The sequence below is a fragment of the Lacinutrix venerupis genome (genome assembly GCF_003663945.1).
Classification (GTDB): Bacteria; Bacteroidota; Bacteroidia; order Flavobacteriales; family Flavobacteriaceae; genus Lacinutrix; species Lacinutrix venerupis.
The window spans coordinates 1-57,671 of record NZ_RCCH01000006.1; the positions used below are offsets into that span (position 1 = coordinate 1).

The following is a 57,671-nucleotide window of genomic DNA, read 5'->3' on the forward strand; positions in this document are numbered from 1 at the left end:
ACAATAGCTTGACCTGTAGCATCTACAACAACTTGTTGTATTGCGCCTCCATTAATAGTATAGTCTATAACATCATCGGCAGTGGCATCTATAGTAAATATAGCATCTGCTCCAGAACAAATATCTGTGTTTGTTGTTAAACTTGTAATGGTTGGATTTGCTCCAATAGTAACTGTCTCGGTATCTGTTAATGTTGTTGTACATGTTGTAGAAGGATTGGTAACAGCTTCTAAAGTTATGGTTTGGTCTGCTGTAGCTCCTGCAACGGTAACAATACCTTGTTCTGCTGCATCTAGTGTTACTTGCACTGTACCGCCACCGTTAATATTGTAGTCTACAACATTGCCTGCATCTCCGGTAATGGTGAAAATGGCGTCTTGACCAGAGCAAACACTGGTGTTACTTGTTAAAGAGGTAATTTGTGGACTATCTTCTAAAAAAAGATTAAATTCTTGTATGGTAAAACAATTAGTAATTGTATTTGTAATAGTAGCATAAATAGTTTGACCATTATTTAGATTTGGATAAGGACTAGATAGAGCATTTGTTCCAATATTTGCGTCACTTTCATTTTCATAATATGCGACATCAATATCTGTTTGCGAACCAATAATTAACGGCGTATTTTGTTCTAAATTAAATGCTGATGAGTTTCCTGTATTACAAATAGTGATATCTAAAGCATTTCCTGTTGGATCTGTTTCACTTGTTGGTGCATCACTAAATTGAGCAGTTCCCGTCCATTGCAAACTAAATGGACTATTACCAACAGGTCTATCTATAACAATAAAATATGAATCTCCTGCGGTTGCATTTATAGCACTAACAAAACTATTGCCGGCAGCTCCAGGTCCTTCAAAATTATCTGTCTCTACTGTACTTAAACCTGTTAAGTTATTGCCTTGACCAGAGGCTTGTGGATTTGTTGTAGAGCATCTTATTGTTGGTCCTAAATTTCCACAGGTTGTATTTGGTCCAAAAATAAAAAAGTCATAATCTTCTGTAATAGCTGTACTATTTGGAGTAAGTGTAAAAGCTAAAGAACCAGAAGTTGTAACGGTTACTTCAAGCCATAAACTATTGTTTTCTCCACTACTACATGATGTTGGAAATTCGTTACTGTTATTTCCAGCGCCATTAACATCTAAAACAATATCGGAATCGCCACAAACTACAACGGCATTAACACAATCGTTAGGTTGTTGTGCATAAGAAAAAGTAGATTGTATTAATAAAAAAAGTATAAATGTTATTTTTAAAGTATTCTTAAGCATTTGGTATTTATTTGTATGTTGAGAGTTTGCATTTTAGAAATTATAAAATAATTTCGGCTGTAAATTTAATACTATTATAATAACTTAAAGTAGATATGCTTTAAGTATAAGTATAAAGATTTGTAATTTGATACGTTTATCTTTTTAAAGTAAAATGATTTTTATAAACACGACCATCTTGAAGAGTTACAGAAAACCAATAGTCACTTTGTGGTAGAGGAGTACCATTAAAAGTACCGTCCCATCCTTTTTCTAATGGATTAATTTGAGTGATAAGTTTTCCGAATCTATCGAAAATTAAAATTTCGGACTTTGCTTGAAACATTTTAGAAACACCATAAACTTGCCATGTATCGTTAAAAGTATCTCCATTTGGAGTGAAATAAGGAGGGAAGCCTATAACCGAAACTTTGCTTTCTACAGTTCCGCAGTAATTTTTAAAATCTTTAATTAATACATTGTAGATACCTGGTGATACATTATAAAAAGTATTGTTAGATTGAAAAAGTGTTGTATTACCTTCGTCGTCTGTTAAAGCATATAAATACTCACCTTCACTATCTTCTAAAATAACAGTAATAGTATTATTGTTTATATCTCCATCTACAACAACAATATCATTAATAGTGGCGATGTTAGATGGTTCTACAGTAACTGTTCTTGTGTTACTACATAAAGTTGTATTGTTTGTAACGGTTACTGTAAAGTTTCCTGCTGTATTTACAGCAATAGTTTCTGTAGTTTCTCCACTGTCCCAGCTAAAACTGTAATTTGAAGGAGAATCATTTAAACCTGCGTCTAAAGTTATAGTATTTGGAAATTCATTTAAGCAATATAATACAGTTTCATCATCATCTAAATCTGGTATTGTATCTATAGTTAATAAAACTTCGTTTATACCGTAACAGGCATTGTTATTTTCTACTCTAACATATATGGTTTGCGAATATGGTACTGTGTTTTCGTATATTGAAGGTAATTGATTGTTTTCTAAAAGTGCATCGTTTGCATTTTCGTAATAAGCTATCTCTAAACCTGATGGTAATCCAGATAAAATATCGGTAGAAAAATCATCTAGATTAAAAGTGTTTTTTCCATCTGGAGAATCTGGTTCGTCACAAACTATTGGAGCGGTATAATTGGAAATTTGTGTATCGCTTGTTTCTAGAATAAGTTCACAAAAATTATAACAACTTGTTATAGTATTTGTTACTCTTGCAAATACTGTTTGAGGATTACTTATATTATTGTATGCGTTTCCGTTTAATTCGTTTGTGTTGCTTATAGCATCATTTAATGTTAGATAAAATTGTGTAGTTCTATTTGTTGTATCTCCAGTTAATGCACTATTAGCTTCTGTTAAATTAAATGTTGTAAAACCATTAACTATTCCATCTTCATCGCATTGATAAATGTAAGAATCGTTAGCTTCTGGAATAGGATTTACTACTAGATTAAAACTTCCTGTATTATAACAATTTGTGTTGTTGTTATTTTCAATTCGTATAAAAATTGTTTCGTTTAAAGGTGTTTGATTTGTGTAGTTATTAGATAAATTATTAATACCAGCATCTGCATGGGCTTGCGACTCATGGTAAGTAACAGTGTATACTGTTTCGTCTTGATTACCTAAAATATCTGTATTAAAATTTGATAGGATTATTTGCGTTTGTCCATCTGTAGGATCTGTATCTATATCACAAACTTGTAAATCGTTTGATAAAGCTATTGTTGGCGTATTAAATACTTCAATTTCAAAAGTGGTAATATCTAAACAGTTTCTGTTGTTAATATTATCTATTCTAGCAAATATTGTTTGTGGATTGCTAGTGTTTGTATAGGTACCATTAATGGCATTAACATTATCTGTGGCGTCTTCCATAGATTCAAAGTAGTTAACTTCAAACACAGTAGCATCTTGTGTGTCTATTATTGTACTTGTTTGCGATGTAAAATCGAAAGTTGTTATGCCATCATTATCATTATCACAAGCATTTATGTTTCCTACAGGATTAGCAACTGGAATATTATAATACGTAACATTGGCTTCGCCTTCCAATAAGCCGCAACTGTTTGCATTCACTTCAATTTCTACTCTGTAAGTTCCTTCTTCTGAAACAACTAAGTCAAAATCACTTTCGGTTAAAGGTAAGCCGTCTTTAGTCCATGTATAAGTCGCACCAGGAATATCATCTGCCATTAAAGTATATGTTTCTCCTGTACAAAGCCCTAAGTTTATTGTGCTTATACCATTTTGGATAATATCTATATCTTCACTAAAAAACGAAGTAATAAAAGGAGGTAAGCCTTGTCTTGAATTGTTTGTTAAAGCAATTGCATTGTTTACATAATTACAGGCAGTGCCAATTTGGTTGGGACTATTTACTACAGATAAAAAAGGGCTTCCTAATTGATAGTTATCACTCATTGCCCTATATATTTTGCCATCTGGACCTAATTGCAAGCCTCCTCTATAGGTTTGTCTATCGTCTATTACAACTTGAGAGTCACTTATGTTTTGTGCTTCTAAGTTAAATTGTAACAATGCACCGTATTGATTATTAGAACTGTTAGCATTGGTACTATTATTAAATACCGAAACATATAATAATTTGTTGTTTGGAGAAAACTCTACACCATAAGATCTTAAAAGCGTACCGTCCTGTGCGGTAAAATTTGTATTTATAATTTGAGCATTACTAACCGTTCCAGTATTTTTATCAAAATCATATAAAAATAAGCCTTGGGCAACATTAGCACTTACTAATTTTGTGCCGTCTGGAGAAAACTTTAAATAGCCTCTAGCTTCACTTATAGAGTTTCCTATTTGAGTTGCAACAGGAGTAGTATTTACACCAGTATTTGTAACTTGGTATGCGTAAAACGTATTGTTATTATTACTTCCGTTGTTGCTTGCGTATGTAATAACCCAAACATCTTGCGTTAGGCAATCTTTTAAAACAGCACTTAATTTCTCGGAAGTATTACTAAGTAATTGAGTTTCTGAGTTTGCAACAACACCACCTAAACCACCATCTAAATTCATGTTAACTTCATAGAAATGAAAACCTAAATCTATATTGTCTAAAGAAGGTGTGTCTACAGTAAAAATATAGTATGTATCTGGGTCTTGAGGTTTTGGAATTATTATAGCAGATTGCGTACTCGATGGATCTCCTTTTAAACCCGTTCCATTGGGCATTATAGCATGATTGGAATTATAAACCGTTCTTCCATCTGTATAAAATAATAAATTTCCGTTGCTATCAGAAATACTTGTACAACCTTCGTCTGTTGCTAATTGGCCATTACTTATAGCGGTAACCGTATTTGTGTCTAAATTAAAATTAATTCCAGCGTTATCACCAAAATACCAATTAGAGGCTTCTTTTTGTGCATTAGAAATTGCACAATATAATAATGTGGTAAGTATTAAAACAATCTTTTTCATTTAGTTACAAGCAATAGCAACCAAATATATTACAATTGCTTTAACATATCTATAAGTTGAATGTTAAAATAAAGTAGATTTTAATAGATTTATTATAAATCTCGTTTCAATAAAAGTCTATAAGAGAAGAAAATAAAAATAGCTGTCCAACCTAAAACTATAGCAATTTCATACCAATGTACAGCGTAATCGTAACTTAAATCTTCTCCTGCCATGCTAGCTATTTCTTTAGCGGCACCAAGTCTTGCAAGTGGTTGTTCTATTAAATTAGACATCGATTTTAAAGGTAGAAATTGAGTAATAGCATCGGCATATTCTTTTGTGCTTTCCATTAAAAATAAACCTAATCTAACAATGCCTTCGAACATGTACCATATAAAAAGAAAACCTAACGCAAATGCAGAACGTTTAATTAGCATACCAACAAATAAACAGAAAGAGAAAAAACCTAAAAGTTTTACAAAAAAAGCGAATAAGTATTCTAAATCCGAAAATATTATACTAGTCTCATTGTAACTAGAATAGATTAAACCAAGAATTAACGATAAAATAAAAATGAATAGTGTAGAAATAAATGCAAAAACAGCAACGGTTACAAATTTTGAAATTATAAATTCTTTTTTACTTAATCCATCAATTAAATTTTGCTTAATAGTCTTGTTACTGTATTCGTTTGCAACCATAGAAACTATAACAATAGCAAGAAAGAATTTTAATTCTGCAGCGACATATGTATTAAAATGCCAAATAAATGGAAAATTAAAAATGCCTTGTTCTGCAAGATGAAAGTCGAAAACTCCAAAGTTGAATTTTATAGCAGCAATTCCTGCTATTAGTGAAAGTAAAATGAAATAAGCAAGAATTAATACTTTACTGGCTTTATTATTCCAAAGTTTAATAAATTCTATATTTAAAAGTCTTAACATGGTCTTTTATTTTTTATACTGAAAAATTTTCAGTGATGGTTTGTAATGCAGAGATGCGTTTATTGATAAATAGATTTTTATTTATTATCTGTAAGCTGAAGAAATTGCTCTTCTAAACTTTCCTTTCTCATAACTAAGTGAGAAATATAAATACCTTTTTCTACCAATTCTTTGTTAAATGCTGATGCAGATAATGGTGCATTTAAAAAAGCAGTAATTAAACCTTCTTTTTTAATTGTTTTTTCAATAGATGTATGCTGCTCTAAATATTGTAATAACTTTTCTTCATCATCACATTTTAATTCAAAAAAACCATTACTAGAAATCATTTCGTCTACGCGTCCAGAATATAATTTTTCACCTTTTCTAAGCACGACTACATGAGAGCATACTTTTTCAACTTCATCTAGTAAATGAGAAGCTAAAAGTATAGTTGTTCCTTGGCTTGCTATATGTCTAATTATAGCTCTAATTTGATGAATTCCTTGAGGATCTAAACCGTTTGTTGGTTCATCTAAAATTAAAATTTCAGGATCGTTTAACAATGCCGATGCTATAGCTAAACGTTGTTTCATCCCTAAAGAATATGTTTTAAATTTACTATGTTTTCTTTCTAAAAGACCTACAACTTCTAGTTTTTCGTCTATTTTAGAATAATCTATACCCTTAATTTTACAAACCAATTTTAGGTTTTTGTAAGCAGACATATATGGATAAAAATTTGGGCGCTCTATAATGGCTCCAACTTTTTTTAATGCCTCATGTGTAGATACAGAGCCGTCAAACCATTTAAAATCTCCGCTTGTTTTATTTACAACATTTAAAGTAATGCCTAAGGTTGTAGATTTTCCGCTTCCATTTGGTCCTAAAATTCCATAAACATTTCCTTTTTTTATAGTAAAAGAAAGGTCGTTTACAGCAGTTAAATTGCCAAATTTTTTGGTGAGATTATTAATTTGTAAAATGGTTTCCAAGATGGTTGATTTTTAGATACTAAATGTTATATAATTAAAAGACAGTATATATTGGTTTAAAAATAAGACGAAGCTACCGAACTTTTGTTACAACTTTAGTATTAATTGTTTTAAATTTGAGTATAATTAAAGTTATGAAAGATTTAAAGATTTCTAAGAAAAAGCCGTCGTATCCAATTAATAGTATGTTAAACAACTATTTGGATGAGTATAATAGAAATACTCGTGTTGCTATTAATTACGACGATTTACTTAGGTTTCAAGGCTCTATTACAGTATACGATAAGGATGATAAAGATACGCTTTGGATTCGTGTTTACTATAGCGAATTTGATAGAGCAGAAATAGATTTAAGTCTTAAAAAAGTGTACACAACATTGCATAGTGATGGTAACGAAAAAACAATTCCTTTTTTAAATGTAGACGCTGTAGATTATTGCACTTTTGGAAACTCAAAGCCATTTCGAGTAAAGATTAGAAATATTTTAAATGATAATTACACCTATTTTTATGTAAAAAAAGCTGATGCTTCTCGTGTTTATGGATTAGAATTGGAGCACATGCTATCTCCATATAACTTAAACTTTATGGTACATAAAGATACTTTAATAGAAGAGCATATTGCTGGAATTCCAGGAGATGAGTTTATAGAAAATATGCTTGACGATTGTACTGCTTCTGAAAAATCTCAAATAGCTAAAGAATTTGTGAAATTTAACGAGCGCTGTATGATTAGGTTACTTGGCGATATGCGATCTTATAATTATGTTATTGTTCCAACACATGATTTTGATCATGTTGTTTTTAAAATTAGAGCAATAGATTTCGACCAACAATCTTACGAAGGAAAGTTTAATGTTTATAGACCTCAATTTTTCAAAGAAAACCTAAAAATGGTTGAGCTAGTTTCAGAAAAATTTCAAAAAGAATCCATAGATCAATATAAAATTGAAGAGCGCTCCATTGTTGCTAAACGAATGATTAGTTATAATGATAGAATTGAAGCGCTAATTAATTGTATGATTAACGATGAAATTTCTAATGCAGCACACATTAATTTATTAAAGTCTAAAATCTATGATTATACATTAGATATAAAGTTTAAAAAAAGTAAAAATATGGGAGGCATTTTAAAAAATGCTCTAGCTTATGTTAAGCGTAATTATGAAGGTGTAAACACTAAGAATTTTTAGTATTAATTTAATTCCAGTTTTCGTTAAAATCTAAATTGTCGTAATCGTCAATATTAAAATCATCGTCATCATCATATTCATCATCACTTTCTGCTTCAAAAATTTTCTCAGGCGCATGATCTGGAACTTGACCTTGAACAAACATTAAATTTGGGTAATCAACACCTTCATTTTCTTCAGCAATTTCTGCTAATTCAACAAAAAAGGTCCACATGTTTAAAAAATCGTAAACATAAATAAGTTTAGTTTGCGCTTCGTGAACAGTGTCAGATAAAGAAGTTTCATTCATTAATCTTACTTGGTTTGCACCTTCACTCATATCAAAAAGAGATATTTCTTCTCCTTGATCCCATTCATCATTACTTAAATAAAATGAAGCCATTTCTGTACCATCAAACCCAAAAGATTGCGTAATTATATTATGCAAATCTTCCATTGTATCTGTTTCTTTAATTTCTAAATCGCGAAACACATCCTCTTTTGTATCGTTGTCTAAAATGACTCTAAATCTGTAAATCATAATTTAAATTTTGGTTTGCAAAGGTACGATTGTTGTTTAAATATTTTTAGAAATAAAAATACTTTTATGTCTGTTTTCTAAATATACATAAAATTGGATTCCGAATAAAATAGTTGCAATTACCAAATGTAAAGGTTGAGATAAAAATGGGAAATCGAAATAATACATTGCAATTCCAGATATTACCTCAAAAACAATACAAATAATAACTAAATTCATTTTATTGTAACCTAGGTTTAAGCGTTTATTTCTAATATATAACCATGCATTAGTGAAGAATACTAAAAATGAAAATGTACGGTGTATATAAAACTGAAGCGTTGGATTTTGAAGCCATAATTCTTTTATGTAGCCAATAGCTTTAACCTGCTCATCAACATGTTGTCTTACTTGTGTACCTAACACGGTTTGTATTAAGGTTAAAAGAATGGCAAAAAGTAAAATATTTCTAAATTTAGAATCCGAAATTTGTTTTTTAAATGTTGTTTTTGAAGCATAAATTAAATACAAAATAAAAGCAACAATTACTAAAGCCATTACCATATGAATGGTAATTTTATATGGAGCTAAATTAGAGTCTACAACCGTTTTTCCAAGCCAAGCTTGAAATGCCATACCAAAAACAGTAAGTATAGATAGTATTGTAATCCATTTATTTTTACGCCAATACCCAAAAGAAATAATGGTGAAAATTAATATTGGGATACCAGACAATGCGCCACACAATCGGTTTATATATTCTACCCAAGTGTGTATGGGATTGTACTTGGCGTAATCGTGCTTTGTGTATGTTTCCCAATTATTAAGGTTTATGCTTTCTGAAGATAAAAAATCTTTTTCTGCAACTAAAAGCGCCTCATTTCTTATAATAACAATGCCCTTTTTGTAGTTGTGATTTGGTTTAAATTCTAATTCTGATGCGTGTGTTGGTGGTATGTAATAACCAAAACATTTTGGCCAATCTGGACAGCCCATTCCAGAACCTGTCATGCGTACAACTGCTCCAGCAATAATAACCAAGTACACTAAAATTAAGGCTGTTTTGGCTATGGTTCTAAAGTGCTTTTTCATTTAACTTAATTCTTTTTTAAAACATAAACTATTTTCCATATGCTTATATTGACCGTAATTGGGAATAATGCTATACCCGCATTTATTATAGAAATTTACAGCTTCAGTTTGTCTTTTTCCAGTTTCTAAAACAGTGTTTTTATATGCTAACTCTTGAGCCCAATTTTCAAGTTCTTGTAATATTGTTCTAGCTATATTTTGACCGCGAAATTCGGGTTTGGTAAACATGCGTTTAATTTCTACCGAAACATTATTAAAAGGTTTAAAAGCACCACAGCCCACTGGTTTATTGTCTTTGTACGCTATAACGACGTGTTTTAAAACATCTATATTATTAAATTGGTTGTAAAAATCGTGTTCATCACCATCTGTAGTTTTTAAATAACTATCTAGTAATTTTACTAAAGCAATAAAATCTGGATTTTTTGAATCTGTTCTTAAAATATTCAGTTTCATTATTCCGAAATTTTTAAACCTAAATCCTGTCCTTTTTTAATCATTAATTTATAAGCCGGTTCATATTCATTAGGAATTTCACCTTCTAAAATAGCTTCTTTTATAGCTTCTTTAATTATTCCTATTTCTCTTGAAGGCTTTAAATTAAACGTTTTTATAATTTCTTCTCCAGAAATTGGTGGTTGAAAGTTACGGACATGATCTTTTTCTTCAACTTCAACTATTTTTTTTCTAACAATTTTAAAGTTGTTATGGTATTTGTTAAACTTTTTAGGGTTTTTGGTTGTTATGTCTGCTTCGCAAAGTGTCATTAAATCGTCTACATAATCACCTGCATCAAACACTAAACGTCGTACAGCAGAATCTGTTACAATATCTTGAGCTAAAACTATTGGTCTAGAGCTCATGAATACTAATTTTTGCACAAATTTCATTTTATCATTTAAAGGCATTTTTAAACGCTTAAATAAATGATAAACCATTTTAGAACCCTCAAATTCATGACCATGAAAAGTCCAGCCTACTTTTTTATTGAATTTTTTTGTTGGTGCTTTTCCTATATCGTGTAATAACGCTGCCCAACGCAGCCAAACATCGTCTGTATGTTTTGCAATATTATCTACAACTTCTAAAGTATGATAAAAATTGTCTTTATGTTTTTGTCCGTCTACTTCATCAATACCTTTTAAAGCAGTTAATTCTGGTAGGATATATTGTAATAAACCTGTTTTTTCTAAAAGTAAAAACCCAGTAGATGGTGTTTTACTTTCTAAAATTTTATTTAATTCTACAACAATACGTTCGTTAGTAATAATTTTTATGCGTTTGTTATTTCGTGTAATGGCGTCTAGCGATTCTTTTTCAATTATAAAGCCTAATTGTGTCGCAAAACGTATAGCTCTCATCATGCGTAAAGGATCGTCGCTATATGTAATATCTGGATTTAACGGAGTACGAATTATTTTATTTTCTAAATCTTGAATACCGTTAAAAGGATCTAATAGGTTTCCAAAATTATCTTCAGATAAATCTAAAGCTAATGCATTTATGCTAAAATCACGACGATTTTGGTCGTCTTGCAGTGTACCATTTTCTACTATAGGATTTCTGCTGTCTTCATTGTAAGATTCTTTTCTAGCTCCAACAAATTCAACTTCTATATCGTTAAGTTTTAACATAGCAGTACCGTAAGTTTTAAAAACTTGTACTTTGGGTTTGTTAGGTAGGTTTTTAGCAACTTGTTTTGCGAGATCGATACCGCTTCCAATGGCTACAATATCTATATCTTTGGCATCACCACGTTGTAGTAAAAAATCACGTACAAAACCACCAATAACGTAACTGTCTAAATTTAATTCGGCAGCAGATTTGGAGATTGTTTTAAAGATTTTATGTTTTAATGCTTGCTTGTAATTCATTCTTATTTGCTAACTAGCTATTCTCGTATAATTTTTACACCGCTAGTATTACTTAGTTTTATAATAGTAGAAGGATTTCCACCATTTTTTTGTTGCTGCAAATTTACCACATAATCTACACCTTTTAAAATAGCTTCGTCTATTTCTTTAAAGCTTTTTGGCGTTGGTTTTCCTGCTATATTTGCAGATGTAGAAACAATTGGTCTACCTAGATAACGAATTAGTTTTTTGCAAAAATCGTGATCTACAATTCTAATGGCTAAGGTATTGTCTTCGGCAATTAAATTTTCGGCAACTCCTGCTGGAGCATCGTAAATAATAGTTGTTGGTTTATCTGCAATGTCTAATATGGTATAGGCCATTTTTGGTACATTGTCTACATGTTTTTCTAACATGCTGTAATTGTTAACCAAACAGATAAGAGCTTTATTATCTTGGCGTTGTTTTAATTTGTAAACTTTTTTTACAGCTTCGGCATTTGTAGCGTCACAACCAATTCCCCAAACAGTATCTGTAGGATAAACTATAAGACCTCCGCTTTTTAAAACGGCTATAGCTTTATCGATTTCTTCTCTCATTTTTATTTAAAATATTTGGTCTTATTTTGAGTTTACAAAGATAATAAATATGAAAGTTGAAAACTTTATATATAGACTATAAAAACAATAGGTAAAGAAAAATAAAAGCTTATTTTTTTAAATAAGTTAATTGTAAAACTGTGTCATTGTTTTAATAAAAGCTTCACGACCACTTTGTTTAATTATATAAGCTCTAATATATTCGGGATTGAAAATGAGTACTTCGTTTTTAATTTTTAATAAATTTTCTGCAATAGCTTTAGCATCTTTTATGTTTACTAAAACTCCAGTTTTTTGCGTTATAGAATCTTCAACACCGCCACTTTTTGTAGCAATAACAGGTTTTCCGCAAAGCATAGCTTCTCTAACTGCTACGCCATAAGTTTCTGCAATACTTGTAGATACAAAAACTTTACAAGTTTGTAGTTTGGTATTAATTTCTTCTCTTGTAAGTTGTGGGTAAAAAGTACATTTGTTTAATACATTATATTTTTTAGCTAGAGTTTTAAAATTAGAGCTGTTTGCTTTTGAGCTATCGGTAAAGGCATCATTTCCAATAACTATAGCTTCAAAATCATCATTACAAATTTCTTTAAATATTTTTAAGCTTTTAAAAAATGTTTCGGTGTCTTTAATTAAATGCGGATAGGTTATAGTTAGAATTGTAAATTTTTTCGTTGTATTTTTTTTACTTATTTTAAATTTATTTTCATCCATTAAATTCCATACTACTTCTGGGTTACATTTAATACTATTCATTAAAATACTGCGTTGTTGGTGGTAACTTACCGCTCCAACTTTATAAGCATTTTCTAAAGCTTCCTTAATTTCTTTTTGAATTTTTTTATGATAATAATTTAAAATAAAAGTTTGGTGTTCTATTATTACAAAAGGAATAGTATTGTTTTTTGATAATTGATGTGCATAAATTCCACCATTTGCACTGCATTGAGCATGAATAATTTCTGGCGCCCAATTTGTAGATATGTTTTTAAATGCAGCTTGATAAGCTTTTTTAGTTTTTTTTAATTTCCATTTTTTTGGCCACTTTTTATAATGGTAAATAGAAAAAGAATAAGCTTCGGGATCTTGAATTAAATAACTTTTATTTAGATTGGTTTTTTTTGTAAAAAAACTTTTTAAATATTTAAATAAGCCAAGATTGTGCTCTACACCAAAAAGAATTTTAATATCAAAACCGTTATTGTTTAATAAAAATGCTTGCTCTCTAAAAAAAGTTCCAACTAAATTATTGTTCGTATTTGGATACCAAGATGGTATAATTAGAACTTTTTTTTTCATTTTTTTCACTTTTTGTCTTGTAAAATTATACATTTAGCAAGCAAATTCTTCAATTTTAAATAAAAATATTTTATGGCTTATACAATTTGGAGTTTCTTAATTTTGTTTTAATGATAAATGTTACACAAACTTTCCTGCCGCCAATTCAAGAATTCGAAAAAATTTTAAAACGTGCTTGGGATAAAAAATGGGTTACAAATAGAGGTGAGTTACTTTTAGAATTAGAATCTAAACTTGCAGACTATTTAAAAATTTCAAACTTTTTTATAACAACAAATGGTACGTTACCCATTCAAATTGCACTAAAAACATTGGATGTTACTAAAGAAGTTATTACAACTCCTTTTAGTTATGTTGCCACAACTTCTGCTATAGTTTGGGAAAACTGTAAGCCAGTTTTTGTAGATATTGAAAAAGATTCGTTAACCATCGATCCAACAAAAATTGAAGCTGCTATAACAAAAAATACACAAGCTATTTTAGCCACTCATGTTTTTGGTAATCCTTGCGATGTTGAAGCTATTGAAGAGATTGCAAAAAAATACAATCTTAAAGTTATTTATGATGCTGCACATTGTTTTGCAGTAAATTATAAAGGGAAATCTATATTCTCTTATGGAGATATAAGTACTACAAGTTTTCACGCTACTAAATTATTTCATACAGGAGAAGGAGGAGCTATCTTTGTGCCTAATAATAACTTGTACAAAAAATGTTTTTATCAGCATAATTTCGGACATAATGGACCTCTAAATTTTCATGGTTTAGGTATTAATGCAAAAGCTTCAGAAATGCAAGCTGCTGTTGGTTTAAGCGTATTACCTTATATGGATAAGGTTGTTGAAAAAAGAAAAATGCTAACAGAGCAATACGAGAATTTATTAGAAAATAATAAAAACATTACTTTTTTAAATTTTAGAGAGTTAACAGAAAAAAATTACTCCTATATGCCAGTAATTTTTAAAAGTGAAAAGTTATTAGATAAAACTTTACAAGTATTAGCTGAATTAAAAATATACCCAAGACGCTATTTTTATCCATCTCTTAATACATTGCCATATTTAAAAGAACAAGTAAATATGCCAATATCTGAAGCTATTTCTAGTAAAATTTTGTGTTTGCCATTATATTACGAATTAGAAAAGCAACAAGTAGCTGAAATTTGTAATATTATTAATACTATTTAAATGATTGTAATTGGTGCAAAAGGACATGCAAAAGATGTATTAGTGGTTTTAAATGAAACTTTAAAAACACAATCTAATCTTATTTTTTTTGATGATTATACAAAACCTGAAGAAGCATTTTTTTTAGAAAAATATCCTATTATACATCATTTTAATAAAATTGACTTTAGTAAACAGCCAGAGTTTGCATCTGCTATTGGTGATCCAAAAATAAGAAGAACCATTGTAGAAAAATTTATAAAACTTGGTGCTATTTATAAATCTATTATTTCTAAACACGCAATAATTGGCAATTTAAATGTGAATATTAGAGAAGGATGTAACATTATGCCAAATGTTTTTATAAGCAATAATGTTACCATTGGTAGTGGTTGTTTAATAAATACTGGTGCGCAAATTCACCACGATGTTATTGTTGGCGAATATTGCGATGTATCTCCAGGAGCCAAAATATTAGGAGGAGCAAATATTGGTAAAAATTGTAATATAGGATCTGGAGCAATTATTTTGCCTAACATAATTTTAGGAGACAATGTAACCGTTGGAGCAGGAGCAGTGGTTATACAAAATTGTTTAACAGAGAATACAATAATTGGTGTTCCTGGAAAAATAAAAAACATTTAATAATGAAACCATTATTGACTATTTGTTGTACAACTTTTAATCAAGAAAAGTATATAGAACAAACTTTAGAAGGTTTTTATCTTCAAAAAACTAATTTCCCAATTGAAATTCAAATTCATGATGATGCATCGACAGATTCTACTCCAGAGATTTTAAAGAGGCATGCAGAAAAAGATTCTAGAATTAAATTAATTCTTCAAACGGAAAATAAATATTCACAACATATAATGCCTTGGTGGCATTACAGTTTCCCACAAGCGCGTGGTAAATATATTGCTTTATGTGAAGGCGATGATTATTGGATAGACCCATTAAAACTTCAAAAACAGGTTGATTTTTTAGAAGCAAATTCTAATTATGTAATTTCTTGGACTAACTATAAAATTTTTAACGGTACAGATTTTTCGTTTAATAGTTTTGGACATACAAAAGAGATTACAACTATAGATTATAATAATATTTTTTCACCATATTGTACTTTAACGTTAACGGCAGTTTTTAAAAAAGAAGCTTTAGATTTAGAACTTTTAAAATCGCTTAAGCATTCTAAAGATAATTCTTTATACATTGTTTTGCTTAAAAAAGGAAAAGGTGTTTTTATGGATGTTTTGTCATCTGTTTATCGTGTTCATGAAGGAGGTGTGTATTCTTTACAGTCTAATTTTTTTAAAAATTATTCTTCATATTTAAATGTTTTAGAGGTTACAAATGCTGTTCCAGAATCTAAAACAGCTAATATAAATAAGGTAGTAAAATCTCTTGGTAATGCTACAATGTATGAAGTTTTAAAGCTTAAAAGTAAAGGAGAAAAAGTTACAGAAAATCAATTAGATTTTATGAAAACTTATTTAAAAAAAGCAGATTTTAAAACTAAAATTAAATACTATAAAAAACTGTTTAAATACAAGTTTTTAAAATAAGCATTTAAAAAATAAAGCAATTTTATCTATAGTTGGAATTTTAGAATAATAACCAGAATAATTTTTAATGTATTTGTAGTAAGACCAATTGTTTTCGGTACAATTTCTAATACTTTTTATTATTATTCTATTTATATGAGCAATAAATAATTCTTGGCTATATACTTGTTTCTTTACGTTTAATGCTATTAATTTTTTTGAAGCTTCAACAGTATTTTTTATTTCATTTTTAGTGAGTCCTCTAGTTAAACTTATAGCATTTAAATAGGCATTAATATTAGCATCTTTAAAAATAATTCCTAAATTTAATAATTGTTTTTTCTTAATTATATTTTCAGATTTTTTTAAATTTTCAGCCTTAGTCTGGCTAATATTGTTTGGATGCCATCTATATTGTAGTAAAGATTCTTGAATATTGTAAAACTTTGTTTTGTAAACTAATTGACTCCAAAGTGCATAATCTTCAGCAGGAACGTATTGGTTTTCAAAACGTAAGTCAGCAAGATGAGATTTTTTTAACATAACCGTAGGATTGCCAATACAACAATTGTTTAGCATCTGTATTTTAATTTGTTTATGGGTTTCCTCGTGCTTAACAGTTTTGTTTTTTTTATCACCAAAAAATGTAAACCAAGTTCCGCAAACGCCGTATTCTAAATTGTTTTTTAAAAAAAGTAACTGTTTTTCAAAGCGTGTTGGCAAAGCAATATCATCTGCATCAAGTAGTGCAATGTATTCTGTTTTAGCATGTAAAATTCCTTCGTTTCTTAAGTTAGCAGGACCAACATTTTCGGTTTTAGTAATAATTTCTATTCTAGAATCTTGTTGTTTATAACTGTTTAAAATGTTAGCAGTATCGTCTTTAGAATTGTCATCTAAAATTAATAACTTAAAGTTAGTAAATGTTTGTTTTAAAACACTATCTATAGCTTCTGCTAAAAATGCTTCACCATTATATACTGGCATTATTACAGTAAGTTCTGTCATTTTAAATTTTAAAACTAGTTTATTTAAATGCTAAAAATTGTTATTATCTGTAAATGTAATATATTGTTTAATAAATCTCACATTGTTTAGTATTTTTGAGTTTGTTATTAGATTTTAACACTTTATGAAAAAAATTCAAGTCGGTTTTTTAATGTCTTATGACTATGAAAAACTTAAATATTCTATTCCACCTGTTTATAAAGAAGCAGATACAATTTATTTAGCTTTAGATAACAAACAAAGAACTTGGAAAGGTAATAGATTTGAAATAGATAAAGATTTTTTTACTTGGATTGAAACTTTTGATACAGCCAAAAAGATTAAAATATATAGAAATAATTTTTACATTCCAGAATTAAGCACATTACAGAACGATACAAGAGAACGTTATTTGTTAGCTAAAGAAATGGGCATTGGGAATTGGTTAATACAAGTAGATGCAGATGAAATTTTTATAGATTTTAAAGGGTTTGTTAATACTTTAAAAAAAAACAACTCGTATTTAAATAATCCAGTTAAAACACCAATTCAAATAGCAGGTTTTCTAATTAATATATATAAGTATTTAGATAATGGAATACTATATGTTAATGAGCCAACAAAAGTTATGTTAGCTACAAATTATCCAAATTATAAACGCGCCAGAAACACCAAACAACGTGTTATTTATACAAATAATATTTTGTTGCATGAATGTTTGTCTCGAACAGAGAAAGAATTAAAATTTAAATTAGAAAATTGGGGACACAGTCATGAAATAAATAGCGAGTTTTTACCTAAGTGGAAAAAAGCAAACGAAACCAATTATAAAGAGCTTAAAAACTTGTTTTATCTTGATCCTACTATTTGGAAAGGTTTAGGTTATATGCCATCAAAAAACTTAAATAAAATAAGAGAACTTATAAAAAGTGACAATAAATTAAAAGTAAAACAATCATTTTTAAACAAAAAGAATTTTGGACAATGGTTTAAGTTTTTAAAAATTTTTAAAAAGCAAAACACTACCTTTGAATCTTATTTTTTAAAATGAAAAAGTTTTCAAATACATTAATAATCTCAACTTATAACTGGCCAGAAGCTTTAGATTTAGTGCTTAAAAGTGCTATAAGCCAAAACCAATTACCAGAAGAAATTATTATTGCAGATGATGGTTCAACAAATACAACAAAGGCTTTAATAGAACAATACAAATCTAACTCCTTAATACCAATACACCATGTTTGGCATGAAGATAACGGATTTAGAAAATCTATTATATTAAATAAAGCCATTGCAATAGCAAAAGGAGATTATATTATTCAAATAGATGGAGATTGTATTATGCACTATAATTTTATTAAAGATCATATGTTATCTGCTGCATTAAATACTTATTTATTTGGAGCTCGAGTAAATATTCAAGAAAGTTATTTAAACAGTTTATTTAAAAAAAAGAAAATAAAATTTAATGCTTTTTCAAAAGGAATAAAAAAACGAACTAGAGCAATTTATTCACCTTTTTTAGCTAGTTTATACAAAACTCAAAATAATTTTTCTAAAAAGTTTCGTGGTTGTAATACATCGTTTTTTAAATCAGATTTTATTTCAGTAAATGGTTATAACGAAGCAATAACTGGTTGGGGAAGAGAAGATAGTGAACTTATGTTACGAATGCATAATAAAGGTGTTAAAGCTAAGAGATTAAGGTATACAGGTGTGGTTTTTCATATTTGGCATAAAGAAAAATCGAAAGGAAGATTAAAAACAAACGACTCAATAGAACAAGAAACAGTTAATAATATTATAACTTGGGCAAAAAATGGTGTGGACAAATATTTAAAAGATGCGTAAAGTTGTAAACCCTAAATATCAAATGCACACAAAAGCGCTAGACAGCCTTATAGAAAACTATAAGACGCAAGGCGAAGCTTTTGGTAATCAAGATAGAAATAGTTTACGTTTATTTAAACTAGAAGATAAAACTCTAAATGTAAAATCTTTTAAAAAGCCTAATCTAGTAAACAAAGTAGTTTATAAATTTTTTAGAAAAAGTAAGGCGCAACGTTCTTTTGAGTATGCTAATAAATTAAAAGCACTTTCTGTAGGAACTCCAGATCCAGTTGCATTTTACGAGAAAAAAGACGGTTTGTTTTTTGGTGAAAGCTATTATATAAGTGAGCAATTAAACGACGATATTACTTATCGAGAACTTACAACAGATTTTACTATACCTAATTACGAAGCAATTTTACGAGCTTTCACAAAATTTACATTTAACTTACATGAAAAAGGAATTAATTTTCTAGATCATTCTCCAGGAAATACGTTAATAAAATTTAATAATGGTAATTATAAATTTTATTTAGTGGATTTAAACCGAATGATTTTTGAAAATATGAGCCTAAAGAAACGTATTAAAAACTTTGCAAAGCTTACCATACATAAAAGCATGGTTGAAATAATGAGCGATGAATATGCAAAATTAATAAACGAAGATTATAACAAAGTTTTTAATTTAATGTGGCAAGAAACACAAGCGTTTCAAGAATCTTTTCACAGACGCAGAAGACTAAAAAACAGTTTAAAATTTTGGAAAAAATAACTTAAACTCTATTTTTTCTTAATAGCCATAATTTTACATAGCGCATAAAAACTACATAACCTTGTACATAACCAATGGTTAAACCAACAACACCATCCCTAAAACCGCTTTGTAAAATATAGTGTTTAAAAAATCCCCAAAAAGGTTTTATTATAAAATGATAAGGCGTTAAGCGGCCAGTTTTTTTATCGTAATCTTTAGCCTGTAAAGTTGCATACCTATCCATTTTTTGCATGTATTGGTTAAAACTACGATAAGAATAATGTAAAAATTTATGTTGTAATTTGCCGGTAGTTCCGTTTACTATAAGAGATTCGTGTACATGTAAGTTATTGTACTTACAAGCATCTTTTTTAAATAATCTAATAACGCTATCGTTTCTCCAACCACTATAATTAACACGTTGTCCCATAAAATGATTTATGCGCTTTATACTAAAAGCATCGTAGTTAATTGTGTCTTGATTTAAAATTGAAATAATTTCAGTTTTTAATTCGGGAGTCACACGTTCATCGGCATCCAATAATAAAACCCATTGGTACTTTGCTAGGTCTATTGCATAATTTTTTTGAGCGCCATAGAAATCGAACTTACGTTGTAGTATTTTAGCACCCAAAGCTGTAGCTTTCTCAACCGTAGCATCATCACTAAAACTATCTATTACTAAAATTTCATCAGCAAAATCTACAGAAGCTAAAACGGCTTCAATATTATGAGCTTCATTTTTAGTAGGTATTATAGCTGTTAGTTTATGCATTTATTAACTTATAGTTTGCTGTAAAAATCCATTTAGTTTATCGAAAAAAAACATAGGCGAAAATTCTTGATAAAGTTTATAGGCTTCACCTTTCATCTCTTTTTCCTTTTTATTATTATAAAGTTCAGGTTTGTAGTCTTTTAAATGTACGGCAATATTGTCGTTATTTTCAAAAAGACTCCAATCGTCTTTACTAATCCAAGGAGAAAAAATCGCAAAGGTTTTAATATCTAACGCTTTAGCCATATTAATGGCACCACCTTCATTTCCAATTAATGCATTACAATGCTTGGTAATAGCAAGAAATTCACGAAGACTTTTACCAAAAACATCAAAGAAAATATATTGTTTAGTCTCTTCTTTACACAAATTATAAATAGTTTGCGCTTGTTCCTTTTGGCTAGGTATATAATTAAATAATAATTGACCTTTAGTTTGTTCTACAATTCTATCTATAACTTTAGCCATATATGCAAAAGGATAGGTTTTATTATCTCCACTACCTAATACACCTATCATGTACAATGGTTTTTTTAAATTAATGCCATTGCTTTCTAAAAGCGTTTTGCTATTTTTTATTTCAACTTCTGTTAAATAAACTTTTGGTTTAACATCTGTAGCTTCAATACCTAAAGGTTTTAGTAATTGTAAACGATTAACAATAGCTAAGCCAGATTTAGATTTTGTGTTCTTATACCTTTTAATATTATTTGTGTAAACAAAAGTTGTGTAAGGTTTATAATAAGAAATTGTTGTGTTGGCTCCAGAGAAAAGAGTTATAATATTACTTGATAATTTAGAATAAACATCAATAATAACACTATAATTATTTTTACGTAAGTTTTTTGCAAATTTAAATAAGGCTCTTTTACTATGCTCTTCTTTTTTAGTAAAAAAAATAAAATTACTAATGTTAGGATTGTTTTCTACAACAGCTAAAGTATGAGTATTAATAAGGTAATCCAGTTGTGCATTAGGATATTTAGCACGCAAAACTTCAAACATAATGCTGCTTGTAAGCACATCACCAATCATTTTTTGCTGGATTACCAATATTTTCATTTTTACTATATATTCAAAAAATAGTTAACAATAGAAAACTAAATTAAACCGCTACATTATGCTCACGTAAAGCATCGTTAAGCGACGTTTTTTTATTAGTACTTTCTTTACGCTTTCCAATAATTAAAGCACAAGGCACATTGTAATCGCCAGCAGGAAAAGATTTTGTGTAACTACCAGGAATAACAACAGAACGCGCAGGAACACGACCTTTCATCTCAACAGGTTCATCACCAGTAACATCAATAATTTTAGTAGAAGCCGTAAGTACAACATTAGCACCTAAAACCGCTTCAGTCTCAACATGTACACCTTCAACAACAATACAGCGCGAACCTATAAAAGCATTATCTTCTATAATAACAGGAGCAGCCTGTAAAGGCTCTAAAACACCACCAATACCAACACCACCAGAAAGATGAACATTTTTACCAATTTGAGCACAACTACCAACCGTAGCCCAAGTATCTACCATAGTACCTTCATCAACATAGGCACCAATATTAACATAACTTGGCATTAAAATTGTACCAGCCGAAATATAAGCACCATGTCTAGCAACTGCATGAGGTACAACACGAATGCCTTTTTCTTTATAACCCGTTTTTAATGGAATTTTGTCATGAAATTCAAAAATACCAACCTCAATAGTTTCCATTTTCTGGATTGGGAAATACAAAACCACAGCCTTTTTTACCCATTCATTAACTTGCCAACCATTCTCAACAGGTTCGGCCACTCTTAAAGTACCTTCATCAAGTAACTTAACGACTTCTCTAATAGCGTTTTTAGTTGTATCTTCAGTTAATAAATCTCGGTTATCCCAAGCATTTTCAATTGTTTGTTGTAAATCTTTCATTAATAATAATTTTTTTAGTGTTTTGGGCGTGCCCTAAAGGTCAGGCTCTCGGCAGTCGCTCTCTGTGAGGAGCTCCAACAAATGCCTCCATCCTTCACGCAAATATAACCTCTATTTATAATTTGGCATAATATTTATGTATGTAGTATAGAATATCTTAAATTTGCATAAAAAATAATAATGGCTCAAATTCTAGCAATAGATTATGGTAAAGTAAGAACCGGATTAGCAGTAACAGACGATATGCAAATTATCGCCTCTGGACTAACCACAGTTGCTACCACAACATTATTAGATTTTTTAAAAGACTATACAACAAAGGAAAATGTAGAGTTGTTTTTGGTTGGCGAACCAAAACAAATGAATAATGAAGCAAGTGAAAGCGAAGCCTTAATAGCTCCTTTTATAAGTAGATTACGCACCTTTTTTCCACAAATACCAATTAAAAGAGTAGACGAGCGTTTTACATCTAAAATGGCAATGCAAACCATGATTGATAGTGGATTAAAGAAAAAACAAAGACAAAACAAAGCACTAGTAGACGAGATTAGTGCAACAATAATATTACAAAGTTACCTTTACAATAAATAATAATATGGTATTACCAATAGTCGCATACGGCGATCCAGTATTAAAAGTTAAAGCTAAGGAAATAGATAAAAATTATCCAAACCTTAAAGAACTTATAACAAACATGCAAGAAACAATGCATGGCGCTTACGGTGTAGGTTTAGCCGCACCACAAATAGGTTTGCCAATTCGTATTTTTTTAGTAGATGCATCTCCATTTGCAGACGACGATGTGTTGGACGACGACGAACGCAACTTTTTAAAAGAATTTAAACACACCTTTATAAACCCAACAATTCTAGAAGAATCTGGAGATGAATGGGCATTTAACGAAGGTTGCTTAAGCATACCAGATATTCGTGAAGATGTGTTTAGAAAACCTAATATTAAAGTAGAATATTTTGACGAAGACTTCAAAAAGCACACCATGGAATTAAGTGGTTTAGCAGCAAGAGTTTTCCAGCATGAGTACGACCATATAGAAGGTATATTGTTTACAGATAAATTATCTGGTTTAAAAAAACGTTTAATTAAAAGCAAATTGCAAAACATTTCTAAAGGAAAAATTAATGTAGATTATCGCATGAAATTTCCAAACCTAAAAAAGAAACGTTAAAAACTTGCAAAACATAGTGCAGTACAAGATATTTGCGCTCCTTTAAATAATATAAATATGGCATTAGATAAAATATTAGCAATTTCAGGAAAACCAGGATTATACGAATTAGTTACGCAAACTAGAGGAGGTTTTATTGCAAAATCGTTATTAGATAACCGTAAAATTTCTGTAGGTATCCAGCAAAATGTAAGTGTATTAAGCGAAATTGCTATTTATACTTTAACAGAGGAAGTTCCTTTACGAGAGGTTTTTAAAAAAATAAAAGCTAAAGAAAACGGTGAACAAACATCAATAAATCACAAAGAATCTAAAGACAAATTAGAAGAATATTTCTTTGATGTTTTACCAGATTACGATGAAGATAGAGTATATGCAAGTGATATTAAAAAAGTAATACAGTGGTATAATATGCTTCAAAAAAATAATTTGTTAGATTTTGAAGATAAAAAAAGCTCAGAAGAGGAAGAATAGTTAGATAGACTATTTTAAAACATAAATTAAAATCCAGCTTTTTAGCTGGATTTTTTTCATTTTAAATACCTTTACAAAAAATAATTTTTATGAATTCTAGAGCCAATCAACTTAAAGCTTTCGATCGTTTATTAACGATTATGGATGAGCTTCGTGAGCAATGTCCATGGGATAAAAAGCAAACCATGGAAAGTTTACGACATTTAACAATAGAAGAAACTTATGAACTTGGTGATGCTATATTAGATAACGATCTAGAAGAAATAAAAAAAGAAGTGGGAGATATTTTGTTGCATTTAGTTTTTTATGCCAAAATAGGAAGTGAAACTAATAGTTTTGATATTGCAGATGTTTGTAATTCTATTTGCGAAAAACTAATACATAGACATCCACATATTTATGGAGATGTAAAGGTAAAAGATGAAGCAGAAGTAAAGCGTAATTGGGAAAAACTAAAACTTAAAGAAGGAAAAACAAGTGTTTTAGAAGGAGTGCCCAAAAGTTTACCAGCCTTAGTAAAAGCAAACCGTATTCAAGATAAAGTTTCTGGAGTAGGTTTTGATTGGGAAGAGCCAGAACAAGTTTGGGAAAAAGTAGAAGAGGAGTTAAGCGAATTTAAAGTTGAGGTAGCTAAAAACGATAGAGATGCAATGGAAAGCGAATTTGGAGACGTATTATTCTCTTTAGTTAACTATGCACGTTTTAAAAATATAAATCCAGAGAATGCTTTAGAAAGAACTAATAAAAAATTCTCAAAACGTTTTCAATATCTAGAATCTAAAGCAAAATCATTAAATAAAGATTTAAAAGATATGACTTTAGCTGAAATGGATGTTTTTTGGGAGGAAGCCAAAAAACTGTAATTGAAAAAATCTAAAATTGGATTTTTTCAAATATTTCATTTTGGGAGGAAGCCAAAAAACTGTAATTGAAAAAATCTAAAATTGGATTTTTTCAAATATTTCATTTTGGGAGGAAGCCAAAAAACTGTAATTGAAAAAATCTAAAATTGGATTTTTTCAAATATTTCATTTTGGGAGGAAGCCAAAAAACTGTAATTGAAAAAATCTAAAATTGGATTTTTTCAAATATTTCATTTTGGGAGGAAGCCAAAAAACTATAATTAAAACAGCTAATAAAATAATTTTTTGTTCGCTTAAAATACTGAAAATCAAATATTTATATATTTTTTTTACTTAAAAAGTAATTTTTTTATTTTTTTGAAGTCCAAAATTAAGATGTATGCGTATATAATACCAAATGACCTTGTTTCTTCATAGGAAAATTGGTTAATAGCGTAAACTTTTTATAGGTCATTTTACATAAAATTATTTCTAGTAAGCGAAATAGAAATAATTGGTTAGTTTAGTTAGGAGCCAAAATCCTGTTTGATGTAAATCAAGCAGGATTTGGTTTTTTTAGTAGTTTCGTTAATAAAAAAAATGCTCATTTTAAAATGAGCATTTTTTTATTAAAATTTATAACCAATACGTAAATGTATGTTTACTCCAATATCTGCTTGCTCAAAAAAGGTGTTAGCTTCTTCAAAATATTTAATATAACCTACACCAATAGCTGTTTCATAATTAAAATGTTTACCAATATTTCTTCTAATTCCCCAAGTAGGAATAATTGTAAGGTCACTAATAAAATTGTAATTTTCTTTTAAAGATGTCAATAATAAATCAGGATGATAATTAACTTTTAGTGAAACAAAATTTCCGCTGTTTCCATCAATTCTTCTCGATTTAGAAACTCTTTTATTTAAATTATAGTACCATCTAGGTTCTAAAGTAATGGATGGAATGACATATACGCCAGAATCGTTAATAAAACTACTACTGTAAAAACCTAATTCAGCACCTACTTCAGTACGTAAAGCTATGCTTTGAGATAGTTTAGCTTCATTATGTGCCCAAAGGCCTATTGCACCAAGTTGAATTCCAAATATTGATTTTTCTACACTTGCATCTTGAGCTTTTGCTGTAAAAGAAAGAGAAAATAAAATAAGGGCAACTAAAAATGTTTTATTCATTTACTTCACTGCTCTTATTTTGTTCTAACTCAGCTTCGGCTTTAGCCTTAGTGTTTTCCATAATTTTAATTTTCTTCAGCTTTGCTTTCCAAATTTTTAAATCTTCGTTATGTTTTTTAATATTATCGTAAACCGATTTTACTAACGGATTTTTTTCATCTGCATGTTTAAAAAACAATAAATTATTTTCTAATTGGTTTATTTCTCCTTTAATATCACCAATTTTTTGACGAATGAAATTGTATTCTTTCTCTAGAGCTCTTTGGTCTTGAGCAGAAGATAAATCTTGAAGTTTATTTTCAAACTTCATCATTTCTACTTCATTTTTATTCATATCTAAAGTACCAAATAAAGTGTCTAAAGCTTTATTAAAATCACTTTCAATTTTACGCTTATTGCCAGGAACACGACCAATTGTTTTCCACTTTGCGATATAGTCTTTTATAGTTGCTAAATCTGCTTTTTGCTCGCCCGAAAGTTTTGTTGCGGTAACTGTATTTAGAAGCTCTTCTTTTTCTGTATATGCTTTTTCTTCTTCTGCGCTTGCTTCATTTCTTTTTGCATGAACTCTATCAAAATAATAATTACAAGCGGCTCTAAATTGCTTCCAAATTTTATCGCTGTCTTTTCTTGGCACGTGCCCAATACGTTTCCAGTCGCTTTGGATTTTTTTCATTAATTGCGTTGTAGCAGTAAAATCATCACTGTCTTTATTGTCCTCGGCAATTTTTATTAACTCTAGCTTTTTGTCTAAATTATCATACTGTTCTTTTTTTAAGCTTTTATAGTATGAATTTTTTTTATGGTTAAATTCTCGAACTGCTGCTTTAAATTTAGTCCAAGTAGCTTCATTAACTTTAATAGGTACTTTTCCTGCTTTAAAAAATTCTTCGCGAAGCATTTCAACTTCTTTAATTTTTTTCTGCCACGCTTTATGCGTGTTTCCAGGTTCGTTTGTTTTTTCTTGTATTAAACCAATAATGCCTGTTTTAAACTCTAAATTCTTTTCGTATAAAGAGTCTAAATGTTTGTAATATTCTTGACGCTTATCGTTAATAACTTTTGTTGCTTCTTTAAAGCGCTCCCAAATAGGTTCTCTATGTTCTCTTGCTACAGGACCTAATTCTTCTTTCCACATTTTGTGTAAAGCTTGCAGCTCTCTAAAGGCACGGTTATTATTATCTTCTTTTGCTAATTCTTCTGCACGCTCTATAATTTTCAACTTTTTTTCTAGATTGTGTTCAAAATCTTTGTCGCGTAAATCTCTGTCTAAGTGTAATAAATCGTAAAAGCGTTCTACGTTAAAATGATAGCTATTCCATGCATTATTATACTTATCTCTAGGTATTGAGCCTGCGTTTTTCCATTGCTCTTGCAATTCTTTAAATTGCTTGTATTTTGTATTCATTGTTTCGTCAAGATCTGTAAGTGTCTTGATGTCTTCAATAATTTTTAGTCTAATGGATAAATTATCTTTTAAGCCTTTTTCTATGTTATTATAATGTGCTTTTATTTTTTGACGATAGTCTTTATAGGCTTCATTAAAACTTTGTTTTATAGGTGTAGAGTAGTGGAAATCTATTTCGTTACCACCTTGATCTAAAAACTCTTGCTTTTTTTCATCTAAAAGAGCATTGAATTTGTCGTTAAATTCATTTTTTATCTCTTCTACATGCTTTTTTATAGCTTGTATTTTTTCGTTTTTTATTAGGTTTTCTAGCTCAATAACCAAAGTGTCTAAAGACATTTCGCTATAATTTTTTTCTTCTATATTATGGCGATCACTAGTACCTTCGTCTTCTGCATCTTCTGCATTAGAGTTGTCAATTTCATTAATTACATCATCTTCAGAGTGTTCATTTTCAGGTTCCTGAAGTTGTTTTGTGGTTTCGCTAATGCTTTCCGCGTTGACTTCTTCAACTTGTTTTGGAGATGTGTTTTCTGGTACTTTGTTTTCTTTGTTTCCGTCTGCATTTTGCAGGTTATCTTGCTCTGACATTTTATAAAATGTTTTGTTTATGGTGATAAATTATACTTTCAAATATACTAAAACTTGTCTTTTTAATAACAATTTCAGTTTTTTAACTTGTTTAAATTGCGCTATTTATTCCAAATGCTCCAGGATTTTTCAGCTTGTAATTCTAACATTTTTTCTCCATTAATTATTGTAGCATTATTTTTCTTTCCTAATCTTAGAAATTTTGTTTCTGAAGGATTATAAATTAAATCGAATAATATATGTTGATTTGTTATTGCATGATATGGAATATCTGGGCATGCTTCCACATTTGGAAAGGTGCCTAAAGGTGTGCAGTTTATTATTATTTGATGAGAATTAATTATTGATTCTGAAAGTTGATTATAGGTAAAAGTAACATTTTGTGATGCTTTTCTGGATACAAACGAATACTCAATATCAAGAGATTTTAATGCATAAGCAATGGCTTTACTTGCTCCGCCTGTGCCTAAAATTAAAGCTTTTTTATGATGCTTTTTTAAAAAAGGATTTAAGGTGTTTTTAAAGCCGTAAAAATCTGTATTGTACCCAACGTATTTTCCTTTTTTTGTAATTTTTATAGTGTTTACAGCACCTATAGCTTTTGCTTTTTTATTTAACTTATCTAAAAAAGGCATAACACTTTCTTTATAAGGTATTGTAACATTAAAGCCTTTAATGGCTTTGTCTTTTTTTAATTTTGTTTCAAATAAAGAAATGTTTTCAAGGTCAAAATTTTCATAAGTTGTATTTTTTATTTCTTCATTTTCAAATTTATTTTTAAAATAATTTCTTGAGAAGGAATATGAAATGTCTTTTCCTATTAAACCAAATTTACGCATGTGTTTGTCGTGTTTTTCTGCCATACCATTCTAAACCAAGTACAATTGCAATACCTGCTATAATGTAAAAAATAGCTATAAAAGTTTCTGTATTGAGTTCTGGAATAAAGCGTTTGTAGTTTTCTATTATGTGTTTTCCGCCAGAATCTAAACTTTTAACGCCTAAATTATTAGTTTTAAAAATAGTTTCCTTCCAAGGCCAAACTACACCTAGAGAGCCAACAATAAAACCAATTATAGATGCTGTTGTAACACTTTTATAATGTTTTAAGATGTAACTTAATATGTGAGAGAAACTAACCAACCCAACAACAGAGCCTAAAGTAAATACAAAAAGAACTTTAAGCATTCTTACACGTTCTGTATTATTAATAAAGCTAAAGTTGCCTCCAAGAATTTCGTAAAAGGTATCAAAAAGTGCATTAACAGAATCTACTAGAAGTAGTACATAATTTCCTAATAATATTAAAATAAAAGAGCCTGAGAAACCAGGTAACGTCATTCCGGAAACGCTAATAATACCACATAAAAAAACAAACCATAGATTGTCGTTTTCCATTGCAGGATCAAGAAAACTTATACTTATACCAATAAGTGCGCCAATTAAAAGTGCTACGTAGGTTGTTATTTTCCAATCTTTAAAATCTTTACTAATGTAATAGATTGAGCCTATAATCATCCCGAAAAAAACACTCCAAACGTACAACTCGTAATGCTTAATAAAATAGTCTAAAATTTTTGAAACACTAAAATAGCTCACTAGCATTCCAAAAAATAATAAGCTTAAAAATCTTCCATTTATGTAGTAAAAAAATGACTTGAATCTGCCATTAAAAAATAACTTAAATGCGGTTACATTTACACGTTTTAAAGAATGAATAAATTCTTCATAAAAACCAGCAACAAATGCCACAACACCACCAGATACACCAGGAACTTTATTTGCAGCTCCCATTCCTAATCCTTTAAGGATTAAAAAAAGTTTATCTGTTAATGTGCGTGTACTTTGCATTATACTTTTTTGGACCCTATTTTTTCTAACACAAAAATGGTTAAGAAACCAACAACCATTAATAGAATAGCAAAAATTAATTGCGGATTAACTCCATTAAGTTCTGAATATAAATTAGGTAAAATACTTTCTTCTAAAACAGTTTTATAGCTTTCATAATCGTTAGTTTCCTTTTGAAAAACAGATAGTGTACCAAGCTCTGAAACTTGATTAAAATCTATTACTTTACCTGTTTCGTCTTTCATTACTGAAATTGTTCTTTTCCAAGGCCACATTTTATTTAAAGAACCTAAAATAAATCCAGTTAATAAAGCTAAGGTTGTATTATGATAGTTTTTAAATAGCCATTTTAGTAATTTACTAAAACTTAATAAGCCAGCAATAGCACCTATTGCAAAAAGGCCTATTTTTTTAAAATCCCAATCGTTTATTGCGTTACTTAAAGCTGTGTATGCTCCTAAAATAATTAAGATAAATGAGCCGGAAATACCTGGTAAAATCATTGCGCAAATGGCAATAGCTCCAGCAAAAAATAAAAACCATGCACTATTATTTGCTCCAAGAGAAGGTAAACTAGTAATGTAAAAGGCAAGAGCAGCTCCGGCTAAAAGTACAAAAACACTCCCAATTGTCCATTTGGTGATTTGTTTTCCAACAAAATAAATACTTACAACTATAAGTCCAAAAAAGAACGACCAAATTAAAACAGGATGTTGTTCTATTAAATATTTTGCTAATCGCATAAATGAAGCAAAACTTATAAGGATTCCTGTTAATAAAGCTAAAAGAAAATTACCGTTAGCTTGTTTCCAAAATGATTTTAAACCATCTTGTTTTAGTGTTTTAAAAAGCGACAAGTTAATGTTGCTAATTGAAGAAATTAACTCTTCATAAATACCAGAGATAAAAGCTATAGTTCCACCAGAAACACCTGGTACAGCATCTGCTGCACCCATAGCTACACCTTTAAGTGCTATTAAAAAATAGTCTTTAAATTTTCTTTGCATGCTTTTACTTTTCAATCTAACCAAAGGTATACATTTTTAGTAATCCTACAAGGTGTTTATTTAGCTTGCAATGGTTAAAAATATTATTTAGATGTTTTTTATTCTAACATCCAATTTACCAAGTCTTTTTCGTTAACTATAGACCAAGAATGTGGATGTCTTTCTCCATTTGCTCGATAACCTTTGTTTTTTGTTTTTATAAGTTGGATATTTTTATTGCCAAACGTGGTTTTTAATTGTTCTGATAATTTTTGAATATAGAATGCATTTAAATCTTCGTAACTATTTTTAGCGTGATTATTCCACCATTTTAAATCTGGTTCTGTATAAAATCTTATTTTTAATTTCTTTAATCCTTTTAAGTTGTTAATGTTTTGTGTTTTAAATGTAAAAGGAGCGTTTTTTTCGTAATTAGATATTCCGTTTTGTGGATTCCCAAATTCGTTATCTAACATGTGTTTAATCCATTTAGACTCTTGAATAGCACGTTCTGAATAGTTTAATTCTAAATTTTTTTCGGCTGTTTGGTAAAGTGCTAAAAGATCAATTGGAGAATCTACTATAAACACTCCTTTAGGTTTTACTAGACTTTTATTTTTTACTAAATAATCGCTAATTAATAAACTTACATTTCCTCCGCTGGAAAAGCCACCAATATAAATGTTGTTTTTGTTAAGTTGCTGTTCGTTAATTATTTTTGTAAGCTGCTCGCTTAATTCTTGTTTTTCTTCAGGTTTGAGGTATAAGCGTTGGTTTAAATTCATAGCTAAAACCGAAAAATTATTTGCAACACTAATATCTGCAATTTTAAATTCAGTTAATGTGTTCTCAGCATCGCAAGGGAAACAAGGAAATAAAATTAATAGTCCTTTTTGTTTTTTTGCTTTAATTAATTGGAATTCTGAAGTTTTTATTATTTCAGATTTTAAATAGTCTGTTTGATTATTTTTTTTAGAATGACCTTTACAAGACATTACAATTAAGATTAAAATTATGATGTATTTCTGCATATTTAATTCTCGATTTAAATGTTTGTGTAGGTTTTATAATCTGTTTTAATTTTATAGATTTTTGGCAATCATTTATTTTAAGATTCTTTTTATTTCTTTTTGCAATTCAGGTAATACTAAACGTGTAAACCATTCGTTTTTGGCTTGCCAAATATTATTTCTTGGAGATGGATGTGGAAGTACAAAATATTTTGGTAAATATTCTTTAAAGTTTTTTACTGTTTCTGTTAATGTTCTCTTTGCGCTCTCTTTAAGGTAATAATCTTGTGCATATTTCCCTATTAATAAAATTAACTCTACATTTTGTAATTTATTAAATAAATGATTGTGCCATAATGGAGCACATTCTTTTCTTGGTGGTAAGTCTCCAGATTTGCCTTTTCCGGGATAGCAAAAACCCATTGGAATTATTGCAATTTTTTGAGAGTTGTAAAAATCAGTTTTATCAATTTTCATCCAGCTTCTTAAATTTTCACCACTTTTATCATTCCAAGGAATACCGGTTTTATGAACTATAGTTCCTGGAGCTTGTCCAATTATAATTATTTTACTTTTTGGATGTGCCGATAGTACTGGTCGTGGACCAAGCTCTAAGTGTTCTTTGCAAACATTACAATTTGATATATCTTTTATTAGGCTATCCACATGTAATAAAATTATTTTTTCTTTTTTTTAATTTAGTTAATAGTAGAAAAGATATTTATATGATTTAACTGTGATTTACTGTAAATTTAATTGCCATGACACTCCAAATTTATCTTGAACAAAACCAAATTTTTTGCTAAATCCATAATTATTTAAAGGCATCATAATTGTTCCATCATGTGATAGTTTTGAAAATAATTTTTCAAGTTCACTTTCATTTTTGCACTCAATGTAATTGGAAACAGCAGGAGTAAAATCCCAATCGTGAATTGGTGGGCTGTCGCTACACATAAATAGATTTCCATTTAATTTAAATGTGGCATGCATAATTTTTCCTTCATCTATTGGAGCATTTTTCTCCCATCGTTTTACATTAATAATCTCAGAATTATCAAATAATTCTACATAAAAATTCATTGCATTTTCGGCATTGTTTTTTTGAAATGTAAGAAATGTGGCTATTTGATGATTATTAGAGTTGTTTTCGTTTATTAATTTTTTAAGACTATCAATTTCTAATTGTAGTTTTTCTTTTTCTACACTAGAATTTTTGTCTTCTTTAAAATTAGTACAACTAACTAATATTGAATTTAAAATTAAAATTTGTAGTATTTTTTTCATTTTAACACGACTTTATTGTTTGATTTGTTTTAAAATATTTGCTACAAATTAAGATTAATCTACACTCTTTTATAGTATAAAGATAAATGTAATCTTATTTAATTATAGAATTTAATACTATTATTTATTGTGTATGCTAACTTTATACTTGTGGAAGTTTATAAATAATAATCTATTAATTTACTTGTTTTAAATTAAAAACGGTTTGACGTTTAAAGTCAAACCGTTATAATTTGTGCACTTTTATACTTACTAGTTTTTTAATGTTTTTTTTCATAAAAGCTCTAATTTTTTTTTGGTTAAAAATTTCAGTTTATAATTAAGATAAAAAAGCCATTCTATACTTTTTTTACAGAATGGCTTTAATATAGAGTGTTTTATAGCTAATTCCAGCCACCACCTAAGGCTTGACATATTTTAACATTGGCCAAAAGTTGGTCTCTTTTTGTTTCAATAATTTCAATTTTATAATCTAAGGCTTCACGTTGTGTTAATAATACTTCAGTATATTCTGCTCTAGCCGATTTAAAAAGTTTAATAGAGAGATCAATAGCCTCTGTCATAGCTTCTACTTGTTTAGCTTTTAAATTGTAATTTTCTTTTAAGTTTTTAATATCCGAAAGCGTATTAGCGACTTCGATGTATCAACGGTCTTGTGTATGGTTTGTTGCGTGTTTAAGTCACTAAGTTAGTAAATAAAAACCGAATAGAAAATCCGCTAGGATTTTCGTAAGTAGGCTAGAACTAGTAATAAATTATATACGGTGTTGTGCCCAGTTATTTTAAACGGTAGATTGTCTTATTTTTTTCTCCTATTTTTTCAAATAAATTTAATTCAACTCCTTTTTTTAAATCTCTACTTGCAGTTGCTGAAGAAATGTCTTTAAAAACATCCATATAATCTTTTCTTGTAAATTCAATTTTGTTTAATGAAACATAATATTCTAATCTATCTTTTTCATTTAAAGTTCGATTATTAAAATCTAATAATTGACTTATTGAAATGTCAATTACGTTAAGCATATATTCAATAAACTTAGTTGACTTTCCAGATTTATCACTTTCAGCTAAAGCTTTGTAATATTTTTCCTGGTCATTACTGATTAATGTTTCAAAAGGTAAAAACTCAAATATTGGATATTTTTCCATTAAAATTAAAGTTTGCCATAATCTTCCCATTCTTCCATTTCCATCCAAAAATGGATGTATAAATTCCATTTCGTAATGAAAAACACAACTTTTAATTAATTCAATTTCATCAGAATTTTTCAAATATTCAAAAAGGTCTTTCATTAAGAATGGCACATTTTCAAATGGTGGTGCTAAATGCTCAATTTTAGAGCCTTTTACAATACCGACACTCTGAGTTCTATATTTCCCTGAATTTTCGATTAAACCTTCCATTAAGTTTTGGTGCGCTTTTAAAAAAGATTTTTCATTAGAAGGATTGTAATCATCTAAATTTTCATAGATTTTGATTGCATTTAAAACTTCAATAACATCTTTTTTAGGTCCAATAACTCTTTTGTTTTCAAGAAGTGCAGTAATCTGTTCCTCTGTAAGTGTGTTTCCTTCTATTTTTAACGAAGAATGAATAGTTTTGATTCTATTCTGTTTTCTCAATTTAGGTGAAGGCCTGTTTAATAAATTAGCATTTACTTCTCCTATTTTCTCTGAGATAGAAGTTATTAATTTTAAAATAGAAGATGTAATTTCGTAAGGTGGTTTCATTTTTTGATACTATCATTTGATACTATCAAAGATACAATCATTTAATCTGAATAATGTTATGAAACGGATTTTTTAATTGGGCACAACGGTTTTGTATATGATACGTTGCGTGTGTGAGCAACTAATTTAGCAAATAAAAACCGAATAGAAAATCCGCGAGGATTTTCGTAAGTAGGCTAGTACTAGCAATGGATTATATACGGTGTTGTACCACGTATTTTTTATTCCGTCTTCTTTTGTTTTTCAATCAGTTTTTTTAATTCGTCCATTTTCCAACTTGTAGTAAAAGTCACTACTAAAGGAAAATCATTTTTATCGGATTGGTCAAAATAAAAGTCAAGTTTTGGAATTTCAAATTCCTTATTTTTCTGATAAACTGTTACTTGAGATTTGGTTTCATAATCCTCCGTTTGAGTTGATTCAATTATGGTTTTTGAACTATACTTTTCAAATTCGTGTGTAAGTCTTTCGTATTCGTCAATTTGTGTGTATTCATTCGTAAATCTAATTACCATTGTCAGCGAGAAAATGCCATATTTTTCTTGGTGCGAGTCGTAGTTGATTCTAAAAATTCCCTCTTTAATTTCTCCTTTGATTGTCGGATGGTTATTAAATTCAGTCGCATATGAGTGATTTTTAACATCAACAATTGTACTTGTCCAACCATATTCAAATTTGAAGTCAGATTCTTTAACTATTTCACTCGGCTTTTGGTTTAGGTTAAGTCCGAAAAACAATTCGCTTATTTTCTTTTCCATTTCAGTTTCTTGAGCAAAGATTTGAAATTGAAATGTCATAAATAAAATTCCAATTATGTATTTCAGATTTCGTTTTCTCATATGTGGTACAACGGTCTTGGCTATGGTTTCGTTACGGAATGGTACGCGAGTATCATTCCGCCGTAACCATAAATTTAGCAAAAAGGCTTGAAATTCCGATTAGGAATTTCAGCCGTAATGAACTATAGCCGTTGTTGTGTGGCGTTTTTATTTTTTAACACGTTCAAGTACAAATTCAGATTTTTTTCCATAAAGTGTTGTGGTCAGATGTAATTGATTTTCGACTAATTCATAGTCCGTTTCCCAATTCACTTTGTCTTTTAACAACACATTTATTTTTTCAATCGATGGTTTTATTTCGTACGTGCCATACATTTTTAATTCGTTGTCAATCATTTGGTTAAAAACTCCGCTATCATCGAATTCCATTACATTATTGTTATAAGTCATTTTTGCAACATTAATAACATTGTCCAATGCCAAAGAATCGTTAAACACTTTTTTAAACTCTTTTGAAATAGAAATCGAATCTGTTTTAGTGTTCAGATAAAAGTCTCCGCTATCTACCGAAACGATTTTCCATTTTCCAATAATTTTATCTTGTTCATTTTGCGCACAAGAAACAGTCAGACTAATTAAAAAAAGTAAGGTCAAAATTCTTTTCATAGGTTTGAGTTCAAATGACACACAACGTGTTTGTGTATGATTTCGTTGCGTGTTTCAGCAACTAAATTAGCAAATACAAACCGAATAGAAAATCCGCGAGGATTTTCGTAAGTAGGCGAGTACTAGCAATGAATTATACACGGTGTTAGCCACAGGTTTTTTTTCAGTCTGTGAGTATTAAATTCCTATATTTTGCCCAACCATAAATATACTCACGAATTTCTTGAACTCTGCTATTCAAATCTATTTTCCCATTTCTAATTCCAACAGTAGAATTCAGACCGATTAAATAATTAAAAATTCCAAGAGTATCAAATTGAGGTAATTCATTTTGGTCATCAAATCCTGGATTTAACCATTGGGAATAAATTTGATAATTTCTTTCTGTAAAGTAGTCGATTGTTTGTGAAACATCTTTTCGGTATTGCATTGAGCAAAGTACGATAGCTGGGTTTTCGATTGTAATTAATTGTCCAACGTATGTTTCTCGTTCTTCCGGACTTCCACTAACTAAAAACACATTAACGTATTCCGTTTCTGTTAAATATAACTTTTTCAATCTCGTTCCAGTTTTCACAGTTCGACCGAATAATGAATTCCAAGTCGATGATTTTCCCGAGTTTCTCTTTCCGATTACAGAGACTAATAGCTTATTCATATTTCAAGTATTTTTTATAGTCAGATTCAGTTTTTATTCGCTGAAAAATATCAGAAATCTGACCGTCATTTAATCCTTTCATCGCAAGGTGTAAAGCTAATTCGCTCTTTTGGTTCTCCGTTAAAATATATTTATCCATTTTTATTTTCTTGACGAGTGTTTTTTTAACTTGTGGCTAACGTGTTTATATACCAAACATAATCATTTTGTACTGTTTAACAAACTAATTTGTAAGAATATACCAACTTTTATTAAAGTTTGTATATATTTGATTTTATGTCGGATATCGCAACTTTTTTAGATTTTAAAAAACTTTTAGAAATTAAAAGATATAGCGATAATAGTATTAATACTTATTTAGGTTTAATTAAATCTTTTCATAAGTATGTTGGCTTTGAAATCGATTTAAATACAATTGAAAATAAAGTGTTACTAGCATTAATTATTCAAATTGTAAAGGAAAAGGAATTAGCGTATACTACGCATAAACAACTCTGCGCTGCTTTAAAATTATTTTATAAAGAAATGTATAATCGAGAAATCGATTTTTTGCCAGTTTACCCTACAAGAAGACCTAGTCCTTTGCCCAATATTATTTCTACAAAAGAGGTTAAGGCAATTTTAGAAAGCCATAATAATTTAAAGCATAGAGCTATGCTTACGGTAATTTATGCTTTGGGATTAAGAAGTGGAGAATTAATTAATATGAGGATTGAAGATATTAATGGTGATAGAAATCAAGTCTTAATTAGATCTGGTAAAGGAAATAAAGATAGAGTTTTACCTTTGCCGGATTCTTTAAAAACTCTTTTAAGGAGTTATTATGCTCAGTATAAGCCTAAAACTTATTTGTTTTGTGGTAGAAATGGCGAAAAATATGCTCCAGAAAGTTTGCGTAAAGTTTTTAAATTGGCATTGCGTAAAGCTAATATTAATAAGAAAATTACATTGCATAGTTTAAGGCATGCTTACGCAACACATTTAATGGATAAAGGTACAGATGTTAGAATTATAAAAGAATTATTAGGACATAGTTCTATTAAAACTACTCTTATTTATACTCATGTAACACAAAAAACGTTACAAAATATACCAAGTCCTTTAGATTTTCTATAATTTATTAATATTTTATAAATTCTCTTCTTCTTTTATTTTGTTAATAAAACCTTGTAATTCTTTGCCGTAATGAGAGGTTTTAATAGTTGGAGTTAATGTGTCGTTTATCATATTTAAATACTTAATATTTGCATTATATAGTTCTGATAAAGCTAAGTAAGGAGCAACTTCGCTATCTCTATTATTAATGGCAAAATTTACAGTATATAAATATTTACGCTTCTCAAGATTTTTATAAGTTTTTTCGGTGCTATTAATTAATACGGTATCATTAGCTTTTATAGCATCAAAATTTTCTTTAATTAGTTCTAAATTTTTGTTATTAAATTTTGAAGCTACACTAATATATTCTTCTAAGATTTTTTGTTGCTTAGATCCTTTAATCTTGGCATCATAATTAAATCGTTTTAAGGAAGTATTAATTTCTGTGATACCTTTATCGGCAAAAAATGTAATTCTATTATCTTCATTATTGTATTTATCAAGATACAAATAGAAAATTTCTGGAGTATCAATTTTACTTTGTAGCTCAAAATTTGAGTTTCCGTTAATTACCATTGAGTCAATAGTTACTATGGTAGTGTCTTTGGCTTTTTTTAAATAAACGGTTCCTTTTTTTAATCCTTTAATATTTCCTTTTACAATAAGTGAATCTGAAGTTTTATCTCCACAAGAAAATAAAAGACATAATCCTAATAGAATAAATAATTTTTGCATGTTTAATTTTAAAATTTTAAGAGCGCAAATATGATATAAAAATTAATTAAATGCTAACCAACGGCTGCTATTCTCATTAATTCGGCACAAAGTATTGCTCCATATGTTCCAACAACGTAACCAAAGACAGCTAAAAGAGCTCCTACAGTGGCTAATGATGGATGAAAAGCTGCCGCAACAATTGGAGCAGAGGCTGCACCACCAACATTGGCTTGACTTCCTACTGCTAAAAAGAAATATGGTGCTTTAATTAATTTTGCAACTAATATTAACAATCCTGCGTGTATAGCCATCCAAACTAAACCAATCATAATTAAGCCTGGTTGATCAAGAATTCCTCCTAAATCCATTTTCATACCTATAGTAGCTACTAAAATATATATAAATACACTACCTATTTTACTTGCTCCTGCACCTTCGTAAGTTTTTGCTTTTGTAAAAGATAGTAGTACGCCTATTAATGTTGAAATAGAGATTAACCAAAAGAAACCACTACCGAAAGAGGATAGTGCACTTTTGGGATCGCTTACGGCTTCAAAATTATTTTTTAAAAATGTAGTTATAATTTCAGAACCTAAATGTGCAATACCTACGGCTGTAAAAGCTATCATAAGTATAACCATATAATCGTTTAAAGATGGATTTCTTACTGTTTTTTCAGCAAAATTTTCCATCTTTTTTTGTAGTGCATCAATTGCTGTATTATCTGCTTTTAACCATTTGTCAATTTTAGTTCTTTTACCAATTCCTAATAATAAAATTGCCATCCAAACATTGGCTACAAAAATATCTACAATTACCATGTTTCCATATCTTTCTGGATTGTATTGGTATATTTCTAACATGGCCGCTTGGTTTGCTCCGCCACCAATCCAGCTTCCAGCTAGTGTAGATAATCCTCTCCAAACAGCATTAAAATCTGCTCCGCCAACTGTTTCTGGAGAAAATACAGATATTAATAAAATTGCTAATGGACCTCCAATTACAATACCTATTGTACCTGTTAGAAACATAATTAATGCTTTAGGTCCTAAATTAAATACAGCTTTTAAATCTATGCTTAATGTAAATAATACTAATGAAGCTGGTAAAAAATAACGGCTAGCTACAAAATAAGCTTGAGATGTTTTTGGGTCTACCCAACCAAACAGGCTAAATAACGATGGAATAAAATAGCACATTAATAATGCTGGTACAAACTTGTAAAATGTTTTCCAAAAGCCTGTTTTAATATTTTCTGTATAAAACACAAAGCCTAAGGCTAGAAATAGTAAGCCAAAAACAATGGCATCGTTATTAAACGGAAGAGTAATGTCCATATTTTTTTAATTAGTTGCTGCAAAATACCAAATTAAAATAGGATAAAAAAAAGTAAGAAATAAAGTTTGGCATACAATTTGAAATACTTATTTCGAGATTTCTTACATAGACTATTTTAAAGTGTGGTTACTTTAAATTAAGAGTAAGTAATTATCATATTTTTGGTTGGTTAGTATGAAAAAGCGTCTTTTTTTAAGACGCTTTTTCTAATTGTATTTAAACATAGAATCAAAATTATGTTGTTCTATCTTTGTTTTTATAAGCTATAAAGATTAATTAAAATGTAATTCTCATTTCTAAATCTTTATTTTCTACCTTAAACTTAGCATCATTAAATTGTGGAGGACCGTAATTAATTGGGTTGTTAGACATGCCGTAATCTTCAAGTGGCATTCTGTTTGTACTAAAATCCATTTTTTTATTATCGTTCTCATCGTGCATTGCCATAATAGCATACGTTCCTGGTGATACATTTTTAAATGTTACTATAATCTTACCATTTTCGATATTTGATTCTATATTTTGAATACCTTCTGTAACCATAAAAGTATTCTCATTGTGTAATGTTAATATTGCTTTTCCTTTATCACTTTTAATATTAGAAATTGTAACAGTAATGTTTTGTGTATTTTTATCTTGTGAAAAAGAAAATACAAAAGAAAAAATAAAAGTAAATGTTAAGATAATTGATTTCATAATTAAAGAGTTTTAATGTTATTGATTAATCAAATATCATTTTTAAATAGCTTACACTAAAAAATAATAAACCGAACTGTAGTTTTTAAGAGACCAAGTGTTAATTAACAATAAATATTTCTATACGTCTATTTTTTAATCTTCCGTCTTTAGTATTATTATCTGCTATAGGTTTGTTTTCACCGTAACCTTGAGAGGTAATAATTTTTGAATTTACACCTTTAGAAATTAAATATTTTCTTGCTTCGCTAGCTCTTTTCTCTGAAAGTAGCATATTATTTTCATTATTTCCAACACTATCAGTATGTCCGGCAATATGAAATTTCATATTTGGTTGAGAGATTATAATATCTGCAATTTTATCTAAATTAGTTTTAGCGTCATTAGTTAAAATAGTATTACCATTTTCAAACTTAATGTTTTTTGCAAAAGTTTCTAATTGACTAATAACTTGTGCTTTAATTTTATTGTTACGGTCTATAATTTTTTGACGTTCTGCTGTTTTTTGTTGTTGTATTTGTTGCGGTGTTGGGCAACCACCATTTTGAGGCGGTCCAGGTTGTTGTGGACATTTGTCTATTCTGTCAATTACTCCATCTTTATCGGTGTCAAAAACTGGGCAACCATCGTCTTCAATTTCACCTTTAACTTTAGGACATTTGTCGTACTTATCTGGTGTACCATCTCCATCATTATCTGGACAACCACGCATTGTAGAAGGTCCATAATCATTAGGACACAAATCTTCTGTGTCTATTACACCATCTTTATCTGTATCTGGACATCCATTTGTTTCAAAGGTTCCAAATAATTCTGGACATGCATCTTCATCATCATTTATGCCATCTTTATCTTTATCTTTTCCACCATAACGAAATACAATACCGGCAGAGTGTTGCCAATGTTTTAAGCCGTAATCTTCAAAAGCATGTTTGTATGTTGATTGAATAGTAAATCCAAAGGAGTTACCTACCCAAATATTTGTGCCAATTCCACCGTTTACTGTTCCTGCTCCAATAGTGTCTAACCAGGTATAACCACCACCAATTGTAATGTAAGGATCTAATATTTTTAGTCCATTTGTAAATTGATATTTAAACATCCCATCTAAAGAAATATATGGGAATTCTAAATTTGCAGTTTCTTCTGTTGGAAAGTTTTCTTCTAAGCTATTTAACGAAGCAACAGCTTCAAAAGTTACTCGATGTTTAATTAATCGGCCTGCAGATAGTCTAAATCCTGCAGCATTTAAATTCCAAGTTTTAAAACGTGCTAAACCAGCTTCTTGTTCGCGTAAAGGATTGTTAATTGCATTGGCTCCAAAGCTTGTTATCCATGGATTATTTATGGTTTGTGCATTAGTAAATTGAATACTTAGAATAAAAGCTATTGTTAGAAAAAAAAAGCTAAACGGTTTCATTGGGTTTTATTTGAATTAATTAATAGCAATAGCAAGATATACTAAAAATTATAATTTTAAAAAATAAATGAAACTTTAGCGATTAAAACGCTTAAACTAAGGATAAAGAACAATTTTTTAAATTAAAGTAAACCTCTGGCTTTAATTTCTAAATACTTATTAATAGTGTTTACTGTTAATTTTTCTGGAGCAGTTAAAATGGTTTGAATTCCATATTTTTGAAGTTCTTTTACCATTAAACGTTTTTCGAAAGAGAATTTCTCGGCTATAGTTTTGTGGTAAATAGCTTGCAAGTTTTCTGCATCTTCGGCGATAAGTGCATCTAGCTCTGTGTTTTCAAAAAGAATAACAACTAATAAATGTTTTTTTGAAATGGCTTGTAAATATGGTAATTGTCTTTTTAAAGCGCTAATGTGTTCAAAATTAGTATATAGCATAAGTAAACTTCTATGCGTAACTTTTCGTTTTAATTGTGCGTATAAAAGACCATAATCGCTATCTGTAAATTTGGTATCGATATTATATAAGCGTTCTAAAATAGTATTTAAATAGGTTAGTTTTTGAATAGCTGGTAAAAATGAATTTACTGTTTTCGAAAACGTAAGCATACCAACTTTATCGTGTTTTTTTAATGCTACATTACTAAAAGCTAAAGTAGAATTTATAGCGTAATCAAGTAGTTTTAAACCATTAAATGGCATTTTCATTACGCGTCCTGTATCTATTATAGAGTAGATGGGTTGCGATTTTTCATCCTGATATTGGTTTACCATTAACTTGCCTGTTTTGGCTGTGGCTTTCCAATTAACGGTCCTAAAATCATCACCTTGAACATAATCTTTTATTTGTTCGAATTCTGAAGTATTACCAATACGGCGAATTTTCTTTAAGCCAAATTCTGTTAAATTATTGCTCATAGCAAGAAAATCGTATTTCTGCATTTGAATAAAAGACGGATAAACGGCTACCATTTGCTCGTTTTGAAACTTAAATTTTCGTTTTACAATTTTTAAAGAAGAAGAGCAAAAAATATTTAAATAGCCAAAATAATATTCGCCACGCTCTACAGGCCTAACACTATATGTAAAATCATGTACCTCGTTTGGATTTAGTGTGGTTACATAATAAAAATCTCTTTTTTGAAATTGTATAGGTAACTCGTCTATAATAGAGATTTCTGCTTTAAATGGATATTTGTTGGTTATTGTAATGGGTACCGGATTTTCATCGCTATTCGAAAACTTTTCTGGTAATAATCGTCTAGCAGAAATAGGATCTTTAATACGATAGAGCAGAAGTAAATCCATTAAAAATAGCACTATAATTACAGTTGTAATTATCCAAGCTATTGGATATAGCATAGGTATCCAATACGATAATAAAAAACATACAGCAGCACTTGCCAAATAGACAAAGAAACCATTATGTAAATATAGAGATTTAATAAATTTCATGTGGTTATCTAGGCACTTCTACAGATTGTACAATCATATCGATAACATTTTCTGTACTCATACCTTCCATTTCGCGTTCTGGAGTTAAAATAATTCTATGGTTTAATACTGGTTTTAGAGATTTTTTTACGTCTTCGGGTGTTACAAAATCACGACCATTAATTGCTGCAAAAGCTTTTACTGTATTTAATATAGAAATTGAAGCTCTTGGAGAACCACCTAAATATAAGTGTGGATGATTTCTAGTTTTAGAAACCAATTCGGCTATGTATTTTATTATTTTTTCTTCAACTACAATAGATTGAATTTTTGTTTTATATGCTGCTAATTCTTGAGCGTTTAAAATAGGTTTTATTAATGTTTGAGGTTTTTCGCCTTTACGGTCATGATGTGTTTGTATAATTTTAATTTCGTCTTCTAACGTAGGATAGTCTACTTTAATTTTAAAAATAAAGCGGTCTAATTGTGCTTCGGGTAAAGCATAAGTACCTTCTTGCTCTATTGGATTTTGTGTAGCTAATACCATAAATGGAGCTTCGAAAGAATAGGTTGTACCATCTACGGTGGCTTGTCTTTCTTCCATAGTTTCAAATAAAGCGGCCTGCGTTTTTGCAGGAGCACGGTTTATTTCGTCTATTAAAACAATATTAGAAAAAATAGGACCTTTATGAAATTCGAAATCTGAAGTTTTCATGTTTAAAACCGAAGTTCCTAATACATCACTAGGCATTAAATCTGGTGTAAATTGTATACGGCTAAAATCGGTTTTTAACACTTTAGAAAACAGCTTTGCTGTAACAGTTTTTGCTATACCTGGTACACCTTCAATAAGAACGTGACCATCTGCTAAAAGTGCTACAATTAATAATTCTATAAATTCTTGTTGCCCAACAATAACTTTGCCTAGCTCTAGTTTAATGGCTTCTACTGCATTTTTTAAATCTTCTAAAGGAATTCTGTTATTAAATTCTAAATCTTGGTTGTCCATGTGTTATTGGATTTATAGTTTTCTATAGAAGCATTTAGGTTTTCTAAAGCTTCTGCTGTTATTTTTGTGCTACTAGATATTGTTTCTATATCTTTAAATAATGCTTTGGTGTCTTCTATTGTATTATTACTACGTGATGCTAAATTTTTAATAAAAGCATCGTCTATGGTATTGGTATTTAAATGTAGGCTTGTTCTAATGTATTCTAAAAAATGCTGAATTTTATGTTGTGCTATATCTGTATGCTTACCACTTTCGTAATACATATTTGCAATAGTACGTGTAAAGTCTAAAGTTTGATTTTTTAAAGGTTTTACAATTGGTATAGCACGCTGTTTACGTTTACCATCAAAAATAACGTAAAATAATGCTCCAATTATCATAATGTAATATGCCCAGCGTAGCTCTTTAGCTTTTAAAAACACATACATAGGAGATGTTGCTACTTTTTTTCCAGATTTATAATACTTATCAAAATACAACGGTTGATTAGTGTTTAAATAGGATAGCAATCCTGCTGTGTAATCCTTGTTATTATCTTCTAAAATAAAATAATTAGTATATGCCTGCGGAAATAAATTTAATGTAATTTCACCTTTACCAAATGTTTGTTTAATAACATTTATGTGTTGCTCTGGTATAATTGAATCGTTTTTTTCTGTGTTTGAAATTGTACCAATTACTTTTGTTTTAGTAGAATCTATTACAGAAAAATAGTTTAAAAAGTTTGCTTTTGTAAAGGTGTATTTTTGTTGATTGTTTAAGTCTTTGTTTTTTAATTGTACATCGAAAATGTTATCGAAATTATTAAAATTACTTATTAATGAGGTTTCTAAATTTAAGGTGTCTAAAATTTTTTTTGAAATTGTAGTTGAAGCAATTGATAGAGTATTTCCTTTTGCTGTCCAATTTAGTACTTTGTTAAGTTCTGCTTCGTCGAAATCTATAATTCCGTTTAAAAAGAAATATGTGCCAGAAATAGAATCGTTTTTGGTTAAATACTCAAAAGGTGGACGCTCTGTATCTGTTATGTTATTATTATAAACACGTTCTAATTGGTCGTAAAATACATAAGAGCCATATGGAATTTTGTGGTGTTTAGCATAGCTAGGAAACCAATTTAGTTTCTGTGGCTTATTATATTCAATAATTATAATAAGTATAACAACTAAAGCAGTTAGGATAATGTATATTTTGCCTCTTCTATCCAAATTATTTTTTTACTTGATTATTAAGATTTATAAAATTTAGCTTTAAGTTTTCAAATTTAATAGCATCTATTTTAAATTCACCATACCATATGTAATCGTAAATTTTGGTGATTTTTTCAAACTGCATTTGTATGCTATTAGTTTTTATTTCTTTTATATAATCTTCGTTTGTTTTCTGTTGCTGCCAGTCTATTATATTGTTTTCAGAGAGTTCTTTTATTACTAATAAATAGTAGTACCTAATCGCTAATCTGTAATCGTTTTGTTTTACGGCTTCGGCAATTAGTGCGTTTATATTTTCATTTTTAATAATTTGTTCTTCATCTGTAAATAAAATTTCGGCCTTTTTTTGTTCGCCATAAATTAGATTTCTGCTATTTACTTTTAAAAAGAACCTTATTAATAAAAATATTAAGATGGCTAAAACTATATATGGTAAAACTCTTAATATAAACCATAAAATACCTGTGGCGGCATCCATACCAAAAATAGAGGAGAAGAACCTGTATAAGATGCCTTTTAACCAGCGTTTAAATTTTGTCCATAGAGAATCTTCATCAGCTACTTTTTCTTCGTAATTAAAAGCTTTTTTATTTTTATAAGTATCAAGATTTTCTTTACTAATATCTTGTTTTTGGTAATATGGAGCAGTATTATCATCAATAATAACAGCATCTTGAGCATAGCCAAAATTACCAATAAACAGTATTAAAAAAAGAAATCTTAATAATTGCATGTTATTGCTGAGTGTTTCCTAAAGAATCAATTTGCTCAAAAGTACCAGTGTGGTTTTTCTTTTCGTTAATATTATAGTAAATAAAGATTGTTACTATTATTGTTATAAAGTTTAAAAAGAATTTAAATGCATAACTAACAAGGTTTAAAATAATATAAATTGGATCTTTATATACGGCAAGCGGATTAGCTTCTGGATTAAATTCTCCAGAAAATATACCCATTTTTATATAAGTGTAAATGGTTGCAGGAAGGTTAAGTACAAAACCAATAACACCAATTAAAAGCGTGACAACAAATAATGTTAAAAATGACATCCACCATTCGTCTTTAACAAATTTAAAGCTATCACTAAAGGCATCCATAACGCTTTTGTTTTCAAAAATCATGATGCAAAACACTACAGCCATTGGTACTACAAGATAAATTCCTGGTAAAAAGCATAGCATAAATCCTACAAACAAGGCAAGACCTTTTAGGATACTTAATCCTATAAAACTCCAAAATGTATTTTTTACTTCTGTTTTTACTTGGCTTGTATTTATAGTGCCATTGTTTTCTGTATAAGATTTTACATAATGTAACGTTGCAGAGTATGCTAGAGCGTATACCATTATTCCTGCAATAACAAGTACTAATATAGATATACCAAGCGTTAAAAAGCCCATTTCTTCAGTATCGAAAGTAGAGGCTCCTTCTAGTACAGATGTTAAATCTCCAAAACTGTAAAGCATAAAACCTAACCCAACAAAAAATAATATTAAATATGGTAATGTAATCTGTAATATTAAAGTGAAAAATGGTTTGTATTCGTTTCTTAAAAATGCGAAAACATCACTTATCATTTCTCCTAACTCTCGCTGTTTTTTAAATTGTATAAACTGTTTCATATTAAATGGTGGTTTTATTTCTGGTTAATTCTTGTTTTAGTTTTTCTTTTTTAGATAATTTTATTGGGTAAATTATATAGTAAAAAATTATTAAAGTTAGTGAGCTTATAATTATTGTAATGGCTAGCCAATCGGGCATTTCGGTATGTCTTGTAACAAAACCTTCTAGGAATCCTGCTATTATAAAAAAAGGAATAGTACTAACTAATATTTTAAGTCCGTTTTTAACACCTTTAATAAAAGATTCTAAGCGTGTATAAGTTCCAGGAAAAAGCATACCATTTCCTAAAACTAACCCAGAACATCCTGCAATTATTATTACAGATATTTCTATGGTACCATGAATCCAGATGGTTCTTGCAGACTGCCAAAGTAAACCTTGCTCGTAAAATAAATATTGAAAACTGCCAAGCATAATGCCATTTTGCATCATAATAAATAAAGAACCAATACCTAGCATAATGCCGTATGCAAAAGCCATTAAAGCCACTTTAATATTGTTTAATGTAATACCTAAAAACATATTAAACTCACCTTGTTCTTTATAAACACCCATTGGATCACCTTTTTCTATGTTTTCCATAGTCATGTTTACATAACCATCACCAAGAAAACTTCTAACAAAATCACCTTCGTTAGCAGCCGAAAAAGCTCCAATAACAACAAATAATATAAAGACTAAAAAAGCAACCAATAATTCGCGATGGTGCTGGCGAAACATTAATGGAAACTCATGAGTGAAAAAGGTAATTAATCTGTTTTTAGATTCCTTTTTAGTTTTGTAAATTTTTTGGTGAGCAGAAGAGGCTAAGCCATTTAAATAAGCTTCTGTGTTGCTATTTGGATAAAAAGTTTTAGCGTAGCTTAAATGATCTGTTATTTCAATATATAAACTAGAAAGTTCGTCTGGTGAAATTAGTATATTATTTGAAAGAACATTTTCAAATGTTAACCATTTATCTTTATTTTGCTTTACGAAAGCAGCTTCACGCATGTAATATCTTATTAAGCTTTCAAAGAAAAGAAAATATGAAAGAATTTCAAATAGAAACCGCCCAAAATGTTGCCATTATTCAAAATGCAGCAAATATAATGGATAGAATGTGGGCTTACTTAATAGATTCATTTATTATTTATTTTTATTTATTTGCTACTATACTATTATTAGTATTATTAGAACTAGATTTTAGAGATAGTTGGGCTATCTATTTGCTGGTCTCTTTACCTGCATTTTTATATTATGTATTACTTGAAACTTTTTGGAATGGCCAGACTGTTGGTAAAAATCTAATGAAGATAAGGGTGGTAAAATTAGATGGTTCTAAGCCAACTTTTGCTAATTATCTTGTGCGTTGGCTATTGCGTATTATTGATGTAGTTTTAACCTCAGGAGGATTGGCAGCACTTGTAATATTGTTAAAAGGAAATGGGCAGAGAATAGGCGACATTGCAGCGCAAACAACAGTAATTTCAGAAAAAAGAAAAGTTTCTATTAAAGATACTATTATTAGAGATATTGAGCCAGATTATGTGCCAACATATAGTCAAGTAACTTTGTTTAAAGATTCTGAAATACAAACTATTAAAAATTTGTTTGATGAAGCTAAAAGAAATGGAAACCATAATGTAATCTTAAAATTGTTTATTAAAGTGAAGGATATTATGGAGATTGAACCAGAAGAACAGCCTATAGCTTTTTTAGATACTGTAATTAAAGATTATAATTATTATACACAGAATATGTAAATTTTACTTTTTGTAAAATTATATTAATAATAGACCGCAAAAAGTAATGTTTTATATAATAGATATTTTAGGAACTATTGCCTTCTCCATTTCTGGAGTTTTAGTTGCGTTAAATAAAAAAATGGATGCCTTTGGAATATTAATTATTGCTTTTGTAACTGCTGTAGGAGGTGGAACTTTAAGAGATATTTTAATAGGAGAAACTCCTGTAAGTTGGATGAAAGATATAACTTTTGTTTATGTAGTGTTAGCTTCTACAATAATGGCTATAATTTTTAAATCTAAAATCGACTATTTACGTAAGTCACTATTTTTATTCGATACTATTGGTATTGGTTTATATACAGTTGTAGGAGTAGAGAAAGGTATTTCGGCAGGTTTGCATCCAATTATTTGTATTGCTTTAGGAACAATGTCTGCTTGTTTTGGAGGTGTGATAAGAGATATTTTATGTAATGAAATTCCTGTTATTTTTAGGAAAGAAATTTATGCAACAGCCTGTATATTGGGTGGTATTGTTTACTTTATTATAAAACGTTTACCTTTAGAAGGAAATTTTGTTTTTATTATAGCAGGATTAGTTGTAATTATTACTCGTATTTTAGCAGTAAAATTTAAGTTGAGGTTACCAAATTTGTATTAAGTAAGTACTATTTTTTTTGAAATAAATTAATCTATTACTTCAACTTTATTAATATAAATATTATGTCTTGGCCAATGTCCACCATCAACTTCTTGGTCTGCAATTTTATCTACAACATCCATACCTTTTATAACACGTCCAAAGGCAGTGTATTCTCCATCTAAATGAAATTGATTTTTTTGAGTAATAAAAAATTCAAATGGAGAAGCTAATTTGTAGGCATTTTCAATTTCTCCACTAGGAATCGAAATTGTACCTCTTCTATGTTTATAACCATATCTAACATCTGGAGGTAAAAGATAACGTCCCATTTTTCTGCGTTTTTTTAAAACTTCAGGTTCATCACTATTGCCACCTTGAATAACAAAGTTTTTTACCACACGATGAAATTGTGTACCATCAAAAGCCTTGTTTTTTGTAAGGAAAATAAAGTTGGCTCTATGGTATTTAACTTTATTAAAAAGTTCTAAATCAATATTTCCAAATTTGGTATAAATACGTACTTTGTTTTCTTTATTAATTTTGCCATACTCTTCAAAAAAATCCATGGCATTATCATCGTTTAGTGGAAGGTAGCGTTCTTCTAAGGTAAGCTTAGAGCTATCTATTTCTATAACTTTTTCTTCTATTTCAGGTGCTATCGTATCAACTTTTGTAACTTTACTTTTAACAGGTTTTGGTTTAGTTTTTTTATCTTCACAGTTAAATAATAAAATTAAGCTAAAAAGTAGAACTAGTCTCATAAATGAAATTTGAATCGTTTTTAAAATCTATTGTAAAAATAGAAAATTTACCATTACCAGGTGAAACTTCACAATTTAAAATGTCTCCTCCATACCGAGCAGATTTAATAAAAATGCAAGCCGAACGAATAAAGAAAGCAAGAAATAGTGCTGTAATGGCATTGTTTTATCCAAATAACGAAGGCGAAACATGTATTATTCTTATTTTAAGAAAAACCTATAAAGGTGTACACTCTGCACAAGTTGGTTTTCCGGGAGGAAAATTAGAAAAAAACGAAACAAATAAACAAGCAGCGTTAAGAGAAACAGAAGAGGAAATTGGTGTAAAACAAAATACAATAACTGTTTTAAGAGCGTTAACACAAATGTACATTCCACCAAGTAATTTTAATGTGAAGCCTTTTATTGGTTACGTAGAAAAAACACCAAATTTTATAAAGCAAGAAACCGAAGTAGAAGCGTTATTAGAAGTAAAGCTTAAAGATTTTTTAAATAAAAACGCATTAACAACTAAAACAGTATCTATGGCTAATGGGTTGAAAGTGAGTGTTCCAGCTTATGGTTTAAAGAATCATTTGGTTTGGGGAGCAACAGCAATGATGTTAAGTGAAGTGAAAGACTTGTTAAAGGCTAGCTTTAAATAGTTGGATTTCGCTACATTTGTATATCCTAGAACTTTTAAAATTTATGGGTTTATTTAAACGAAATCCTTTCGGACATATATTATTTGTGAAAAAGTGGCTCATTAGAATTTTGGGCTTACTTTCTCATAGGCGCTTTAGAGGTTTTAATAATTTAAAAATTGAAGGCTCCGAAATTATTAAAGATTTACCAGATACTAACGTTTTATTTATATCTAATCATCAAACCTATTTTGCAGATGTATTTTCAATGTTTCATGTATTTAACGCAAGTTTAAGTAATAGAGAAGATTCTATTAAAAATGTTGGTTATTTATGGAACCCGAAATTAAACATGTATTACGTTGCTGCAAAAGAAACCATGAAATCGGGTATTTTACCTAAAATATTTGCTTACACAGGATCTATTAGTATAGAGCGTACATGGAGAAGCGAAGGTAAAGATGTAAATAGGCAAGTAAAAATGAGTGATATTTCTGCTATTTCTAAAGCTTTAGAAGATGGTTGGGTAATAACATTTCCGCAAGGTACAACAACACCATTTAAGCCAATTCGTAAAGGAACAGCACATATTATTAAAAGATATAAGCCAGTAGTAGTACCAATTGTAATAGATGGTTTTAGACGCTCTTTCGATAAAAAAGGACTATTTATAAAAAAGAAAAACGTCTACCAATCTTTTGAAATTAAAAAACCATTAGAAATCGATTACGATAATGAATCTATAGACAGTATTGTAGAGAAAATAGAATATGCTATCGAGCAACATCCTTCATTTTTAAAAGTTATTCCACAAGAAGAGTTGTTAGCCCAAGAAGAACTTAATAAACAAAGAGAATGGTTAGACTCATAGTAAAACCAAACATTTATTTTAAAATTCTGGTATGATTACTTGCTTTTAAAATAGTGATGCTGTTTTTTGTTAAAAAATATAAGAATTATGATTACACCTAAAAAGCATAATAATGAAGAAGAAAGGCTTAGAGACCTAGAATCTTATTCTATTATAGACAGCTTACCAGAGAGTGATTATGATAATTTAACAAGAATAGCTTCGCAAATATGTAATACACCAATATCCTTGGTAAGTTTGTTAGATGATAAAAGACAATGGTTTAAATCTCACCATGGTTTAGAAACAAGCCAAACACCTAAAGATTATGCGTTTTGTGCACATGCTATAAATGATTCTAATAATATTTTTATTGTAGAAGACGCTAGAAAAGACGAGCGCTTTCATGATAACCCATTAGTTACTGGAGACCCAAATATAGTTTTTTATGCAGGAGTACCGTTAATTAGCGAAAACGGCTATCCTTTAGGGACTCTTTGTGTAATAGATAACAAGCCAAAAACGTTAACAAAAGACCAAATACTATCTTTAGATGCGCTTTCAAAACAGGTAATGAATTTGTTAAGACTTCGAAAAAGTAAACGGTTATTAGAACAGTCTTTAAAAGCATTAGAAGAAAAAAACAAAGAATTAGAGCAGTTTACCTATATAGCATCGCACGATTTGCAAGAGCCAATTAATACGGTAATTAGTCTTATAGACATGTTGGAAGATCAACCTAATAATACTTTAAGCGATTTAGAGAAAAAAAATTTTAAGTATATCCATAATGCTTCATATAGAATGAAAGAGCTCGTAAATGCATTGCTTGATTATGGAAAACTAGGTCAAAAACCAGAATTAAAAAAAATAGACTGTAACCTTCTTGTAAACGAAGTATTACAAGATCTTGACGCATTGGTTAAAAAATATAAAGCAAATATTATTATAGAAAAATTACCAGTAATTTATGCTTTTGAAGTAGAATTAAGACTTTTATTTCAAAATTTAATAAGCAATGCAATTAAGTTTTCAAAACCCGATGTTGCTCCAATTGTAAAAATATTTTCAGAAGAAAAAGAATCTAACTATAAATTTACAGTAAAAGATAACGGTATAGGAATCGACGAAAAATTTAAACAAAAGATATTTCTTATTTTTCAAAAATTACATCAAAACAATAAATATACCGGAACAGGAATAGGTTTAGCGCATTGTAAAAAAATAGTAGAGCTCCACAATGGAACTATTGTGGTAAACTCTCAATTAAATCTAGGGAGCTCTTTTCAATTTACAATAAGTAAAAATTTAACTTAAAAATTATTAATTTCTAAACCTACATTTTTTTAAGCTCATTGTAATTTCGGTTTAAGCGCTTCATTAAAACACCGTAAATTAACTTGTAAAAAAGCCAAATTAAACCAACAAAAACTATTGTGGTTACTAGCATAATAAGTGCAACTGTAATTTTGCCACTAGTATCTAATTTAGTTATTACTTCTTCTAATTTAGGATCTGTTTTTGTTGCGTAATAAGAGCCTAAAACCATAGAAACAAAAGCCATAATTAAATTATAAGCCACATAGTATTTTATTACTTTTCTAGTACTAATAATACTTTCCATAAGTTTTTTAGCATTATCTGTAACAGATATGCTTTTGTAACTTTTATACAGTAAGTAAATAAATATTAATATTACGGTAAAGCTTAAAATTGTTAAACCTAACAATAAACCTTCATTAACATGCGTAGCTTCAACCTTTGCTCTATAAGAAGCAGATAATTTTGGTAGAAAAGTAATTGCAATCCAAAATATAAGTTCGGCAATACTAATGTAAAAAAGCGTCTTAACAATAGAAGACGATTTTTTCCATAACATAGGATACAATTCTTTAGAGCTTAATCGCTTTTCTTCAACAGTATCCTTCTGCCAATGTTTTTTTAATAAATCTAATTCATCCATATGTTTACGGATTTAAAATGGTTCTTAATTTTGTTTTCACTCTATTCATTTTTACTCTAGCATTCACTTCAGTAATACCCATTGTTTCGCTAATTTCTTTATAATTTTTGTCTTCTAAATACAAGAAAACAAGAGCTTTTTCAATATCATTTAATTGGTGTACAGCACTATATAAAAGTTTTAATTGTTGTTCTTCGGTATCATCATAATCCTCCGCTTTTATTTTAAACTGTACCGTATCAAACTCTGTTGTATTTATAGTACGTTTAGACTTTCTATATAATGTAATAGCCGTATTTAAACCTACTCTATACATCCACGTACTAAACTTCGAGTCTCCACGAAATTTAGGATACGCACGCCATAACTGTATGGTAATTTCCTGAAACAAATCATTATGCGCATCGTAGTTATTAGTATATAATCTACACACTTTATGCACAATGTTCTGGTGTTTTTCCAGCAGTTCTACAAAGCTATGTTCAAGTTCTTTATTCAATGTTTTTGGTTAGGTTACACTATAAGTAGAATAAATGTAAAATATGTTACAAATTTTTTATAATTTAATTTTTGGCGTTCCCAACCTCCGCAAAAAAGCTCCGGTTGGTCAGGCTTTCAAGGCTCGCTCTCTGCGAGGAGCTCAAACAAACCTTTCAATCCTTAACGCAAGCCAATATAGTGTTAAAAACCATAGATTCTAAATAAAATAAATAGTCTTTATAAAGCTTATATTGTATCTTTGAGTATAGTATAAAATCTCTTTTTTTTATGAATATTCCCAAAACTAATCTTCCAAGAATTGTAATTGTTGGTGGCGGTTTTGCTGGTATCAATCTTGCTAAAACACTGGCTAATAAAAAAGTACAAGTTGTATTGCTAGATAAGCATAACTACCATACTTTCCAACCTCTACTTTACCAAGTATCTTCTTCAGGATTAGAACCAGATTCTATTGCTTATCCTTTACGTAAAATTTTAAAAAAGCATAAAAATTCTTTTTTTAGATTAACCGAGGTAAATAATATAGATACAGAAAATAAAACAATTAATACAAGTATAGGAAACCTTAATTACGACTATCTTGTTTTGGCTACAGGTACAAAAACTAATTATTTTGGAAACAAAAAAATAGAAACCCACAGTATGCCAATGAAGGAAGTATCGCAAGCCTTGGATATTAGAAGTTTAATTCTTCAAAATTTTGAAAAAGCAGCAATAACAAGCGATAAAGATAAAAGAAAAGCCTTTCTTAATTTTGTAATAGTTGGAGCAGGACCAACAGGCGTTGAGCTCGCTGGTGCCATTGCAGAGCTTAAAAATAATATTTTACCAAGAGATTACAGAGATTTAGATCCAGAGATGATGCAAATTTATCTTCTAGAAGGAGGTAAAAGTGTGTTGCCACCAATGAGTTCTCATGCATCTAAAAAAGCAGAACACTTTTTAAAGGCACTTGGCGTTTTAGTACACTGTAACACACAGGTTAAAGATTATGATGGTAAAACAGTAACCACAAATACAAATTTAACTTTAGAATGCGAAACACTTATTTGGGCAGCAGGTGTAACTGGAGATCCAGTTTATGGTTTAAATGCAGAAGTTTTACAAGAACGTTCTAACCGTTATAAAGTTGACCAATACAACCAAATAAAAGGTGTAGACTCTATTTTTGCCTTAGGTGATATTGCTTATATGGAAACAGAAGCATACCCAAAAGGACACCCACAAGTAGCACAACCAGCAATTCAACAAGGAAAATTGTTAGGTAAAAATATTTTAAAACTAATAGAGGGAAAACCTATGCAAGCTTTTATATATAAAGATAAAGGTTCAATGGCTACAATAGGTAGAAATAAAGCAGTGGTAGATTTAAAATATTTTAAGTTTTCTGGTTTTTTTGCTTGGTTTGTATGGATGTTTGTACATTTAATGTCGCTTGTAGGCTTTCGTAATCGTGTAATTATTTTTTTTAATTGGACTTATAACTATATAAATTTTGATAAAGCAGCACGATTAATAATTAGGCCTTTTAATAAAAAATAGAGAACAAATACATTTCATCATTTAAAAACAACAATTCGGTAATAATCAATTTTAAAAACTAAACTTCGGTTGCATTTTTGGACCATCAATCAGGCTGAAAATATTTTTTAGTTAACCAAAAACGCAACAATTATGAAATTTATTACCGCAATTCTAATCACATTAATCAGTGGTCAATGCTTTGCACAAACTATTACAGGACAAGTTATAGATGTTAAAAACAATCCTATAGAAGGTGCCAATGTTTATTTAAAAGGAACTTACGACGGTACAACTACCAATGCAGAAGGTAATTTTTTTTTTAAAACAACAGAAACAGGAACACAAACTTTAAATATTTCTTTTATTTCATTCGAAACATACACATTAACAGGAGATGTTTCTACTTTAAACAATTTAAAAATAACGTTACGAGAAGATGTAAACGCGTTGGATACAGTAGTGCTTTCGGCAGGTACTTTTTCGGCAGGCGATAATAGTAAAGTATCAGCTTTAACATCTTTAGATGTTGTTACTACCGCAAGTGCCCTTGGCGATTATGTAGGTGCTTTACAAACTTTACCTGGAACTACAACAGTAGCAGAAGATGGTCGATTATTTGTTCGTGGTGGTGAGGCAGAAGAAACTCAAATTTTTATAGATGGTATTCGCGTGTTTACACCTTATTCACCTTCTACAAATAACACACCAACTCGCGGACGTTATTCTCCTTTTTTGTTTGATGGTATTACTTTTTCTACAGGCGGTTACAGTGCAGAATATGGGCAAGCCTTATCAAGTGTTTTATTATTAAATACTATAGACGAGCCAGAACAAGAAAAAACCGACATTGGTATTATGACGTTGGGAGCAACATTAGGCAATACACAAAAATGGGACAAAAGCGCGTTAAGTGTTAATGCTTCTTATATTAATTTAGAACCATATCAAGCCATCTTTAAAGATAGAAACGATTGGAAAAAATCTCCTGAAAATTTTTCTGGAGAAGCTGTTTACAGATATAAAACTAATAATGGGCTGCTTAAATTGTACTCAGCTTTCGATACAACAAATTTTGAACTCATTCAAGAAGACATCAATCAACCAGAAGGAATGCACTTTAAACTAAATAATGCAAACCTTTATTTTAATGGTTCTTATACCGAAAAGTTAAAAAACAGATGGAAACTAGCTACAGGAATTAGTTATACTCATGCTAAAAGCAAAATGAATATAGATAATAGTAATATTGATGATATTGAAAACTCTTTTCATGCTAAGCTAAAACTTAGAAAAAGCTTTAGTAATCGTTTTAAACTAAATTTTGGAGCAGAATATTTTGCAACAGATTTTAACGAAGATTTTAATAACGAGTTAATGGCGCCTTTAGATTATGGATTTAAAAATAATATTGCTTCAATATTTACAGAAACCGATATAATTTTCTCTAAAAAAATAGCTTTAAAAGCAGGTTTGCGTACAGAATATAGCCAATTATTTAAAGAAACTAGTATTGCACCACGCTTGTCTTTAGCATATAAAACAGGAGCTAAAAGCCAATTATCTTTAGCCTATGGCGATTTTTATCAAAATCCAAACAGTAGTATTTTAAAGTTTGAACAAGATTTAAAAGCACAAAAAACACAACATTATATTTTAAATTACCAATACAATAACGATGGTAAAATATTTAGAGCAGAAACTTATTATAAGGGTTATAATAATTTAGTAA

General features: G+C 29.3%; 58 protein-coding genes and 1 pseudogene (1 of these 59 running past the window's edge). 19 read left to right on the top strand and 40 right to left on the bottom strand.

Going from position 1 to position 57,671, the window contains the following annotated elements:
* The 4 genes and pseudogenes from CLV86_RS09735 to CLV86_RS09750 all read right to left on the bottom strand — a co-directional run.
* Positions 1-1,274 (bottom strand): annotated as a pseudogene (locus tag CLV86_RS09735) (hypothetical protein); the annotation flags it as partial.
* A gap of 136 nt (positions 1,275-1,410) precedes the next feature.
* Positions 1,411-4,725 carry a T9SS type B sorting domain-containing protein gene (locus tag CLV86_RS09740; protein ID WP_121051970.1) on the bottom strand — a complete coding sequence of 1,105 codons (3,315 nt, stop codon included), beginning with the start codon at positions 4,723-4,725 and terminating at the stop codon, positions 1,411-1,413.
* 92 nt (positions 4,726-4,817) lie between these two features.
* Positions 4,818-5,651 (bottom strand): ABC transporter permease, encoded by an 834-nt coding sequence (locus CLV86_RS09745; protein WP_076732309.1) that lies wholly within the window; start codon positions 5,649-5,651, stop codon positions 4,818-4,820.
* A 77-nt stretch (positions 5,652-5,728) separates the two neighbouring features.
* A complete protein-coding gene (locus tag CLV86_RS09750; RefSeq protein ID WP_076732310.1) occupies positions 5,729-6,625 on the bottom strand; it encodes an ABC transporter ATP-binding protein in 897 nt (298 codons plus the stop codon).
* 134 nt (positions 6,626-6,759) lie between these two features.
* On the opposite strand from CLV86_RS09750, the gene CLV86_RS09755 reads away from it, so the two are divergent.
* Positions 6,760-7,818, top strand: coding sequence for a hypothetical protein (locus CLV86_RS09755; protein ID WP_211330598.1), 1,059 nt, complete (start codon positions 6,760-6,762; stop codon positions 7,816-7,818).
* Positions 7,819-7,825: 7 nt separating this feature from the next.
* On the opposite strand, the gene CLV86_RS09760 is transcribed toward CLV86_RS09755, so the two are convergent.
* The 6 genes from CLV86_RS09760 to CLV86_RS09785 all read right to left on the bottom strand — a co-directional run bounded on the left by CLV86_RS09760 (position 7,826) and on the right by CLV86_RS09785 (position 13,163).
* The gene (locus CLV86_RS09760; RefSeq protein WP_076732311.1) at positions 7,826-8,338 is read right to left on the bottom strand and encodes an IS1096 element passenger TnpR family protein; all 513 of its coding nucleotides are present in this window, start codon (positions 8,336-8,338) and stop codon (positions 7,826-7,828) included.
* A 36-nt stretch (positions 8,339-8,374) separates the two neighbouring features.
* Complete coding sequence (locus tag CLV86_RS09765; protein ID WP_121051972.1) at positions 8,375-9,409, bottom strand: COX15/CtaA family protein; 1,035 nt, start codon at positions 9,407-9,409, stop codon at positions 8,375-8,377.
* Positions 9,410-9,865: a GNAT family N-acetyltransferase gene (locus CLV86_RS09770; RefSeq protein WP_121051974.1), complete on the bottom strand. Its 456-nt coding sequence runs from the start codon at positions 9,863-9,865 to the stop codon at positions 9,410-9,412. It abuts the gene before it with no gap.
* Entirely contained in the window at positions 9,865-11,283 is a 1,419-nt protein-coding gene (locus CLV86_RS09775) for a CCA tRNA nucleotidyltransferase (RefSeq protein ID WP_121051976.1), read from the bottom strand. Before CLV86_RS09775 ends, CLV86_RS09770 begins: the two co-directional genes overlap by 1 nt.
* 17 nt (positions 11,284-11,300) lie before the next feature.
* Positions 11,301-11,861 (bottom strand): L-threonylcarbamoyladenylate synthase, encoded by a 561-nt coding sequence (locus CLV86_RS09780; protein WP_076732315.1) that lies wholly within the window; start codon positions 11,859-11,861, stop codon positions 11,301-11,303.
* A gap of 126 nt (positions 11,862-11,987) precedes the next feature.
* Positions 11,988-13,163, bottom strand: coding sequence for a glycosyltransferase (locus CLV86_RS09785; protein WP_170148534.1), 1,176 nt, complete (start codon positions 13,161-13,163; stop codon positions 11,988-11,990).
* A 110-nt stretch (positions 13,164-13,273) separates the two neighbouring features.
* Here CLV86_RS09785 and CLV86_RS09790 point away from each other — a divergent pair, with 110 nt between their 5' ends.
* The 3 genes from CLV86_RS09790 to CLV86_RS09800 are packed head-to-tail and all read left to right on the top strand — an operon-like array spanning position 13,274 to position 15,894.
* Positions 13,274-14,350 carry a DegT/DnrJ/EryC1/StrS family aminotransferase gene (locus CLV86_RS09790; protein WP_121051980.1) on the top strand — a complete coding sequence of 359 codons (1,077 nt, stop codon included), beginning with the start codon at positions 13,274-13,276 and terminating at the stop codon, positions 14,348-14,350.
* Positions 14,351-14,974: an acetyltransferase gene (locus tag CLV86_RS09795; RefSeq protein ID WP_121051982.1), complete on the top strand. Its 624-nt coding sequence runs from the start codon at positions 14,351-14,353 to the stop codon at positions 14,972-14,974.
* Between the two features lie 2 nt (positions 14,975-14,976).
* Positions 14,977-15,894: a glycosyltransferase family 2 protein gene (locus CLV86_RS09800; protein WP_121051984.1), complete on the top strand. Its 918-nt coding sequence runs from the start codon at positions 14,977-14,979 to the stop codon at positions 15,892-15,894.
* Here CLV86_RS09800 and CLV86_RS09805 read toward each other — a convergent pair.
* Entirely contained in the window at positions 15,886-16,881 is a 996-nt protein-coding gene (locus CLV86_RS09805) for a glycosyltransferase family 2 protein (RefSeq protein ID WP_121051986.1), read from the bottom strand. The two genes, CLV86_RS09800 and CLV86_RS09805, sit on opposite strands and share 9 nt — an antisense overlap.
* A 124-nt stretch (positions 16,882-17,005) precedes the next feature.
* Here CLV86_RS09805 and CLV86_RS09810 point away from each other — a divergent pair, with 124 nt between their 5' ends.
* From CLV86_RS09810 to CLV86_RS09820, 3 genes are read left to right on the top strand one after another with little or no spacing between them, the layout of a single operon-like run.
* Positions 17,006-17,911 (top strand): hypothetical protein, encoded by a 906-nt coding sequence (locus tag CLV86_RS09810; RefSeq protein ID WP_121051988.1) that lies wholly within the window; start codon positions 17,006-17,008, stop codon positions 17,909-17,911.
* Positions 17,908-18,711 carry a glycosyltransferase family 2 protein gene (locus CLV86_RS09815; RefSeq protein WP_121051990.1) on the top strand — a complete coding sequence of 268 codons (804 nt, stop codon included), beginning with the start codon at positions 17,908-17,910 and terminating at the stop codon, positions 18,709-18,711. The genes CLV86_RS09810 and CLV86_RS09815 overlap by 4 nt, the downstream gene beginning before the upstream one ends.
* Entirely contained in the window at positions 18,704-19,462 is a 759-nt protein-coding gene (locus tag CLV86_RS09820) for a lipopolysaccharide kinase InaA family protein (RefSeq protein WP_121051992.1), read from the top strand. The genes CLV86_RS09815 and CLV86_RS09820 overlap by 8 nt, the downstream gene beginning before the upstream one ends.
* A gap of 1 nt (position 19,463) precedes the next feature.
* Here CLV86_RS09820 and CLV86_RS09825 read toward each other — a convergent pair whose 3' ends face one another.
* The 3 genes from CLV86_RS09825 to CLV86_RS09835 are packed head-to-tail and all read right to left on the bottom strand — an operon-like array spanning position 19,464 to position 22,140.
* Positions 19,464-20,219, bottom strand: coding sequence for a glycosyltransferase family 2 protein (locus tag CLV86_RS09825; protein WP_121051994.1), 756 nt, complete (start codon positions 20,217-20,219; stop codon positions 19,464-19,466).
* Between the two features lie 3 nt (positions 20,220-20,222).
* Complete coding sequence (locus CLV86_RS09830) at positions 20,223-21,281, bottom strand: glycosyltransferase family 9 protein (RefSeq protein WP_121051996.1); 1,059 nt, start codon at positions 21,279-21,281, stop codon at positions 20,223-20,225.
* Positions 21,282-21,324: 43 nt separating this feature from the next.
* A complete protein-coding gene (locus tag CLV86_RS09835) occupies positions 21,325-22,140 on the bottom strand; it encodes a 2,3,4,5-tetrahydropyridine-2,6-dicarboxylate N-succinyltransferase (RefSeq protein ID WP_121051998.1) in 816 nt (271 codons plus the stop codon).
* Between the two features lie 180 nt (positions 22,141-22,320).
* On the opposite strand from CLV86_RS09835, the gene ruvX reads away from it, so the two are divergent.
* The 4 genes from ruvX to mazG all read left to right on the top strand — a co-directional run bounded on the left by ruvX (position 22,321) and on the right by mazG (position 24,663).
* On the top strand, positions 22,321-22,731 hold the full coding sequence (gene ruvX, locus CLV86_RS09840) for a Holliday junction resolvase RuvX (RefSeq protein ID WP_076732327.1): 411 nt from the start codon (positions 22,321-22,323) through the stop codon (positions 22,729-22,731).
* A gap of 4 nt (positions 22,732-22,735) precedes the next feature.
* Complete coding sequence (gene def, locus CLV86_RS09845) at positions 22,736-23,326, top strand: peptide deformylase (protein ID WP_121052000.1); 591 nt, start codon at positions 22,736-22,738, stop codon at positions 23,324-23,326.
* A gap of 57 nt (positions 23,327-23,383) precedes the next feature.
* Complete coding sequence (locus tag CLV86_RS09850) at positions 23,384-23,800, top strand: DUF5606 family protein (RefSeq protein WP_076732329.1); 417 nt, start codon at positions 23,384-23,386, stop codon at positions 23,798-23,800.
* A gap of 89 nt (positions 23,801-23,889) precedes the next feature.
* Positions 23,890-24,663 carry a nucleoside triphosphate pyrophosphohydrolase gene (gene mazG, locus CLV86_RS09855; RefSeq protein WP_121052002.1) on the top strand — a complete coding sequence of 258 codons (774 nt, stop codon included), beginning with the start codon at positions 23,890-23,892 and terminating at the stop codon, positions 24,661-24,663.
* A gap of 608 nt (positions 24,664-25,271) precedes the next feature.
* On the opposite strand, the gene CLV86_RS09860 is transcribed toward mazG, so the two are convergent.
* The 13 genes from CLV86_RS09860 to CLV86_RS09920 form a co-directional block, all read right to left on the bottom strand.
* Positions 25,272-25,835, bottom strand: a complete 564-nt coding sequence (locus CLV86_RS09860; RefSeq protein ID WP_121052004.1) for a hypothetical protein — start codon at positions 25,833-25,835, stop codon at positions 25,272-25,274.
* Entirely contained in the window at positions 25,828-27,834 is a 2,007-nt protein-coding gene (locus tag CLV86_RS09865; protein WP_121052006.1) for a DUF349 domain-containing protein, read from the bottom strand. The genes CLV86_RS09860 and CLV86_RS09865 overlap by 8 nt, the downstream gene beginning before the upstream one ends.
* Before the next feature lie 101 nt (positions 27,835-27,935).
* Positions 27,936-28,697, bottom strand: a complete 762-nt coding sequence (locus CLV86_RS09870; protein ID WP_428841388.1) for a shikimate dehydrogenase family protein — start codon at positions 28,695-28,697, stop codon at positions 27,936-27,938.
* On the bottom strand, positions 28,666-29,685 hold the full coding sequence (locus CLV86_RS09875) for a DUF368 domain-containing protein (protein ID WP_076732333.1): 1,020 nt from the start codon (positions 29,683-29,685) through the stop codon (positions 28,666-28,668). Before CLV86_RS09875 ends, CLV86_RS09870 begins: the two co-directional genes overlap by 32 nt.
* On the bottom strand, positions 29,685-30,692 hold the full coding sequence (locus CLV86_RS09880) for a DUF368 domain-containing protein (protein ID WP_121052008.1): 1,008 nt from the start codon (positions 30,690-30,692) through the stop codon (positions 29,685-29,687). Before CLV86_RS09880 ends, CLV86_RS09875 begins: the two co-directional genes overlap by 1 nt.
* Positions 30,693-30,790: 98 nt before the next feature.
* A complete protein-coding gene (locus CLV86_RS09885) occupies positions 30,791-31,702 on the bottom strand; it encodes a hypothetical protein (RefSeq protein ID WP_147427029.1) in 912 nt (303 codons plus the stop codon).
* Positions 31,703-31,774: 72 nt separating this feature from the next.
* Positions 31,775-32,347 (bottom strand): uracil-DNA glycosylase family protein, encoded by a 573-nt coding sequence (locus CLV86_RS09890; RefSeq protein WP_121052012.1) that lies wholly within the window; start codon positions 32,345-32,347, stop codon positions 31,775-31,777.
* Positions 32,348-32,422: 75 nt separating this feature from the next.
* Entirely contained in the window at positions 32,423-32,968 is a 546-nt protein-coding gene (locus CLV86_RS09895; RefSeq protein ID WP_121052014.1) for a VOC family protein, read from the bottom strand.
* A 383-nt stretch (positions 32,969-33,351) separates the two neighbouring features.
* Positions 33,352-33,531 carry a hypothetical protein gene (locus tag CLV86_RS09900; RefSeq protein WP_487246505.1) on the bottom strand — a complete coding sequence of 60 codons (180 nt, stop codon included), beginning with the start codon at positions 33,529-33,531 and terminating at the stop codon, positions 33,352-33,354.
* Positions 33,532-33,745: 214 nt separating this feature from the next.
* Entirely contained in the window at positions 33,746-34,699 is a 954-nt protein-coding gene (locus CLV86_RS09905) for a Fic family protein (RefSeq protein ID WP_121052018.1), read from the bottom strand.
* Between the two features lie 221 nt (positions 34,700-34,920).
* Complete coding sequence (locus CLV86_RS09910; protein ID WP_170148535.1) at positions 34,921-35,457, bottom strand: hypothetical protein; 537 nt, start codon at positions 35,455-35,457, stop codon at positions 34,921-34,923.
* Positions 35,458-35,685: 228 nt separating this feature from the next.
* The gene (locus CLV86_RS09915; protein WP_147427030.1) at positions 35,686-36,132 is read right to left on the bottom strand and encodes a hypothetical protein; all 447 of its coding nucleotides are present in this window, start codon (positions 36,130-36,132) and stop codon (positions 35,686-35,688) included.
* Between the two features lie 175 nt (positions 36,133-36,307).
* The gene (locus CLV86_RS09920; RefSeq protein ID WP_147427031.1) at positions 36,308-36,703 is read right to left on the bottom strand and encodes a hypothetical protein; all 396 of its coding nucleotides are present in this window, start codon (positions 36,701-36,703) and stop codon (positions 36,308-36,310) included.
* A gap of 375 nt (positions 36,704-37,078) precedes the next feature.
* On the opposite strand from CLV86_RS09920, the gene CLV86_RS09925 reads away from it, so the two are divergent.
* Complete coding sequence (locus CLV86_RS09925; protein ID WP_249037469.1) at positions 37,079-37,918, top strand: tyrosine-type recombinase/integrase; 840 nt, start codon at positions 37,079-37,081, stop codon at positions 37,916-37,918.
* Between the two features lie 12 nt (positions 37,919-37,930).
* Here the strand turns inward: CLV86_RS09925 and CLV86_RS09930 are convergent, their stop codons facing one another.
* From CLV86_RS09930 to CLV86_RS09975, 10 genes are all read right to left on the bottom strand, one after another.
* Entirely contained in the window at positions 37,931-38,635 is a 705-nt protein-coding gene (locus CLV86_RS09930) for a DUF4369 domain-containing protein (protein WP_121052029.1), read from the bottom strand.
* Positions 38,636-38,688: 53 nt separating this feature from the next.
* Positions 38,689-39,954 (bottom strand): DUF819 family protein, encoded by a 1,266-nt coding sequence (locus tag CLV86_RS09935; RefSeq protein WP_121052031.1) that lies wholly within the window; start codon positions 39,952-39,954, stop codon positions 38,689-38,691.
* A 277-nt stretch (positions 39,955-40,231) separates the two neighbouring features.
* Positions 40,232-40,651, bottom strand: coding sequence for a DUF2141 domain-containing protein (locus CLV86_RS09940; RefSeq protein WP_076732382.1), 420 nt, complete (start codon positions 40,649-40,651; stop codon positions 40,232-40,234).
* 100 nt (positions 40,652-40,751) lie between these two features.
* Positions 40,752-42,071, bottom strand: a complete 1,320-nt coding sequence (locus CLV86_RS09945; protein WP_121052033.1) for an OmpA family protein — start codon at positions 42,069-42,071, stop codon at positions 40,752-40,754.
* 122 nt (positions 42,072-42,193) lie between these two features.
* Positions 42,194-43,525 carry a DUF58 domain-containing protein gene (locus CLV86_RS09950; protein ID WP_121052035.1) on the bottom strand — a complete coding sequence of 444 codons (1,332 nt, stop codon included), beginning with the start codon at positions 43,523-43,525 and terminating at the stop codon, positions 42,194-42,196.
* A 4-nt stretch (positions 43,526-43,529) separates the two neighbouring features.
* Positions 43,530-44,513, bottom strand: coding sequence for an AAA family ATPase (locus tag CLV86_RS09955; RefSeq protein WP_121052037.1), 984 nt, complete (start codon positions 44,511-44,513; stop codon positions 43,530-43,532).
* Positions 44,495-45,724, bottom strand: a complete 1,230-nt coding sequence (locus tag CLV86_RS09960; RefSeq protein WP_121052040.1) for a DUF4350 domain-containing protein — start codon at positions 45,722-45,724, stop codon at positions 44,495-44,497. The genes CLV86_RS09955 and CLV86_RS09960 overlap by 19 nt, the downstream gene beginning before the upstream one ends.
* Position 45,725: 1 nt before the next feature.
* Positions 45,726-46,460, bottom strand: coding sequence for a DUF4129 domain-containing protein (locus CLV86_RS09965; RefSeq protein WP_249037470.1), 735 nt, complete (start codon positions 46,458-46,460; stop codon positions 45,726-45,728).
* A 1-nt stretch (position 46,461) separates the two neighbouring features.
* Positions 46,462-47,349, bottom strand: a complete 888-nt coding sequence (locus CLV86_RS09970; RefSeq protein ID WP_121052042.1) for a hypothetical protein — start codon at positions 47,347-47,349, stop codon at positions 46,462-46,464.
* 1 nt (position 47,350) lies between these two features.
* Entirely contained in the window at positions 47,351-48,343 is a 993-nt protein-coding gene (locus CLV86_RS09975) for a stage II sporulation protein M (RefSeq protein ID WP_121052044.1), read from the bottom strand.
* Positions 48,344-48,378: 35 nt separating this feature from the next.
* Between CLV86_RS09975 and CLV86_RS09980 the strand changes: the two genes are divergently transcribed.
* Together CLV86_RS09980 and CLV86_RS09985 are read left to right on the top strand one after the other, a co-directional pair.
* Positions 48,379-49,095 (top strand): RDD family protein, encoded by a 717-nt coding sequence (locus CLV86_RS09980; RefSeq protein ID WP_121052378.1) that lies wholly within the window; start codon positions 48,379-48,381, stop codon positions 49,093-49,095.
* A gap of 46 nt (positions 49,096-49,141) precedes the next feature.
* Positions 49,142-49,738, top strand: a complete 597-nt coding sequence (locus CLV86_RS09985) for a trimeric intracellular cation channel family protein (RefSeq protein ID WP_121052046.1) — start codon at positions 49,142-49,144, stop codon at positions 49,736-49,738.
* Positions 49,739-49,764: 26 nt separating this feature from the next.
* On the opposite strand, the gene CLV86_RS09990 is transcribed toward CLV86_RS09985, so the two are convergent.
* Entirely contained in the window at positions 49,765-50,481 is a 717-nt protein-coding gene (locus CLV86_RS09990; protein WP_121052049.1) for a peptidylprolyl isomerase, read from the bottom strand.
* Between the two features lie 2 nt (positions 50,482-50,483).
* Here CLV86_RS09990 and CLV86_RS09995 point away from each other — a divergent pair, with 2 nt between their 5' ends.
* The 3 genes from CLV86_RS09995 (at position 50,484) to CLV86_RS10005 (ending at position 53,271) form a co-directional block, all read left to right on the top strand.
* Entirely contained in the window at positions 50,484-51,125 is a 642-nt protein-coding gene (locus CLV86_RS09995; RefSeq protein ID WP_076732392.1) for an NUDIX hydrolase, read from the top strand.
* Between the two features lie 43 nt (positions 51,126-51,168).
* Positions 51,169-51,975, top strand: a complete 807-nt coding sequence (locus tag CLV86_RS10000) for a lysophospholipid acyltransferase family protein (protein ID WP_076732393.1) — start codon at positions 51,169-51,171, stop codon at positions 51,973-51,975.
* A gap of 87 nt (positions 51,976-52,062) precedes the next feature.
* Positions 52,063-53,271 carry a sensor histidine kinase gene (locus CLV86_RS10005; protein WP_121052051.1) on the top strand — a complete coding sequence of 403 codons (1,209 nt, stop codon included), beginning with the start codon at positions 52,063-52,065 and terminating at the stop codon, positions 53,269-53,271.
* A gap of 19 nt (positions 53,272-53,290) precedes the next feature.
* Here the strand turns inward: CLV86_RS10005 and CLV86_RS10010 are convergent, their stop codons facing one another.
* Positions 53,291-53,917: a hypothetical protein gene (locus tag CLV86_RS10010; RefSeq protein ID WP_121052053.1), complete on the bottom strand. Its 627-nt coding sequence runs from the start codon at positions 53,915-53,917 to the stop codon at positions 53,291-53,293.
* A 4-nt stretch (positions 53,918-53,921) separates the two neighbouring features.
* Entirely contained in the window at positions 53,922-54,416 is a 495-nt protein-coding gene (locus CLV86_RS10015) for an RNA polymerase sigma factor (RefSeq protein ID WP_076732396.1), read from the bottom strand.
* 269 nt (positions 54,417-54,685) lie between these two features.
* Here CLV86_RS10015 and CLV86_RS10020 point away from each other — a divergent pair, with 269 nt between their 5' ends.
* Together CLV86_RS10020 and CLV86_RS10025 are read left to right on the top strand one after the other, a co-directional pair.
* On the top strand, positions 54,686-55,960 hold the full coding sequence (locus CLV86_RS10020; RefSeq protein ID WP_121052055.1) for an NAD(P)/FAD-dependent oxidoreductase: 1,275 nt from the start codon (positions 54,686-54,688) through the stop codon (positions 55,958-55,960).
* Positions 55,961-56,092: 132 nt separating this feature from the next.
* Positions 56,093-57,671, top strand: the 5' portion of a protein-coding gene (locus CLV86_RS10025; RefSeq protein WP_121052057.1) for a TonB-dependent receptor. The gene runs 572 nt beyond the window's last position; 1,579 of the gene's 2,151 nt are visible here — the first part of the coding sequence; its start codon is at positions 56,093-56,095; the stop codon falls past the right edge of the window.

What these genes read in the sequence shown, in the direction of transcription:
- CLV86_RS09740 (WP_121051970.1), bottom strand. Translation starts at nt 4,725, where the DNA reads ATGAAAAAGATTGTTTTAATACTTACCACATTATTATATTGTGCAATT.
- CLV86_RS09745 (WP_076732309.1), bottom strand. Translation starts at nt 5,651, where the DNA reads ATGTTAAGACTTTTAAATATAGAATTTATTAAACTTTGGAATAATAAA.
- CLV86_RS09755 (WP_211330598.1), top strand. Translation starts at nt 6,760, where the DNA reads ATGAAAGATTTAAAGATTTCTAAGAAAAAGCCGTCGTATCCAATTAAT.
- CLV86_RS09760 (WP_076732311.1), bottom strand. Translation starts at nt 8,338, where the DNA reads ATGATTTACAGATTTAGAGTCATTTTAGACAACGATACAAAAGAGGAT.
- CLV86_RS09765 (WP_121051972.1), bottom strand. Translation starts at nt 9,409, where the DNA reads ATGAAAAAGCACTTTAGAACCATAGCCAAAACAGCCTTAATTTTAGTG.
- CLV86_RS09770 (WP_121051974.1), bottom strand. Translation starts at nt 9,865, where the DNA reads ATGAAACTGAATATTTTAAGAACAGATTCAAAAAATCCAGATTTTATT.
- CLV86_RS09775 (WP_121051976.1), bottom strand. Translation starts at nt 11,283, where the DNA reads ATGAATTACAAGCAAGCATTAAAACATAAAATCTTTAAAACAATCTCC.
- CLV86_RS09780 (WP_076732315.1), bottom strand. Translation starts at nt 11,861, where the DNA reads ATGAGAGAAGAAATCGATAAAGCTATAGCCGTTTTAAAAAGCGGAGGT.
- CLV86_RS09785 (WP_170148534.1), bottom strand. Translation starts at nt 13,163, where the DNA reads ATGAAAAAAAAAGTTCTAATTATACCATCTTGGTATCCAAATACGAAC.
- CLV86_RS09790 (WP_121051980.1), top strand. Translation starts at nt 13,274, where the DNA reads ATGATAAATGTTACACAAACTTTCCTGCCGCCAATTCAAGAATTCGAA.
- CLV86_RS09795 (WP_121051982.1), top strand. Translation starts at nt 14,351, where the DNA reads ATGATTGTAATTGGTGCAAAAGGACATGCAAAAGATGTATTAGTGGTT.
- CLV86_RS09800 (WP_121051984.1), top strand. Translation starts at nt 14,977, where the DNA reads ATGAAACCATTATTGACTATTTGTTGTACAACTTTTAATCAAGAAAAG.
- CLV86_RS09805 (WP_121051986.1), bottom strand. Translation starts at nt 16,881, where the DNA reads ATGACAGAACTTACTGTAATAATGCCAGTATATAATGGTGAAGCATTT.
- CLV86_RS09810 (WP_121051988.1), top strand. Translation starts at nt 17,006, where the DNA reads ATGAAAAAAATTCAAGTCGGTTTTTTAATGTCTTATGACTATGAAAAA.
- CLV86_RS09815 (WP_121051990.1), top strand. Translation starts at nt 17,908, where the DNA reads ATGAAAAAGTTTTCAAATACATTAATAATCTCAACTTATAACTGGCCA.
- CLV86_RS09820 (WP_121051992.1), top strand. Translation starts at nt 18,704, where the DNA reads ATGCGTAAAGTTGTAAACCCTAAATATCAAATGCACACAAAAGCGCTA.
- CLV86_RS09825 (WP_121051994.1), bottom strand. Translation starts at nt 20,219, where the DNA reads ATGCATAAACTAACAGCTATAATACCTACTAAAAATGAAGCTCATAAT.
- CLV86_RS09830 (WP_121051996.1), bottom strand. Translation starts at nt 21,281, where the DNA reads ATGAAAATATTGGTAATCCAGCAAAAAATGATTGGTGATGTGCTTACA.
- CLV86_RS09835 (WP_121051998.1), bottom strand. Translation starts at nt 22,140, where the DNA reads ATGAAAGATTTACAACAAACAATTGAAAATGCTTGGGATAACCGAGAT.
- ruvX (WP_076732327.1), top strand. Translation starts at nt 22,321, where the DNA reads ATGGCTCAAATTCTAGCAATAGATTATGGTAAAGTAAGAACCGGATTA.
- def (WP_121052000.1), top strand. Translation starts at nt 22,736, where the DNA reads ATGGTATTACCAATAGTCGCATACGGCGATCCAGTATTAAAAGTTAAA.
- CLV86_RS09850 (WP_076732329.1), top strand. Translation starts at nt 23,384, where the DNA reads ATGGCATTAGATAAAATATTAGCAATTTCAGGAAAACCAGGATTATAC.
- mazG (WP_121052002.1), top strand. Translation starts at nt 23,890, where the DNA reads ATGAATTCTAGAGCCAATCAACTTAAAGCTTTCGATCGTTTATTAACG.
- CLV86_RS09860 (WP_121052004.1), bottom strand. Translation starts at nt 25,835, where the DNA reads ATGAATAAAACATTTTTAGTTGCCCTTATTTTATTTTCTCTTTCTTTT.
- CLV86_RS09865 (WP_121052006.1), bottom strand. Translation starts at nt 27,834, where the DNA reads ATGTCAGAGCAAGATAACCTGCAAAATGCAGACGGAAACAAAGAAAAC.
- CLV86_RS09870 (WP_428841388.1), bottom strand. Translation starts at nt 28,697, where the DNA reads ATGGCAGAAAAACACGACAAACACATGCGTAAATTTGGTTTAATAGGA.
- CLV86_RS09875 (WP_076732333.1), bottom strand. Translation starts at nt 29,685, where the DNA reads ATGCAAAGTACACGCACATTAACAGATAAACTTTTTTTAATCCTTAAA.
- CLV86_RS09880 (WP_121052008.1), bottom strand. Translation starts at nt 30,692, where the DNA reads ATGCAAAGAAAATTTAAAGACTATTTTTTAATAGCACTTAAAGGTGTA.
- CLV86_RS09885 (WP_147427029.1), bottom strand. Translation starts at nt 31,702, where the DNA reads ATGCAGAAATACATCATAATTTTAATCTTAATTGTAATGTCTTGTAAA.
- CLV86_RS09895 (WP_121052014.1), bottom strand. Translation starts at nt 32,968, where the DNA reads ATGAAAAAAATACTACAAATTTTAATTTTAAATTCAATATTAGTTAGT.
- CLV86_RS09900 (WP_487246505.1), bottom strand. Translation starts at nt 33,531, where the DNA reads ATGACAGAGGCTATTGATCTCTCTATTAAACTTTTTAAATCGGCTAGA.
- CLV86_RS09905 (WP_121052018.1), bottom strand. Translation starts at nt 34,699, where the DNA reads ATGAAACCACCTTACGAAATTACATCTTCTATTTTAAAATTAATAACT.
- CLV86_RS09910 (WP_170148535.1), bottom strand. Translation starts at nt 35,457, where the DNA reads ATGGAAAAGAAAATAAGCGAATTGTTTTTCGGACTTAACCTAAACCAA.
- CLV86_RS09925 (WP_249037469.1), top strand. Translation starts at nt 37,079, where the DNA reads ATGTCGGATATCGCAACTTTTTTAGATTTTAAAAAACTTTTAGAAATT.
- CLV86_RS09930 (WP_121052029.1), bottom strand. Translation starts at nt 38,635, where the DNA reads ATGCAAAAATTATTTATTCTATTAGGATTATGTCTTTTATTTTCTTGT.
- CLV86_RS09935 (WP_121052031.1), bottom strand. Translation starts at nt 39,954, where the DNA reads ATGGACATTACTCTTCCGTTTAATAACGATGCCATTGTTTTTGGCTTA.
- CLV86_RS09940 (WP_076732382.1), bottom strand. Translation starts at nt 40,651, where the DNA reads ATGAAATCAATTATCTTAACATTTACTTTTATTTTTTCTTTTGTATTT.
- CLV86_RS09945 (WP_121052033.1), bottom strand. Translation starts at nt 42,071, where the DNA reads ATGAAACCGTTTAGCTTTTTTTTTCTAACAATAGCTTTTATTCTAAGT.
- CLV86_RS09950 (WP_121052035.1), bottom strand. Translation starts at nt 43,525, where the DNA reads ATGAAATTTATTAAATCTCTATATTTACATAATGGTTTCTTTGTCTAT.
- CLV86_RS09955 (WP_121052037.1), bottom strand. Translation starts at nt 44,513, where the DNA reads ATGGACAACCAAGATTTAGAATTTAATAACAGAATTCCTTTAGAAGAT.
- CLV86_RS09965 (WP_249037470.1), bottom strand. Translation starts at nt 46,460, where the DNA reads ATGCAATTATTAAGATTTCTTTTTTTAATACTGTTTATTGGTAATTTT.
- CLV86_RS09970 (WP_121052042.1), bottom strand. Translation starts at nt 47,349, where the DNA reads ATGAAACAGTTTATACAATTTAAAAAACAGCGAGAGTTAGGAGAAATG.
- CLV86_RS09975 (WP_121052044.1), bottom strand. Translation starts at nt 48,343, where the DNA reads ATGCGTGAAGCTGCTTTCGTAAAGCAAAATAAAGATAAATGGTTAACA.
- CLV86_RS09980 (WP_121052378.1), top strand. Translation starts at nt 48,379, where the DNA reads ATGAAAGAATTTCAAATAGAAACCGCCCAAAATGTTGCCATTATTCAA.
- CLV86_RS09985 (WP_121052046.1), top strand. Translation starts at nt 49,142, where the DNA reads ATGTTTTATATAATAGATATTTTAGGAACTATTGCCTTCTCCATTTCT.
- CLV86_RS09990 (WP_121052049.1), bottom strand. Translation starts at nt 50,481, where the DNA reads ATGAGACTAGTTCTACTTTTTAGCTTAATTTTATTATTTAACTGTGAA.
- CLV86_RS09995 (WP_076732392.1), top strand. Translation starts at nt 50,484, where the DNA reads ATGAAATTTGAATCGTTTTTAAAATCTATTGTAAAAATAGAAAATTTA.
- CLV86_RS10000 (WP_076732393.1), top strand. Translation starts at nt 51,169, where the DNA reads ATGGGTTTATTTAAACGAAATCCTTTCGGACATATATTATTTGTGAAA.
- CLV86_RS10005 (WP_121052051.1), top strand. Translation starts at nt 52,063, where the DNA reads ATGATTACACCTAAAAAGCATAATAATGAAGAAGAAAGGCTTAGAGAC.
- CLV86_RS10010 (WP_121052053.1), bottom strand. Translation starts at nt 53,917, where the DNA reads ATGGATGAATTAGATTTATTAAAAAAACATTGGCAGAAGGATACTGTT.
- CLV86_RS10020 (WP_121052055.1), top strand. Translation starts at nt 54,686, where the DNA reads ATGAATATTCCCAAAACTAATCTTCCAAGAATTGTAATTGTTGGTGGC.